This is a genomic window from Bacteroidetes Order II. bacterium, assembly GCA_016788705.1.
In the GTDB taxonomy this organism is placed as follows: domain Bacteria; phylum Bacteroidota; class Rhodothermia; order Rhodothermales; family UBA2364; genus UBA2364.
In genome coordinates, this window is sequence record JAEUSQ010000027.1 from 1 (window position 1) to 57,671 (window position 57,671).

At 44.9% G+C, this 57,671-nt stretch carries 48 protein-coding genes; 20 read left to right on the forward strand and 28 right to left on the reverse strand.

The genetic code is table 11. The features are described from left to right. Positions 1-66 precede the first annotated feature (66 nt). Positions 67-1,608, forward strand: a complete 1,542-nt coding sequence (locus JNN12_06930) for an IS66 family transposase (GenBank protein MBL7978057.1) — start codon at positions 67-69, stop codon at positions 1,606-1,608. On the opposite strand, the gene JNN12_06935 is transcribed toward JNN12_06930, so the two are convergent. From JNN12_06935 to JNN12_06955, 5 genes are all read right to left on the reverse strand, one after another. Then, a complete protein-coding gene (locus JNN12_06935) occupies positions 1,605-2,003 on the reverse strand; it encodes a hypothetical protein (protein ID MBL7978058.1) in 399 nt (132 codons plus the stop codon). The genes JNN12_06930 and JNN12_06935 overlap by 4 nt on opposite strands. A 28-nt stretch (positions 2,004-2,031) precedes the next feature. Beyond that, a complete protein-coding gene (locus tag JNN12_06940) occupies positions 2,032-2,511 on the reverse strand; it encodes a GxxExxY protein (protein ID MBL7978059.1) in 480 nt (159 codons plus the stop codon). A gap of 63 nt (positions 2,512-2,574) precedes the next feature. Beyond that, on the reverse strand, positions 2,575-4,173 hold the full coding sequence (locus tag JNN12_06945) for a type I restriction-modification system subunit M (protein MBL7978060.1): 1,599 nt from the start codon (positions 4,171-4,173) through the stop codon (positions 2,575-2,577). A gap of 486 nt (positions 4,174-4,659) precedes the next feature. Next, positions 4,660-5,394: a hypothetical protein gene (locus JNN12_06950; protein ID MBL7978061.1), complete on the reverse strand. Its 735-nt coding sequence runs from the start codon at positions 5,392-5,394 to the stop codon at positions 4,660-4,662. 657 nt (positions 5,395-6,051) lie between these two features. Further along, positions 6,052-8,793, reverse strand: a complete 2,742-nt coding sequence (locus tag JNN12_06955; GenBank protein ID MBL7978062.1) for a pyruvate, phosphate dikinase — start codon at positions 8,791-8,793, stop codon at positions 6,052-6,054. Positions 8,794-9,065: 272 nt separating this feature from the next. Here JNN12_06955 and JNN12_06960 point away from each other — a divergent pair, with 272 nt between their 5' ends. From JNN12_06960 to JNN12_06970, 3 genes are read left to right on the forward strand one after another with little or no spacing between them, the layout of a single operon-like run. Next, positions 9,066-10,217, forward strand: coding sequence for a histidine kinase (locus JNN12_06960; GenBank protein MBL7978063.1), 1,152 nt, complete (start codon positions 9,066-9,068; stop codon positions 10,215-10,217). Continuing rightward, positions 10,210-12,741 carry a cation-translocating P-type ATPase gene (locus tag JNN12_06965; protein MBL7978064.1) on the forward strand — a complete coding sequence of 844 codons (2,532 nt, stop codon included), beginning with the start codon at positions 10,210-10,212 and terminating at the stop codon, positions 12,739-12,741. Before JNN12_06960 ends, JNN12_06965 begins: the two co-directional genes overlap by 8 nt. Before the next feature lie 15 nt (positions 12,742-12,756). Beyond that, positions 12,757-13,509: a response regulator transcription factor gene (locus tag JNN12_06970; GenBank protein MBL7978065.1), complete on the forward strand. Its 753-nt coding sequence runs from the start codon at positions 12,757-12,759 to the stop codon at positions 13,507-13,509. Between the two features lie 302 nt (positions 13,510-13,811). On the opposite strand, the gene JNN12_06975 is transcribed toward JNN12_06970, so the two are convergent. Then, complete coding sequence (locus JNN12_06975) at positions 13,812-14,234, reverse strand: carboxypeptidase regulatory-like domain-containing protein (protein MBL7978066.1); 423 nt, start codon at positions 14,232-14,234, stop codon at positions 13,812-13,814. Positions 14,235-14,400: 166 nt separating this feature from the next. Here JNN12_06975 and JNN12_06980 point away from each other — a divergent pair, with 166 nt between their 5' ends. From JNN12_06980 to JNN12_07010, 7 genes are read left to right on the forward strand one after another with little or no spacing between them, the layout of a single operon-like run. Next, positions 14,401-15,087, forward strand: a complete 687-nt coding sequence (locus tag JNN12_06980; GenBank protein MBL7978067.1) for a metal-dependent hydrolase — start codon at positions 14,401-14,403, stop codon at positions 15,085-15,087. Positions 15,088-15,093: 6 nt separating this feature from the next. Further along, complete coding sequence (locus JNN12_06985) at positions 15,094-16,011, forward strand: hypothetical protein (GenBank protein ID MBL7978068.1); 918 nt, start codon at positions 15,094-15,096, stop codon at positions 16,009-16,011. After that, positions 16,008-16,496 (forward strand): metallophosphoesterase family protein, encoded by a 489-nt coding sequence (locus JNN12_06990; GenBank protein ID MBL7978069.1) that lies wholly within the window; start codon positions 16,008-16,010, stop codon positions 16,494-16,496. Before JNN12_06985 ends, JNN12_06990 begins: the two co-directional genes overlap by 4 nt. Before the next feature lie 9 nt (positions 16,497-16,505). After that, entirely contained in the window at positions 16,506-18,200 is a 1,695-nt protein-coding gene (locus JNN12_06995) for a PP2C family protein-serine/threonine phosphatase (protein MBL7978070.1), read from the forward strand. Between the two features lie 60 nt (positions 18,201-18,260). Beyond that, positions 18,261-18,554 carry a hypothetical protein gene (locus JNN12_07000; protein ID MBL7978071.1) on the forward strand — a complete coding sequence of 98 codons (294 nt, stop codon included), beginning with the start codon at positions 18,261-18,263 and terminating at the stop codon, positions 18,552-18,554. Next, positions 18,554-19,174, forward strand: coding sequence for a DNA-3-methyladenine glycosylase 2 family protein (locus JNN12_07005; protein ID MBL7978072.1), 621 nt, complete (start codon positions 18,554-18,556; stop codon positions 19,172-19,174). Before JNN12_07000 ends, JNN12_07005 begins: the two co-directional genes overlap by 1 nt. 11 nt (positions 19,175-19,185) lie before the next feature. Then, the gene (locus tag JNN12_07010) at positions 19,186-19,668 is read left to right on the forward strand and encodes a peptide deformylase (GenBank protein ID MBL7978073.1); all 483 of its coding nucleotides are present in this window, start codon (positions 19,186-19,188) and stop codon (positions 19,666-19,668) included. A 13-nt stretch (positions 19,669-19,681) separates the two neighbouring features. On the opposite strand, the gene JNN12_07015 is transcribed toward JNN12_07010, so the two are convergent. The 7 genes from JNN12_07015 to JNN12_07045 form a co-directional block, all read right to left on the reverse strand. Further along, a complete protein-coding gene (locus JNN12_07015; protein ID MBL7978074.1) occupies positions 19,682-21,301 on the reverse strand; it encodes a LysM peptidoglycan-binding domain-containing protein in 1,620 nt (539 codons plus the stop codon). Beyond that, on the reverse strand, positions 21,288-21,617 hold the full coding sequence (locus JNN12_07020; protein MBL7978075.1) for a tetratricopeptide repeat protein: 330 nt from the start codon (positions 21,615-21,617) through the stop codon (positions 21,288-21,290). The genes JNN12_07015 and JNN12_07020 overlap by 14 nt, the downstream gene beginning before the upstream one ends. A gap of 128 nt (positions 21,618-21,745) precedes the next feature. Next, complete coding sequence (locus JNN12_07025; GenBank protein ID MBL7978076.1) at positions 21,746-22,507, reverse strand: TPM domain-containing protein; 762 nt, start codon at positions 22,505-22,507, stop codon at positions 21,746-21,748. A 66-nt stretch (positions 22,508-22,573) separates the two neighbouring features. Continuing rightward, a complete protein-coding gene (locus tag JNN12_07030; protein ID MBL7978077.1) occupies positions 22,574-23,158 on the reverse strand; it encodes a LemA family protein in 585 nt (194 codons plus the stop codon). Positions 23,159-23,373: 215 nt separating this feature from the next. Continuing rightward, the gene (locus JNN12_07035) at positions 23,374-24,930 is read right to left on the reverse strand and encodes a hypothetical protein (protein ID MBL7978078.1); all 1,557 of its coding nucleotides are present in this window, start codon (positions 24,928-24,930) and stop codon (positions 23,374-23,376) included. A gap of 155 nt (positions 24,931-25,085) precedes the next feature. Further along, entirely contained in the window at positions 25,086-26,354 is a 1,269-nt protein-coding gene (locus JNN12_07040) for an insulinase family protein (GenBank protein ID MBL7978079.1), read from the reverse strand. A 32-nt stretch (positions 26,355-26,386) separates the two neighbouring features. Continuing rightward, positions 26,387-27,664 (reverse strand): insulinase family protein, encoded by a 1,278-nt coding sequence (locus JNN12_07045; protein MBL7978080.1) that lies wholly within the window; start codon positions 27,662-27,664, stop codon positions 26,387-26,389. A gap of 125 nt (positions 27,665-27,789) precedes the next feature. On the opposite strand from JNN12_07045, the gene JNN12_07050 reads away from it, so the two are divergent. Then, positions 27,790-28,698, forward strand: coding sequence for a bile acid:sodium symporter family protein (locus tag JNN12_07050; protein ID MBL7978081.1), 909 nt, complete (start codon positions 27,790-27,792; stop codon positions 28,696-28,698). Between the two features lie 295 nt (positions 28,699-28,993). Here the strand turns inward: JNN12_07050 and JNN12_07055 are convergent, their stop codons facing one another. Beyond that, complete coding sequence (locus JNN12_07055) at positions 28,994-31,087, reverse strand: FAD-binding protein (GenBank protein ID MBL7978082.1); 2,094 nt, start codon at positions 31,085-31,087, stop codon at positions 28,994-28,996. Between the two features lie 521 nt (positions 31,088-31,608). Here JNN12_07055 and JNN12_07060 point away from each other — a divergent pair. Then, positions 31,609-31,749 carry a hypothetical protein gene (locus tag JNN12_07060; protein ID MBL7978083.1) on the forward strand — a complete coding sequence of 47 codons (141 nt, stop codon included), beginning with the start codon at positions 31,609-31,611 and terminating at the stop codon, positions 31,747-31,749. Between the two features lie 62 nt (positions 31,750-31,811). Next, the gene (locus tag JNN12_07065; protein ID MBL7978084.1) at positions 31,812-32,084 is read left to right on the forward strand and encodes a transposase; all 273 of its coding nucleotides are present in this window, start codon (positions 31,812-31,814) and stop codon (positions 32,082-32,084) included. Between the two features lie 32 nt (positions 32,085-32,116). Here the strand turns inward: JNN12_07065 and JNN12_07070 are convergent, their stop codons facing one another. The 4 genes from JNN12_07070 to JNN12_07085 form a co-directional block, all read right to left on the reverse strand. Beyond that, positions 32,117-33,229, reverse strand: coding sequence for a UDP- glucuronosyltransferase (locus tag JNN12_07070; protein ID MBL7978085.1), 1,113 nt, complete (start codon positions 33,227-33,229; stop codon positions 32,117-32,119). Between the two features lie 248 nt (positions 33,230-33,477). Next, positions 33,478-34,101, reverse strand: a complete 624-nt coding sequence (udk, locus tag JNN12_07075) for a uridine kinase (protein MBL7978086.1) — start codon at positions 34,099-34,101, stop codon at positions 33,478-33,480. A 22-nt stretch (positions 34,102-34,123) separates the two neighbouring features. Next, positions 34,124-34,915, reverse strand: coding sequence for a YaaA family protein (locus JNN12_07080; protein ID MBL7978087.1), 792 nt, complete (start codon positions 34,913-34,915; stop codon positions 34,124-34,126). A 1-nt stretch (position 34,916) separates the two neighbouring features. Beyond that, the gene (locus JNN12_07085; protein MBL7978088.1) at positions 34,917-35,243 is read right to left on the reverse strand and encodes a YtxH domain-containing protein; all 327 of its coding nucleotides are present in this window, start codon (positions 35,241-35,243) and stop codon (positions 34,917-34,919) included. 455 nt (positions 35,244-35,698) lie between these two features. Here JNN12_07085 and JNN12_07090 point away from each other — a divergent pair, with 455 nt between their 5' ends. Continuing rightward, positions 35,699-37,114, forward strand: coding sequence for an L-serine ammonia-lyase (locus JNN12_07090; GenBank protein MBL7978089.1), 1,416 nt, complete (start codon positions 35,699-35,701; stop codon positions 37,112-37,114). 591 nt (positions 37,115-37,705) lie between these two features. Next, positions 37,706-39,385, forward strand: a complete 1,680-nt coding sequence (locus JNN12_07095; protein MBL7978090.1) for a tetratricopeptide repeat protein — start codon at positions 37,706-37,708, stop codon at positions 39,383-39,385. 150 nt (positions 39,386-39,535) lie between these two features. Here the strand turns inward: JNN12_07095 and JNN12_07100 are convergent, their stop codons facing one another. Continuing rightward, positions 39,536-39,910: a hypothetical protein gene (locus tag JNN12_07100; protein MBL7978091.1), complete on the reverse strand. Its 375-nt coding sequence runs from the start codon at positions 39,908-39,910 to the stop codon at positions 39,536-39,538. A gap of 581 nt (positions 39,911-40,491) precedes the next feature. Further along, the gene (locus JNN12_07105; GenBank protein MBL7978092.1) at positions 40,492-40,812 is read right to left on the reverse strand and encodes a hypothetical protein; all 321 of its coding nucleotides are present in this window, start codon (positions 40,810-40,812) and stop codon (positions 40,492-40,494) included. 184 nt (positions 40,813-40,996) lie between these two features. Here JNN12_07105 and JNN12_07110 point away from each other — a divergent pair, with 184 nt between their 5' ends. From JNN12_07110 to JNN12_07120, 3 genes are all read left to right on the forward strand, one after another. Then, positions 40,997-41,464 carry a polyhydroxyalkanoate synthesis regulator DNA-binding domain-containing protein gene (locus JNN12_07110; protein MBL7978093.1) on the forward strand — a complete coding sequence of 156 codons (468 nt, stop codon included), beginning with the start codon at positions 40,997-40,999 and terminating at the stop codon, positions 41,462-41,464. Between the two features lie 17 nt (positions 41,465-41,481). Next, positions 41,482-42,081, forward strand: coding sequence for a phasin family protein (locus JNN12_07115; protein ID MBL7978094.1), 600 nt, complete (start codon positions 41,482-41,484; stop codon positions 42,079-42,081). Between the two features lie 106 nt (positions 42,082-42,187). After that, on the forward strand, positions 42,188-43,426 hold the full coding sequence (locus tag JNN12_07120; GenBank protein ID MBL7978095.1) for a patatin-like phospholipase family protein: 1,239 nt from the start codon (positions 42,188-42,190) through the stop codon (positions 43,424-43,426). On the opposite strand, the gene JNN12_07125 is transcribed toward JNN12_07120, so the two are convergent. From JNN12_07125 to rpsU, 5 genes are all read right to left on the reverse strand, one after another. Next, complete coding sequence (locus JNN12_07125) at positions 43,382-44,320, reverse strand: aminotransferase class IV family protein (GenBank protein MBL7978096.1); 939 nt, start codon at positions 44,318-44,320, stop codon at positions 43,382-43,384. The genes JNN12_07120 and JNN12_07125 overlap by 45 nt on opposite strands. 21 nt (positions 44,321-44,341) lie before the next feature. Beyond that, positions 44,342-46,030, reverse strand: a complete 1,689-nt coding sequence (locus tag JNN12_07130) for a DEDD exonuclease domain-containing protein (protein ID MBL7978097.1) — start codon at positions 46,028-46,030, stop codon at positions 44,342-44,344. Positions 46,031-46,044: 14 nt separating this feature from the next. Beyond that, positions 46,045-47,967: a hypothetical protein gene (locus JNN12_07135; GenBank protein ID MBL7978098.1), complete on the reverse strand. Its 1,923-nt coding sequence runs from the start codon at positions 47,965-47,967 to the stop codon at positions 46,045-46,047. 11 nt (positions 47,968-47,978) lie between these two features. After that, complete coding sequence (locus JNN12_07140; protein MBL7978099.1) at positions 47,979-50,816, reverse strand: DEAD/DEAH box helicase family protein; 2,838 nt, start codon at positions 50,814-50,816, stop codon at positions 47,979-47,981. Positions 50,817-51,175: 359 nt separating this feature from the next. Next, on the reverse strand, positions 51,176-51,376 hold the full coding sequence (rpsU, locus tag JNN12_07145; protein MBL7978100.1) for a 30S ribosomal protein S21: 201 nt from the start codon (positions 51,374-51,376) through the stop codon (positions 51,176-51,178). Positions 51,377-51,806: 430 nt separating this feature from the next. On the opposite strand from rpsU, the gene JNN12_07150 reads away from it, so the two are divergent. After that, positions 51,807-52,193: a transmembrane 220 family protein gene (locus tag JNN12_07150; protein MBL7978101.1), complete on the forward strand. Its 387-nt coding sequence runs from the start codon at positions 51,807-51,809 to the stop codon at positions 52,191-52,193. A 55-nt stretch (positions 52,194-52,248) separates the two neighbouring features. On the opposite strand, the gene JNN12_07155 is transcribed toward JNN12_07150, so the two are convergent. The 3 genes from JNN12_07155 to JNN12_07165 all read right to left on the reverse strand — a co-directional run bounded on the left by JNN12_07155 (position 52,249) and on the right by JNN12_07165 (position 57,650). Then, positions 52,249-52,857, reverse strand: coding sequence for an outer membrane beta-barrel protein (locus JNN12_07155; GenBank protein MBL7978102.1), 609 nt, complete (start codon positions 52,855-52,857; stop codon positions 52,249-52,251). A 288-nt stretch (positions 52,858-53,145) separates the two neighbouring features. Then, positions 53,146-56,817 carry a multifunctional oxoglutarate decarboxylase/oxoglutarate dehydrogenase thiamine pyrophosphate-binding subunit/dihydrolipoyllysine-residue succinyltransferase subunit gene (locus JNN12_07160; GenBank protein ID MBL7978103.1) on the reverse strand — a complete coding sequence of 1,224 codons (3,672 nt, stop codon included), beginning with the start codon at positions 56,815-56,817 and terminating at the stop codon, positions 53,146-53,148. 254 nt (positions 56,818-57,071) lie between these two features. Beyond that, a complete protein-coding gene (locus JNN12_07165) occupies positions 57,072-57,650 on the reverse strand; it encodes a VWA domain-containing protein (protein MBL7978104.1) in 579 nt (192 codons plus the stop codon). Between the last annotated feature and the right edge of the window lie 21 nt (positions 57,651-57,671).

The window sequence follows — 57,671 nt, forward strand, 5'->3', positions numbered from 1 at the left end:
GTAACTGGTTAGCCTGATTCCAAAATTGTTATCGGGCATTGAAAAATAGTTTATTTTTGTGTTTCAATGGAACTACCCAACGACATAGCAAGCTGCCACCGGATAATCCTGGAATTGGTAGCCGTTATTGAAGGCTTCAAGCCTCAATTGGAGGGGTATGTCCAGCAAATTGAGGCACAACGCAACCATATTGAGGCACAACGCAACCATATTGAGGCACAACGCAACCATATTGAGGCACAACGCAACCATATTGAAGCACAACGGCATCAGATTGATAATTTGGAGTTTCGGGTGAAAGAATTGGAATTACAATTGCATCAGAACAGCCGCAATTCAAATTATCCGTCCTCAATGGACAAATTTAAGCCTAAACCTGCCTTTCCTCGGCTTAAGGGAGGTAAGATTGGCGGCAAACCAGGTCATGATGGGGGCACACTCAAGATGGTGCCTGCACCGGATGTGGTAAAAACGCATACACCTGAAGTCTGTGCCCGGTGCGGTCAAATACACGATTCGGAACCTTTGGTAATCCGTGCCCGTCGTCAGGTTTTCGATATACCCCCGCCACGCATCGAAGTGACAGAGCATCAGGTTTTGGACTGGGTTTGCAGTGGCTGCCAAGCCCTGAACCAAGGCCAATTTCCACAAGATGTCTGCTCTAATACCCAATATGGTCTTCGTTTGGTGACGATGAGTGCGCTTTTCAACAACGGCTACAATATCCCGCGCAAGAAGGTTCAATCAATCTTCAGCGATTTGTATGGGGTGACTCTTAACGAACAGACACTGCAAGCCCAGAACGAATTAGCCTACGGATGTTTAGCCGAAGACGAGGCGCATATCAAGGCGAAGTTACTCCAAAGCGAGGTCGTCCATTATGACGAAACGGGCTTTTATGTGGGCAAAGACCGGTTTTGGGAACATGTGGCGAGCAATGAGTTCTATACCGCCCTGTTTATACACCCGCAACGGGGCGCAGGAGCACACCAAACCGACATTTCCATATTGCCCTCGTTTCAAAACTGGGCAGTCCATGATTGTTGGTCTACCTATTTCAACTTCACAGGATGCCAACATGCCGTTTGCGGCGCGCATTTACTTCGGGAATTCACCGCTCTTATAGAATCGGGAAGCAAATGGGCCCAAAATTTTCACGCCTTTTTACTTGACCTGTACGAACGCTCTGACAAAGGAAAGGCTGCGATTCCGACAAAAGAACGGTCCAGAGTCCTTCGAAAATACCAGGATTTGCTCCAGCAAGCAGATCAAGAAGAGCCGCCGCCAACACAAAAACCGCGCGGCAAACCGAAGAAAACCAAAGGCCGAAACTTGTTTGACCGCCTCGCCAAGCATCAGGATGCGGTGCTGGCTTTCGCTTTCCATGAAGAAGTACCCTTCTCCAATAATCAGGCAGAAAGGGACATCAGGCCCACCAAAACCAAAATGAAGGTTAGTGGATGCTTCCGCACGCAGTACGGAGCGGAAATCTATGCCCGTATTCAATCCTTTATCTCCACTGTCCGAAAACTCCAATTCAATCCTTTCAATGAACTCTATACCGTGCTATCTGGCGGTATCCCAGAGTATCGGGGCCCCGCAGGCTAACCAGTTACAAGTTTATTTAAAAATATTGGATTGTAATCACCTATTTTTCTGCCTCGTATTACAAAACCACCAAAGGTAGCCGTATTGTCAGTATCAAGGTAAACACATGCTGAACCAACATCTTCTCTAGTCTCTGAACTCCTTTGAAATAGTATATCACCATAATTTACAGGATATCTATCTACAATGTCTTTTGAAACGTCAACACTTCCTAAAATTTTATCATGGGTTAAAAATTCATTGTTCAAAATATCTAGGACATTTATAAATTTATACCCACTGCCATATTGTTCTTTGGATGCGTTAATTCCATTTTTAAATTCTAATAAATCCCCCAATTTTTTCTTTTCCCATTCCCCAGAAAATTCAGGGAAGCGCAATTGTGGTATGTTCATTTGCTTGCTCATTTGTCTGAATCAGGATTTAATTGATTTTAGGATTTGCAGGATTATTTTTTCTTTCATTATTTTGTTCATCTTTTAATCTCGTCAACCCTGATTCTGACATTTTAGGATTTGCAGGATTGATTTTGTTGAATTTTGGGTTAAATACTTTTTTGAATTGCAAACTTGTTGCTCCAAAGTTTATCAATAATCCAATGGGAAAATCATAGGCAACTACATAATTTTTTGCTTGTGCTAAATGCACATCTTCCAAATTAATCAATGCTTTTAGTTCCACTATTATTTGGTTTTCTACAACAAAATCAGCTCTTCTTGTTCCTACTTCAATTCCTTCATAAAAGATAGTTTGTTCAACTTCTCTTCCAAAAGATAATCCTGCTCTTTCTAATTCAATAGCCAAGCACCGTTGGTAAATGACCTCTTGAAATCCATTACCTAACGTGTTATGCACTTTCATTGCACAACCATTAACTTTATAAGTAATCTCGTCTAATGTCATATTTCAATATTATGTTTTAAAATCCGGTTCATCTTTTAATCCTGCAAATTCTGATTCAGACAATTAAAAAGGTGTTGAAATGCCCAACTCTTTACAAAAAGTTGCAATGCTTTTATCTGTGGTAGCAATAGTTTCGTCCAATGCTTTTATTTCTTTCGCAATCGCTTCAATATCTATGCTTTCTTCTGCTTCAAACGTATCTACATAGCGTGGTATGTTGAGGTTGTAATCATTTTTGGCAATTTCTTCTAATGTAGCTTTCTTGCTGTATTTTGGGGTTTCGGTTCTGTTGCGGTAGGTTTCAACAATCAAATCAATATCTTCCTTACGCAATACATTTTGTGTTTTAACCTTTTCAAAATTACGACTGGCATCAATAAACAGAATGTCATCAGGATTTTCTCTACACTTTTTGAAAACCAAAATGCAAGTCGGAATACTCGTACCGTAAAATATATTGGCAGGTAAGCCAATGACGGCATCTAAAAAGTTTTTGTTTTCAATCAAATACCTGCGAATGTGTTGTTCAGCACCGCCACGAAACAGCGCCCCGTGCGGCAGGACGATTGCCATAGTGCCATTGTCTGCCAAATGGTAAATCATGTGTTGCACAAAAGCAAAGTCGGCTTTGCTACTGGGTGCAAGCCTTCCGTATTGACTAAAGCGGTCGTCACTTGTAAACAAAGGGTTGGCGCTCCATTGCGCCGAGAAGGGCGGATTAGCAACGATTGCCTCAAATTGTAGGTCAATGTGTTGTGGATGTTCGAGCGTGTCGTCTTGTTTAATATCAAATTTACGGTAATGAACACCGTGCAGAATCATATTCATTCGAGCGAGGTTGTAAGTAGTACGGTTCATTTCTTGTCCGTAAAAATTGCTTACATTTTTCACTTCTCTGGCTACCCGAAGCAACAAAGAACCCGAACCACAAGTGGGGTCGTAAACGGATTTTAGTTTTTGTTTTCCTGTTGTCACGAGTTTTGCAAGTATTGAAGAAACTTGTTGCGGTGTATAAAATTCACCTGCTTTTTTACCTGCGCCACTGGCAAATTGTCCAATCAAGTATTCGTAAGCATCGCCCAAAACATCAACTTGATTAGTGTCAGATAATTTAAAATCAATTTTATCCAAGTGCGTCAGTACCTTTGCAATGATGGCATTTCTTGCTTCGGGTGTTTTACCTAATTTAGAACTGTTCAAATCCATGTCCTCAAAGAGATTATCAAAATCTTCTTCGCTTTCTGTACCCATTGTGCTTAACTGGATATTGATAAGGATTTTTTGTAGGTCTTCTAAAATGAAATTGGTTTTACTTTCGTCAAATTTATCCACGTCATCTTCATTATTACCTTTGCCACGTTTAGCAACTTCTGTAAAAAGCTCTTCTGGTCTTAAAAAGTAGCCTAATTTTTCGAGGGCTTCCTCTTTAATAGCTTCAATAAACGCTGTCCCGTTTTCGGTCTTTGGTGTTATGTCTTTAAACTTAATACCGTCTTGTTTCAAAATTTCGTCAGCGAAAATGTTCATTTTCTCGCTCAGGTATTTATAGAAAATGAAACCCAAAATGTAGTCACGAAACTCGTCTGCATTCATTTTGCCACGTAGCGTATTGGCAATGTTCCAAAGTTGGGCTTCTAGTATTCTTTTATATTCTTCACTCATTGAGATTGTCTTTATTTTTTAGGTTGTAAAGTTAGTTTTTAAAATTCCGTTACTGTCAAAAGTTGCCTTCAAATTGTCCTTTGTCCGCTGAAAGGGTGGTGGGTGGGCTTGGGTGCGGTTGGGCAAAATTAAATGTGCTGCAAAAGCGTTGGCTCGTGTGTCGGCTTGCAGCTCTTTTAATTTGGCGAAGGGTTGGCATTTTGTTTGTCATTTTTCTGCTCGTTTGTTGTCGGTCGTGTCGTCTTTTAGGGTGAGTGCTAACGCTTGTGTTGCTTGCATACTTGCACCTGTCGAGCGTTGTGCGTTGGGTTTAGGTGCAAGTTGGCAGCAACACGTTCTGTGAAGGTTCTTTTTTTCTCTAGCACATAATTGTACATTTTTTCTATCAAAGTATGGTTTTATTTTTTTGTCAAAATCTTATTCGGTTTACCCCCTCAGTATTTTTTGTCATGTTATTCCAAGCTCTGCACTTCTCATTTGCTTGATTTACTTATATTCTGATAAAATATTCAATATTTCACTTTCTATATTTTCAGGGTTAATATAAACGAAATTTGTACAATGGTTCAATCCCAGTGATAAACATTCTTTCACTAAAGGTTTATCTGAAGTTAAAAATATTTTGCAATAAAAAGACAAAGCTGTATAAACAATTTCTAAATCTTTTGGATTGATGAAACAAGTATCAAGTATCTCTCTGAAGTTTAATATTTCATAAGAATTGCCAAAAACTTGGTCAAAGAGTATAACATTAATCTTATTCGAGGATATATCTGATTCAATATCATAAGAATAATTTCTTAAATATAGTTTTACTTGTTTAAAAAAATTTTTCATTAATCCAATATCACTATCTCTTTCAATTTCAACATATTCATATTCTTCTGCGATTCCAAACTCATAGTATAAGTTATAGCGTTTTATTGCATTTCTAAGATTTATTAATTCATTTTCATTATACTGTAAAGTTTGTAAAACATTCTGCATTATGTATTTCGCAATCCGATTTGTTGCATCATTCTTATCGAGAATGTTTTTTTGAGATTTATGAGCTTTTAAATTATCGAGGATGAAATCTGGACTAACAAATTTTCTTTTTATCCCACTTTTAAATTCGTATATGCATTTTTCAAATGTATAGTATTCGTGTTCAATCGGTAAGTTTATATTAGTTTTTTCTATTAAAGCAATAAGTAAGTTAGTATCAAGAAAGATTTTCATTCTGAATTGTAGTTTTTAGTTGTTATAATTATCAAATCTTGTGTTTAATCGAATTACACAGAACTTTGAATATCCAAAAAGGTAACATTAATATTATGTTTTTTAAATATTATATTTTTACTCGCTTCATTTTGTTAAATTGAAGAACGGATGCCATTTTTTTTGTTTACCACGAACAGCTCATAAGTTGTTGAAAATCAATGCCTTTAAAAACTTCTCTTTCATTGATTTTAGATGACTTCTGTTCGTCAAGTTTTTGTACGTAGATTTTATGTCCTCTGATTTCACAGAACTTAGTTATATCCGCTCTTTTCGTGTTTTTTGTCGTACTTTCCCGTAAAAAGGGCATCTAAGGGGCTACGGATTGCTTTATGGTTTGCTGGTTTGTGTGGGTGTAACGCAACGTTGTTTTGGTTCTGATCGTTCTTGGATCAGCAGCATCTCTCCTTTATGCACGATCAACTTAGTTTGTACTGTTAGTACCGTGATGAACAGTTAGGAGGTATAAAATAGGCTGGTGGTTGCAATTTAAGATTTTTTAGAATAGGTGTGCAATTTTTATAGCATTATTCAGAAATACAAAGTTATGTAAGGACAAAACCCTGACCTCGGCAGAAGTCAGGGTTTTGAGTATGATCGTTCTAAGTGCAATATACGTTAGGCGTTGGCTTGTTTTTGGCGAATGGTGGCCTGAGCCGCAGCAATTCGGGCGATGGGTACCCGGAAGGGGGAACAGCTCACATAATCCAAACCAGTTTTACAAGCAAAAGCCACCGATGTTGGATCGCCGCCATGTTCACCACACACCCCCAGATGCAGGTTCGCATTTACCGAACGCCCTTTTTTAACCGCCATATCAATCAGTTGGCCCACCCCCTTTTCATCAATAGATTTAAACGGATCTTGGTCCACAAGCCCTTTTTTCAGGTAGATCGGTAAGAATTTATTGGCATCGTCGCGGGAAAATCCGAACGTCATTTGCGTGAGGTCGTTCGTTCCAAAAGAGAAGAACTCAGCTTTTTGGGCAATGCTATCTGCCATCAGTGCTGCACGCGGCGTTTCGATCATTGTCCCCACTTTATAGGGGATTTCTACGCCTTGTTCTGCAAAAACCTTGGCAGCGACCCGACGGATGACCTTTTCTTGCTCTGCAAATTCGCGGACGGTCACCACTAACGGAACCATGATTTCGGGCAAGACTTTGATCCCTTTTGCATGTACGTTAAGAGCCGCCTCTATGATGGCACGGGTTTGCATTTCGGTAATTTCGGGATACGTGATGCCGAGTCGGCAACCACGATGACCCAGCATGGGGTTTTGTTCTTTCAGTTCTTCAATCCGATCCCGGATTTTATTCACCGAGACATGCATTTGTTTGGCCATCACCTGTTGACTGGCATCGTCATGTGGGAGGAATTCATGGAGTGGCGGATCTAAGAGACGGATGGTCACGGGTAGATCGTGCATAACCTCGAATAAGCCCTCGAAATCGCCCCGTTGAATGGGCAGTAGTTTGTCTAAAGCCTTCCGGCGCCCGGCCTCGTCATCGGCCAAAATCATTTCCCTTACCGAAATAATACGATCCCCTTCAAAGAACATGTGCTCGGTGCGGCAAAGGCCAATTCCTGTTGCTCCAAAATTTACGGCTTGCTTAGCTTCTTCGGGCGTATCCGCGTTGGTACGTACACCGAGTCTGGCATATTTTTCGGAGAGCGTCATCAATTCGCCAAAGTCGCCGCTAAGTTCGGCTTCGCGGGTTTCGACCCGCCCCTCATAGACCTCTCCGGTGGTGCCATTAAGCGAAATCCACGTTCCTTCGCGATAGGTTTTGCCTTCTACGGTCATCTCGCGCGATTTATAATCTACATGGATAGCACCTGCACCCGAAACACAGCATTTGCCCATTCCCCGTGCAACCACTGCCGCATGAGATGTCATACCGCCGCGTGCCGTCAGAATCCCTTTGGCGGCGTGCATCCCGCGCAAGTCTTCGGGACTGGTTTCTACCCGCACCAGAATAACATCTTTACCACGTTTGGCCCATTCTTCCGCTTCATCTGCAAAGAACACGATTTGCCCGGTGGAGGCCCCTGGAGAAGCCGGTAACCCGCGTGCAATTACCTCGGCATTCTTAATCGCCTTTCCATCAAAAACGGGATGTAGCAATTCATCCAAGCGATTCGGATCCACCCGTTGGATAGCCGTTTTTTCATCTATCATTCCTTGGCGAAGCATATCCATAGCAATTTTCACCATTGCTGCGCCCGTCCGTTTGCCATTTCGGGTTTGCAACATCCAAAGTTTACCGTCCTCGATGGTAAACTCTACGTCTTGCATATCGCTAAAATGGTTTTCCAGTGTCGTTTCTGCATGAATCAGCTGTGCAAACACCTCGGGCATAGCTTCTTCTAATGACGGATAATTGGTCTTCCGGTCTTCTTCGCTGATGCAGGCCAACTCGGCCCACCGCTGTGAGCCTATACGCGTCACTTGTTGGGGTGTGCGAATCCCCGCAACCACATCTTCACCTTGTGCATTAAATAAAAATTCGCCATTAAAAATGTCTTCACCTGTGGCCGCATCGCGGGTGAAAGCCACACCAGTTGCACTATTGCTGGAATGGTTACCATAGACCATTGCCTGCACATTGACCGCTGTTCCCCAACTTTCAGGAATGTCGTTCAAGGCACGATAAACTTGTGCCCGCTCGTTGTTCCAACTTTGGAATACTGCCATGATGGCCCCCCACAACTGCTCCCATGGATCGGTCGGGAAGTCTTTACCTAACCGGGCCAAGATCAGGGCTTTAAACCGACGGACCAATTCTTTTAAATCATCTGCCGAAAGGTCGGTATCTAATTTTACCCCTCGTTCATGTTTAACAAATTCAATGATCAACTCGAAAGGGTCTTCATCTTCTTTGCGTTCAGGCTTCAGACCCATCACCACATCGCCATACATTTGCACAAATCGGCGGTACGAGTCCCATGCAAACCGTGCATCGCCCGATTTCTCGATCAACCCTTGAACGGCGTCATCATTCAGTCCCAAATTCAGGATCGTATCCATCATACCGGGCATCGAAGCACGTGCTCCCGAACGCACAGAGAGCAATAACGGGTCCGAAGCGTCTCCAAATTTTTTGCCCATGATTTTTTCGACATATGCCACGCCTTTTTTTACTTCATCGGCAATGAGGTTGGTCACCGTTTCCCGACCATGCAAGGTATATTGGGTACAAGCCTCGGTGGTTACCGTGAAACCAGCCGGAACGGGGATATTGAGCAAGCACATTTCGGCCATATTGGCCCCTTTTCCTCCCAAAAGGTTCTTCATGTCAGCACGGCCTTCAGTGCCTTCCGGCCCAAAGAGATACACATATTTAGCAGAGACGTCCATTTGAATGCGTTATTTTAATGGAAAAGAAAAGCCGCTCTAAACGGCCTACATAATTTGCAACAAGGATAACCCAGACCAGAAAAAACCTTTTGATGGTTTCGTTGTTTAGATGTGTAGGGAAAAAAAGCCGATCCATGTAGGAAAAAGACGTAGGGAGAATGTCGGCGCTGTACCTTGATCTTTTGTTCACCAGTACGTAACTTGATTGTCTAAAGCGATTTACGCTAACAGATAAAGGCCATCGCCGACCAATTCGGCACTGTAGTTTTTTTATGCCGTTTTCCGAACCCCTCCGTACCCGCCATTGGACCATTAGGGCTGCTGTTCATTTTCTTGCTTGGTCTTTGGTTTTGCTCATGCCCTTGCTATTTGGTCTTCCGATCCGCCTTCGAGACCCAGTCCTTTTCTGGAGTATTCAGTTTGCCCAAGTGGCCTTAATGATGTCTCTGTACTATGGCAATCTGGGGATTTTTCTGCCGAGGCTATTGGTGCATCGTAAAACCCTTTGGTACATTGTGGTAGTGATTCTGGTCATTTTGTCCATTAGTGAAGCCTATATGATGTTTAGGGACTGGGTCACAAGTACATTTGGTTCGCCATTTGAGCAACCAGCCCCCCCTCCGGGGTCTAAACACAACCACCGCCCCAATAACTATTCTTCATCGTACCGCTATTTTTCCATTATCACCCAACTCGTTTTGGTGGTTTTTGTAGGACTGACCCAACACTTTATCCATGAGTGGCAACGCTCTAAACAAGAGACCGAAGCGAGGGAAAAGGAGCGTCTTGCGGCCGAACTCGCGTTTTTGCGTTCGCAAGTAAGCCCCCATTTTTTGTTTAATGTATTAAATGGTATGGTTTCGCTGGCCCGGAAAAAATCTGACAAATTAGAACCGGCCCTCATGACCCTGTCTAGTCTGATACGTTATACACTCTACGAAGCACCCGAATCTCGTGTCCCCCTTGACCGTGAGATCACCTATCTCAATAGTTATTTAGACCTACAGCGCCTACGTTTTGGCGATACCTTGCACTTACAAGTTGAAATTTCCGGAGACACCACACAAGCCACCATAGAACCCCTCCTATTAATCCCGTTTGTTGAGAATGCTTTTAAGCACGGCACCAATGTGGCACATCCAGAGATTGACCTTAAGATTCAGGTAAGGGAAGAGGTCTTGCACTTTGAAGTCAGCAATACAATGCCAGAATCAGATGTCGGCCCCAAAGACCCCGCATCCGGCATAGGATTGACCAACATTCGCCGGAGATTGGACCTCTTATATCCACAAGCACATTCATTAGGCATTGTACCGGGTCTTAACCGATTTCAGGTAGTACTGACCGTAAACCTGCACCACCCTGAAAGAGACCTAGAATCACCCAAAAGCTTGCCCCATGACCAGCTAAGACATTATGCCTGAACACCTTCCCCCATTCCCCCCCAAATGGACCGGGCTTACGTCCGCGCAAGTTGAGCATTCACGGCGGCAACATGGCCCAAATGTACTGCGCCTACGGGAAAAACATCCCCTTTTTTCCATCTTAAAAGAAGTTATCTCCGATCCCTTGTTTTTAATACTGGTAGGATCTGCTGCCATATATTTTATCTTAAACGAGGTTCAAGAAGGCATGATTATGCTGATGGCCTTGGGCTTTGTGTCGAGTATATCCATTTTTCAGGAAAACCGTAGTCGGAATGCCGTTCTAACCCTCCGAAAATTAGCAAATCCGCCGACTAAAGTGATACGAGACGGTCAGCAATATTCGGTCCCCGCAGAAGACGTGGTTATTGGCGATCTTATCATGCTCGAAGACGGAGATCTTATTCCAGCAGATGCCCAAATACTGGAAGCACATGATTTTTCGGTAAATGAAAGTATCTTGACGGGCGAATCGTTATCCGTTACCAAAGGCACTTCCTCCCTTCCTTCCGTTGTTTTTGGCGGCACATTGGTAGAAAGCGGCTCTTGTGTGGCCGAAGTAACAGTTGTTGGAAACAACACCGAATTGGGTAAAATTGGCCATTCCCTCACCGAAATCCAAACAACGACCTCGCCGCTCCAACACCAAATCAGGGGATTTGTGCATAGAATGGTAGCTTTCGGCGCCGTAGCCTTTTTCATGGTGTGGGGCCTCAATTTTGCACAATCGGGCGAAGTATTACATGCCTTGTTACATGGGCTTACTCTGGCAATGTCGGTTTTGCCCGAAGAAATTCCAGTGGCATTCAGCACGTTTATGGCACTTGGCGCCTACCGCCTCTATAAAAACAACATCATTGCCAAGTCTCCCATGACGGTTGAAACTCTCGGCGCCGCTACGGTCATTTGTACCGACAAGACGGGCACCCTTACAGAAAATGTCATGAAATTAGTAGCCTTGTATGATGCAAAAAAGGACGATTTATATGACTTTACTAACACTCCCATCACCATTTCACATCCGGTATTGGTAAGTGCCATGTGGGCGTCCGAGCCATCTCCTTTCGATCCGATGGAAAAAGCCCTCCATGCCGCCTATGCAGCTACCACCCCACAAGACCTCCGTCCATACTACACCCTTACTTCCGAATACCCCCTGAGCGGAATTCCTCCTTTTATGACCCATGTCTATACGGCTGAAAACTTGCCCCCTATCATTGCTTGCAAAGGGGCTGTAGAAGGCGTACTTGCGGTTTCGGATGCCTCTCAGGAGAAACAGAACCGTATTCTGGCGGTATCGCGTCAGTTGGCTTCAAAAGGCTATCGAGTTTTAGCCGTTGGTGTTTCCAACCACGACCCTTTGCAACTTCCTGCATTACAAACAGCCCTGCGGTTTTCTTTTCAAGGATTGGTGGCGTTTTATGATCCACCCAAGGCCAATATCAGACAAACAGTCGAAGCCTTTTATCAGGCAGGAATACAAGTAAAAATGATCACCGGAGATTATGCTGAGACCGCCAAGGCCATCGGACAACAAGTACATTTTCGAGACCTTGAGCAATGCCTAACGGGCGAGGAAGTGATGCGAATGCCCCCAGAATCACTAAAAACCGCCGTTTCCTCTGTCAATTTGTATGCCCGCATGTTCCCCGAAGCCAAACTCCGTGTGATCGAAGCCCTAAAAGCAAACAATGAAATCGTGGCGATGACGGGCGATGGGGTAAATGACGGCCCCGCCTTAAAAGCTGCTCATATTGGCATCGCAATGGGCAAACGCGGCTCCGAAACCGCAAAGGCCGCCGCATCGCTTGTTTTGACGGATGACGATCTGGGACACATGCCGCAAGCCATCGCGCTCGGACGACGTATTTATGAGAACCTTAAAAAAGCCATTCGGTACATTATTTCTATTCATATTCCGATTTTAATGATCGTAACCCTTCCATTGATGCTTTTTTGGCGCTTTACCGACTTGTTCTCGCCCATTCATGTCATCTTTTTGGAACTAATCATGGGCCCCACCTGCTCTATCATCTTTGAGAATGAGCCTATTGAGGCCAATTCGATGCACAAGCCACCTCGGAAAATGACGTCTTCCTTTTTTTCGTTGAACGAACTGGCAATCAGTATTTTGCAAGGTTTAATGATCTCGGTGGCTTGCCTTTCCGTCGGCTTTTGGGAAATGACCCAAAACGAACCAGAAGCAGTAGTCCGCACCACGGTTTTTTCGACGCTCATTTTTAGCAACCTTTTTCTCACCTTGGTAAATCGGTCTTTTTACTTCGGCTTGCTTACAACCCTTAGATACCCGAATTATCTAATCCCCCTGATCCTGATACTCTCCTTGCTCGTTTTGATTATGGCATTGTTGATTCCAAATATCCGCGATATTTTTGACTTTGCAGCGATATCGGGAATGCAGCTTTTCAGGTCCCTCTTTGCTGCCGCCTGCGGAGTCTTATGGATTGAAATTTGGAAGGCGTACCAACGAAAAGAACTACCAAAACCCATTAACTTTCCTTAAACCAATAACGCCCCTATGCCCACCCTCCGTTGCCTTGCTGTGGACGATGAACCCTTAGCCCTTGACTTGTTGGAGGACAACATCCGGCAGGTCCCATTTCTAGAGTTGGTAGCGTGCTGTCGCACCATTCCTGACGCCCTTCAATGGCTAAATGATTCCTCTATTGATTTGATTTTCTTAGACATACAACTGCCAGGCATCACTGGTGTACAATTTCTTCGTAGCTTACGGCCACAACAAAAGGTCATTTTTGTCACCGCATATAGCCATTACGCCCTTGAGGGGTATGAACTCAATGTAGTGGATTATCTCTTGAAACCAGTGCCTTTTCAACGTTTTTTACAGGCCGCCCAGAAAGCCTTAGACACCATGACGCCGTCGGAGGTAGTCATTTCCACAACACCCCCCCCTTTACCGAAAGCCCTCCACCCGCCCATACATCAAGACACGATTTGGGTAAATGCCGATTATGCCCTCATCCCCATTCGTTTGGCGGACGTACTGTACGTAGAAAGTGAAAAGGACTACCTACGCTTTCACTTAGCCTCTCAACAGCGTCCTTTAATTACCCGTATGACCCTAAAATCATTAGAAGAAAAACTTCCTTCTCCTCCGTTTTGTAGGGTTCACAAATCGTTTATCGTCGCGACCCGTCATATTACAGCCATTCGTAACCAACGGTTGATGATTGGCGAGACTTGGATTCCTATTAGCGAGATGTATCAGCCGGATTTGCTTGCAGCCATTGGACAAAAACCAATTAATTAAGCTACTTTTATTTAATTGTTTTATCTCTTTCTATATGCTGGCCATTTTTTAGGATAAAGTCCAAAATTTATTTTTCGTCCTCAAATATGTTGTAAAAACGGGCATTTACTTCGTGTGTCGCTTCGCTCGACTCTACTCCACGCAATGCCCGGGAAGTTGACTATTTTGAGTTCCCCTTAAGTTTTCGCCAACCTATAACCTTTTGAATTTGTTCTTATTTAAAATATTGCTTTTTTATGTACAAAATTCAATCATCCATCCTTAATTATTTCCCTCATTGACAGGCACAAGGTACACTTGGTTCACCTAAAATTTTTCACGATACGCCTTTTCTTCAACCAATCATGAACGCGCTTAAAAAACGTACCCGGATTTGGTTTTTCCTTTTCCAAAATGCCCGGTTCTAAGCGAATATCATATCGAATATCGGCTCCAGCTACGGATATACTCCGCTCGAACCGACGATACCCCACCGTGCCAACCCGAATCCGATATTCACCCGGCAACACATCTGCCAACAGATAGCCCCCATCTAGATCGCTTCTACCAAAAAACTGTACCTCGCCCGTTATTGGTTTAATGAGTGCCACTACAACACCCGAAACAGGAGCATTGCCACTTGTTTCACGGACCACTCCCCAAACACGCACCTGGGCAAGAACATCCGTCCAAACGAAATAGCCACATATAACATATAGTAGAAACTTAGGTAGGCGGATTTTCATGTAGGGCTGTTGGTAAAACAAATAGAGGAATCTAATTATAGGTCGGAAGTGCCCTGTTTGATGGCTCTCTCCCGCTCTTGTGTTTTCTTGTAAAATAGGCTTCCTATTTCATCCTTTTTCGATTAAATTAAGCCTACCTATCGCAACATCCAAAATATTGCACACCATGAAAATAACCTATTTTGGCCACTCGGCCCTTTTGGCAACAACCGAAACCCACACATTTTTATTCGACCCTTTCCTGAGCGAAAATCCACTTGCAGAAGGTCATGTTCGGGCCTCGGACCTCAAGCCGGACGTGGTCTTCGTCACGCACGCGCATGGCGACCACTGGGGCGACTCCGAGGAAATCCTCCAGAGATCGGGTGCGCTTCTTATTGCTAATTACGAAATCTGTACCTATTTAGAGAACAAAACGGGCTATGGGCATTTTCATCCAATGAATACGGGTGGGATGGCCCACTTTGAATGGGGAAAGGTCAAACAAACGTATGCAAGACATTCCTCGTCCTTTCCCGACGGAACATATGGTGGCAACCCGAATGGGTTTGTCCTGCAATCGGCTGGAAAAACATTATACCATGCCGGAGACACCGATTTGTTCAACGAAATGGCCTATATTGGCGAAGACTTCGAGATAGATCTGGCTTTTTTACCCGTTGGCGATAATTTTACGATGGGAATACCGGATGCGGTCCGCGCAGCCAAAATGATTCGGGCCAAAAATGTAGTACCCGTACATCATAATACCTTTCCCTACATCGTTACCGATCTGGCCATCTGGCAAAATGCCATGGCAGCGGCTGGTATGAACGGCATGATTATGAAGCCGGGAGAATCCCTTATTATTTAACCAACCATGCACCACATCATGCACTTCTTCAAACGGTCGGCCTTCTTAATCACCTTAATGGGATTCTGGACGCCACTTTGGGACATTCCCACCGTGGCGCAGCCGTGGATTGGTTTTTCGGATCCGTTACGACAACCGGAAAGTGCAGATCGTGATTTTAACAGCCGCTTTTCTGGAAGAACGTTATTGGTGTACCAACCCGGTTACGTTCTTCCCATTTCCAGCATCCCTACCCAGCCCACCTCATCCCGTACGCCTGTTCTCAAGGCATACCAGTTCGCACTTCGCGCAGATGCACGCCTTTCTTCACATATAGACCTGCAAGGTATTTGGGGCCAAACCGCCATGGGAAACGGACGTATTGGCCTTGCATGGTTGGCAACCAAATATTACTTGCAAAGCGATAATAAGCATTTTGCCTTCCGCCTTGCCATCCAACCGCCCTTTTCGGAACCCAGTATCTCTGGTGTGGATATCAGTGGCTATACCGAAACCAAATACCGCAATATGTTTTCTACAGAGTTTGCCATAGGTTTCCGTTATCAACGTATGGGGCTTTCCGACCAGCCATTGGTTAATCCAGAGACAGGTCGTCGGATGCCACAATCCTTATTACGAAAATCCGGCAAGAGCATTCACGCCAGTCGGACATACCGTTTTGCTTTTGATCCGGCAGCAAGCAACCTCTTTGTCTCTCTCAAGGCATCAGCAGGAAACATGGACATTTTGCCAATCGAGGGCCGGAATTACGAAGGTTCACCCCAAAAGCCAATCAAGGAGCAAGGGGGCCTTATGTCCTTAGAAGTCGGCCTAAACCTATTGCGCCCAACCTGGCAGTTTTCCCCTTATTTCCGTATTCCTCTCCGCCAAACGGGTGCGGCACACGATGCTATCCGATTGGGCGCAAATCTACAATTGCGATGACGATTGGTATCTTATCCGACACGCACCATTTTTTTCATCCGGACCTGGCTGGATTTCTGGCCGAAACCGACTTGATTTTACACGCGGGCGATATTGGAAATACAAACGTATTAGACCAGTTGGCATCCATTGGCCCGGAGGTTCGTGCTGTCTGGGGCAATATAGATGGACAGGAACTTAGGAAGCGTCTTCCGCAACATCAACGGTTTAGCATAGAGGGCTGCACCTTTTGGATGACCCACATTGGCGGACATCCAGGACGCTGGGATTCATCCGTTCGGGCTACCTTATTGGAGGCGCCTCCACACGTTTTCATCTGCGGTCACAGTCATATCCTTCGGATTGAGCGGGTCGCCCGATTACAGAACATGCTCTACATCAATCCCGGAGCGGCCGGAATGCAGGGCTGGCACAAGGAAAAAACCCTTGTACGGCTTCAGGTTTGGGGAGGGAAACCCACTTCCGCCGAAGTAATTCATCTCTAAGGAGTTTCTATGCGTGAAAAGTTTGACCTCCTTGCCCTCTACGAAACCAGTACATTACTGAACGACTCGCTCGAAATTGGGTTTATTCTCGATAATCTACTCCGAACCGCCATGAGCAAATTACTCGTCACCCGGAGTATTGCCCTTTTATCGCATCCAGTTCATCAGGTATATACCATTGCTTCGGCACAAGGAATCCATCACATAGACAAAACAGAGGCTTTTGGTTTCGACCTTTTCCCCGTTCCTGCCCCCGGCCTTTCAGAAGCGCCCGTCCCCCTCAAAAAGTGGGGCATCCATTATCTCCTTCCCCTTACTGCAAGAAAACAACATCTTGGATTTGTTGGATTTGGCCAGAAAGTAACCAAGCAACCATTTTTGCCAGAAGAAGCTTCTTTTGTACAATCCTTGGTTCATATATCTTCGGTAGCCGTGCACAATGCTGCCATGGTTGCCGAACTACAAACGGCCAACCAAGACCTCGCCCTTAAAATCCAGCAACTAAATACGTTATTTGATTTAGCAGCCGGATTTGGCGCCACCCAAGGCAAAGAAAAAGTTCTGAAACAATTGGGATTTTCATTGATGGGCCACCTAATGATCCGCCAATTCGCTTTTCTTCTTAAAGAACATACAACAGATACCCCATTTCAGTTTTCGCCTGTCATTGCCAAAGGGTTGAACATAACGCTCCAAGCCTCCGAAATACAAGCCTTATCCGAATTAAAAGAATTGGTGCTGTTGCCTAATCCCCAACTGCAATGGGAGTCTTTTTCCAAAAGGGGGCTTCGGCTGATCCTCCCACTTCGCATCCAGAACGAGACGCGCGGTGTCTTGTGCCTCGGAGACAAAACCTCTCAGTTGCCTTATACCCAGACCGATATAGAATTCATGACCGCTTTGGGTCAACTTACCTTAACCTCTCTCGAAAATGTTTCCTTGCTTGCCACGCGCCTTGAAAACGAGCGATTAGAAGAGGAAATGCGTTTGGCCAGTAATATCCAACGCAGGCTTCTTCCTCAAAGATTGCCATCCATTCCCGATTGGAGCGTAGATGTGTGGAGCCAACCTGCACGGCATGTGGGTGGTGATTTTTTTGACGTAAGACCTTTAGACGAACATCGTTTTTTAATTGCCATTGCCGATGTTACCGGAAAAGGGATGCCCGCTGCCCTGTTGATGTCCCATTTACAAGCAGGCATTCAGTTCCAATTGGCCACCCGTGCCCTTTCCGACCTGGCCCAAGCAACAGCAATGCTCAATGCCGTGATTACCGACAATACCGATTCGGATAAGTTTATCACGTTTTTTTGGGGGATTTTAGACTTACGTGATCAAACTTTTGTTTTCGTTAACGCCGGACATGATGCCCCCATTTGGTTCCGTTCTGGACGCGAGGTCTTACGACTTGAAACGGGCGGGCCTCTCTTGGGTGTTTTAAAACATGTACCATACGAACAAGGCCGTATTCGTCTCCAACCCGGTGACCGCATTTTCTTCTATACAGATGGCCTTTCCGAAGCCCTGAATCCTAATCATGAAGAGATGGGAGTGCAACGCCTCCTTCAGACACTGGTAGCGGCAAACACTCCTCATGCGACCCAAGCCCTTTCCATGATCAAGGATGCGGTTCTTCAATGGGCTGATACGGCCCCTCAAAGCGACGACCGCACAGCAATTGTATTACAAGCAGAAACCTTTTAAATGGTTATGTGGTTTCTTACCCCACTGCTGGTAATGACGTCCACCTAAACGCTCCTGTCTATGCACTACATGGTAGAATTTGATTTGCCCCAACCCTTCACCGAAACGTTTATTTCGCTGATTCCAGAACAACGGCTGAAAATACATCAGTTTATGGTAATGGGTCACATCATTACCTATACCCTCTCGATGGAACATGCCAAACTTTGGGCGCTTATCAATGCAAATGATGAAGCGGCTGTTGCTCAATTATTAGAGAAATTGCCCCTCACCAATTTCATGGAATATCAAATTCACCCCCTTACCTTTCTCTTAACCACGCAAGCGAATCTACCCAAGATACACTTAAACTGATGCTACCTTTCGATGCCATACGTGCAGTCAACTATTTATCCGCACAAGATGCTATTTTGGCTACCCTCATGCACCAAGTTGGGCCATATTTGGTATTGCCAAAACCACTGCCATCCGTATTTGAGGCGCTGACCGAATCCATAATCTATCAACAACTTTCCGGGAAAGCAGCAGAAACCATTTATCGGCGGTTTCGGTCACTTTTTTCAGCACACGCCCATCCTACACCCGAAGAAATCCTCAAGACGCCGCACGACGCCCTTCGTGGTGTTGGTATTTCCCATGCCAAAGTCCGGGCCATTCACGATTTGGCTTTAAAGACCATTAATCACGAAATTCCAACTTTGGCACAAATCCGCAACATGTCCGACGAGGTGGTTATCGAAGCCCTGACAAAAGTTCGTGGCATTGGTCCTTGGACGGTTGAGATGATGTTGCTCTTTGATCTGGGAAGACCGGATGTATTACCTGCTACCGACTTGGGTGTACAAAAAGGGTTCCAGAAAACATATGGCCACGCGGATTTACCCAAGCCTGCCGAAATACGCATTTTTGCTGAACGTTGGCGGCCATACCGAAGTGTCGCTTCTTGGTATATGTACCGCGCCTTAGAACGTTAACCACCGATAAAATGTCAACTCTTCAGGTATTATTACTTGGCGACCCAAGGCTTTATGAAAAATGTACGCCGATTATTGGAAGCGACTGGCTGGACGTACCCAATATGGTTGCACAATTAGATGCAGTTTTGAAAGCTTTCAAAGCCCAATATGGCGTTTTTCGTGGAATTGCAGCACCTCAATTGGGCATCATGAAACGAATAATTTATGTAAACATTGACCATCCAATAGTTATCATTAATCCGGAACTATCCGAACTTAGCGAGGAAATGTTTGAATTGTGGGATGACTGTATGTGCTTTCCAAATTTATTGGTGCGTGTAAAACGGCATAACCGTTGTACCCTTCACTTCCAAAATGAACATCAGGAGGCACAAATGTGGCAAATAGAAGGAGCGTTGTCTGAATTAATCCAGCATGAATATGACCACTTGGAAGGTATTTTGGCCATTCAAAGGGCCATTGAGCCAACAGCTTATAGGTGGCGTCCCTGAATCCGGTTATTGGTTATTTCCCATTTTTCACCAGACGAAGTTCTATTTCTCCACTTCCCGATATCCCTATTTCCTGCGCCACCTTAGGAGAAACCAATGCCAGATTCGCACCGCTGGTAGTGCGATCTATCACTCGCGCAAAAGTATGCATATTCTTGGATTTGTTCGAAATTAAAACCACCGAGTTCATAGGCAAGTTTTTATGGGAAATAGTAAGTTCATCCTGATCTAATTTTTCGCCCGAATTGGTGGCTGTCCCATTGGCACGGGTATCTATAACTGCTTTTCCTTTTTGGATGGTTCCTTTCAGTGCCGAAGCAAACGAAATACCTTGTTCTTTATTTGGGATGCGTAATACTTGTCCTTTTTTCAAAATATTTCCAGTACTATTGACAACTCGGATAGAATTAGCGGACACATTGTATTTGTTGGCAATCTCTGTAATACCCTCACCTGCCTGAACCACATGCTTTCGCTCATATTTGCCCGACGTTGCGGGTAATTGGATGACCTCGCCGGGCTTGAGGTTTTTACCTGCCCACGTCCCCGGATTCGCCGCCAATATATCTGCTACGGCTATGTTGTAACTGGTGGCAATGCTATAAAAGGTATCACCACGGTTTATGCTATGTGTTTTGCCTGCTTTTGTTTGTCCCGGCAAGCTCGTTGAACGCGCCACCGTAGCCGACCGCGCAGGGGCTGTCGGCTTTGGTGTTGCCTCGGAGGAGGTACTCGGAGAAGCAGAAGCCGCAGGGGTCACTACTTTTAACACCTGCCCAACCGTAATTCTATCATTCCGGAGACCATTTAAACGCCGTAGCGCTGCCGGGGTCAGTTTATGCCGTTGTGCAATGGAAAAAACCGTGTCTCCCGCTTTTACAATATAGGATCCAGGTGGCGCCACTTGTTGATCATCCACACCCACAACGCCACCGGTACGGCGGGGATTGGTCGCCGCTGGATCAGATTGGTCATCAACGCCCACAATGCCACCGGTGCGGCGGGGATTGGTCGCCGCTGGATCAGATTGGTCATCAACGCCCACAATGCCACCAGTCCGACGCGAATTGATTGTGGAGGCTGCCACCGATCGTTGTTGCACGCTTTTCCGGGCAACTGTTTCTAAATTCACTCCTTCAATGGTCAGTACTTGCCCCAACTTCACCGTGTTATCGGGTAGATTGTTCATCGTTTTCAACTTATCAACACTCAAGCCGTACCGACGCGAAATGGAATAAAGTGTTTCACCTGGTTTCACAGTATGCATCACCTTATCCGCACCCGTAGTGGTTGGAACAGCAGGGGCAGTGGCTGTACTGCTTGTAGAAGGCGAAGCCGATGGAATAGGCTCTGCCGTTGAGACGGGAACGCTTCCTGTGGTCGAGGTACTTTTTTTAATATTTAGCACCCCGCCTGCATCCAAGCGAAAATTTTTAAGGCCATTCAGTTGACGCAAATCGCTTAAGGACAGACCATATTTTTTGGCAATCGAATACAAGGTTTCACCCTTTTGGATAATATGTTTTGTTCCATCAACCGAGATCTGGGCGTATGCCATCCCAAAAGACAAACAAAACATTATGGCCCCCAAAACGGTGTGCCGAGCGAATAACTGTTGTTTAATCATCATCATGAAAGTTAAGCTGTAGAGAAACTAGCGCGTTTTGCAATTCTGCACGTTCATGCATCGCAGATTGACTATCAGCAACTTGCGTGCCTAATTTATAGGTCGCCTCCGCTTTTTCGCGATCACCAAACTTCTCATACAGTTTACCCAGATGGTAGTATGTCCCGACGTATCCCGGATGCCCTTCGACGAGGGCTTCAAATTGCGTCCGCGCAGCCATTAGATCACCCATTTTCAGGTATTCCTGTGCGATTGCAAATTGTGTAAAAGCATCGGTTGGGTCCTCTGCCAAATACATTTTGAGTCTTTCTAATCTAGAAATTGCCATTGTTAAATTTTGAATAACATCGTTAGTTTACGAATTAAGTTACAACAAAACCCCTACTTCGTCAAAAAAAATGCGGCACCTCATTTCTGAAATACCGCCGTTTCTTGTATCGAGTCTAAGATTTACCAACTATCCCCAGCGCCACCTCCGCCAAAGTCTCCCCCACCGAAGCCAAAGTCGGAGCTGCCGCCGCTACTCCACCCAGATGACGACGAGGAGGAAGAATCCCAGCCACTTCCGAAGATAATAGGCCCACCACCATATCCACCACCAAAACCATCTCCACCCCTATTTCGGCGCGAAGCCTTGCTCACCACTACAAAAAAGAGAATGATAAGGATCAAAATAAACAGGAAGAAAATCAACCCAGCGAAATCGTCGTCATCAGAGGATGTGCCATCAGATTGATAGGCGCCACTGGCTGCCGATATTAAGGCATCCACCGCAGTATTCGTTCCTTGGAAATACTGTTCCTGCCGAAAAGCAGGCACCATGTATTCCCGAACAATTTGTTTGGCGGTAAAGTCGGTGATATTGGCCTCCAAGCCACGTCCTACAGCAATATAAGCCTTCCGATCTCCTTTAGAAATCAGCACAATCACGCCGTTGTCCTTGTTTTTTGTTCCAACGCCCCACTCATGACCCAATTCGGTGGCATATTGGTTCGCATCCATGCCTTCTAAAGAAGGTATGGTCACTACGACAAACTGATTCGAGGTTGAGTCTTCGTAGGCATTTAGTTTTTGTCGCAAGATTTCGCGCTCGTTACCCGAAAACAAGTTGGCCGCGTCGGTGACGGGACCAGTGGACTTAAGGTTGATTTTTTGACCGTAAACCGGAATGCCCAACAACAGCAGGCACAACAAACGCAAAGCGTAACGCATGGTCGAAAGAGGCTAAATGGAAAGGGAGGGGCACAAAAACAGGCCCCACCCTTGGAACAAAAGAAGTTAGAACTGGACTTTAGGTGCATTTTGGGCACTGGCATCTGCCTGGAAGGGCTGCTTGGCCGAGAAACCCATCATACCTGCAAACATGACCAACGGAAAACTCCGAACCTTTACGTTGTAGTTTTGAACCACTTCGTTGTAACGATTCCGCTCCGTATTAATCCGGTTTTCTGTTCCTTCTAATTGACTTTGAAGCCCTACAAAAGCCTCTGTCGCCCGTAGTTGCGGATAGTTTTCTGCAACCATCATCAAGCGCCCTAAGCCTTGGCTCAGCGAAGCCTGCGCTTGTTGGAATTGCTGCATTTTCTGCGGATCATTCAAGTCTTCTGCTTTTAACTGGATAGAAGTGGCTTTCGCCCGTGCTTCCACCACTTGCGTCAGGGTTTGTTGTTCAAAATTGGCTGCACCTTTCACAGTGCTGACCAAGTTCGGGACAAGATCTGCACGACGTTGATATGCCGATTGTACGTTGGCCCAAGCGGTTTGGACTTCGGAATCGGTTGTTACTAGGCCGTTATACTGAGAGCAGCCCCACATACCAAAGAGCGCCACCACAACAATTGCAAGAATAGCACCACCTTTCATAGTTTTATTAAATTTTAAATAGGTGAAGGGATTGCATTACCGGATTGATAGAGCCGGTTGCTTTATGTGCCTTAATATACGCTTTAGGCTTGTGAGGTTGCGAATTTTTCGTCTTCAGGATTAAAGAAAAGGTGAATCCGGTTGAATGGCTGATATTACAGACCCTTTTTGATAGAGACATTATTCAATCTATTAGATTTTTGCTTCGTGGGTTTTTATTGCCATCGTTCCGAAACCGTATCTAATACCGACTTGGTTTTCTCAAAAAAATGCACGGCCCGTTCGGGTGTACGACCAATAGAGACCACACCCAATTTTCCAAACTCGGAAAGCGCTCCTATCAAATGAAAGACCACCCCTTCTTGGTCGGTACTTTCATAATGCAGGTTCTCACACATCGCCAGATCAATCAGATCGGGAGGAGTGATGCCTTTATAATGCGGGGACTTCAGGTTATCGGTGGCAAAATAAAAACGATTTTGTCCATTGAGGGTCTCATACAATCCGGAGTGTGGATTATACCGCCCATCAGTCAAAAACTGGAGCATCAGATAAGGATGGGTTGTCCCCCCTTTTCGGAGATTAATTTCGATAGCGAGATGTTTCCAGCAATTGCCCTGTTTTACCGAAATAAAGTCCACCGCAAAGCGCCCCATCACGTTTTTGGACTGTAGTACTTTTCCTATGGCCAAGCCATTTCGGGCAATTTCGCGGCTATATTCGGGATCGGCAGGAAATTTTGCACCCAGAAAAATTTGTCCGGTTGCCGCATCCAAGACCTGATCGTGTGTAGAAACCACCTCCACCTCACCAAGCGGATTAATTCGACATTGTACAGAAGGAGAAACCTTCACCTCTCCTTCAACAAAGACTTCTACAATCCCGCCCAGTTCAATAATTTTCGCCATATAAGCCGCATAATCTAAATGTGGGGCCACTATTTTTAGGTGTTTGGGCAGGTAATGCTTCAGCCATTGTTTTAATGAAGCATCGGAAGGTGCTTGTTCTAAATGGACAATGGCATTGCCTTCTCCCGAGAAGCCTTCGTTCATTTTAACCACCATTTTGCGGGTTTCGGGCAATTGGCGTTTAATTTCAACAATGGCCTCTACCACATCCAGTTCGCTTCTTAGGTTTTCAAAACCCGGCGGCATGTCCACACCTGCTTCACGAAAAGCCATACGACTCCCACTTTTCGATCCCCAAAACATAAGTTCCGGATCGCAGCCATACAGTGGAACCCCCAAACGTACTGACAAGGTTCGTTCAAGAGGTGTTACATTAAAAGCAGCAATGTGTGCGGCGTGACCATGTGGGATGCATTGTCGGATGCGCTCCATCAAAAGGGGCCGTTCCAAAATTTTCTGGGTCAAAGACTTGGCAGAGGCGTCGTAACAACTTAATAAGGTCAAACGTTGGCGGGCATGCCATCCGGTAATTCCGGGTAATAAATGCAGGTAATAATCCACAATGACCGGATCAAGCGGGGTACTGGTTAGATAGATGATATGCGTTCGAGGCATACGCAACAGCATGAGCAGAGAAAGCATCCGTTCTTCGTAATGGATTTCTCCAGGTATGGTTCCGAGCATATCTTGGTCTAATGTGGTACTGGGCAGGACAATAATGGTTTTAGGCGCCAATGGATCAGGAAATGCATCTCGGTATTGTGTGACAAACGTATTTTGTAGCCGTAAGAATGCGGCTACTTCTTCGGTTGAAGCAGGGATAGGAAATTGAGGCGGCTCAATATGGGGAGAGAGTGCGTACATATCTGGCCAAGCATGAAAGGTGTAAAAAAATTAGGACTACGAATAAAAATAACACCTCGCAACTTCCTGTTTATTAAGCCGTTGGTGTGTCTTTTTGTAAGGCTTTTCCCCACAAAAAAAGGCCCTCGGAAGTCGCGAAAGCCTCTAATGCTATTTTACCGATTCAACGATTCCGGCAAAGTCCCCGCTATAGATAAGTGTATGTCTTCGGGATTGATGTATTGACGAATCACCCGATTTACCTCCTCCGCAGTGAGGGCCTCAATTTTGGGTACATACTCATCCAGCATATCAAGCGGATACCCTTCTTCGGCATTTTGCTGCATGGCCCTGGCCAATCCGTGCGTCGTCGCCATTTCCACTTGGTATTTTCCGGCAATCGTGGTTTTCTTTTCGGCCAACTCACTTTCGGTAATACCTTCTTGTACCCATTTACGAAGTTGCTCCTTGGTAGCAGAAATGCCTCTTTCGAGGTTTTCTTGGCTCAACGTAACGTAAATTTGAAAATAACCTGCGTATTCTTGTGTAACGCCAGAAAGGCTTGCACCGATGCCATAAGTCAACCCTTGTTCATCCCGAACCGTATTCATGAGGCGTGCCGAGAAATTCCCCCCCAGAATGTATGTCCCCAAGTACAAGGCCAAATAGTCGGGATGTTGTGTGGTGACGGGCGTCGGAACGCCCATCATGACATCTAAATTTTGGCGGTCTTTGAGTGCCGTTACTGTTTTTCCTGGATTGATATTGCCCAAGGTCGCAAAAGTCGAAGTCCGGTTTTCCACCTGCCAATCCCCAAAAACCTGATCAACCAAGCTTGCAAAACCATCAGGATCCACATCTCCAGCGGTGCTGATAATCAATTGATTGGCCGAGATATGCTTCTGATGATATGCTTGCACTTGTTCCAGTTCCATCTGCTCCAGAAGGGCAATTTCCTGTTCGGCAGGTGTGTTATAATTGGGATGATTTTCTGGATACAGGGCATGGTTTAACCCCAATTCTGCCCTATATCGGGTGTTTGACAAACTGCGTTGCCGAGCAGAGATGGTTTGTAGCCGTAATTTGTCAAATTCTTCAGGGCCGAACTGTGGGGTATTCAGTTGCTCACCAAGTACACCCAGCACGGCAGGCAAGTCGGCTTTAAGTGACCTCCCAAAGAAACCAATGCGCAAACCGTCGGAGAACAGTTGAAGTTGTGCACCCCGTTTTTCTAATTCATCCGAGATCACAAACTTATCGCGGTATAAGGTTCCTTTATCCAACATAGCCACCATCAGTTCTTGTAAAAGCATTGGATCGGGGTGGTCGCCTTCTGGGAAGGAATAGAAAGAGCCGTACCACGAAACCACCTCCCGGACAGATGTTGGGAGGGCAAAAATGGTGGCATTTTCAGTTTTAAGGGTTTTAATTCTATGAACAAACATATTTTTCTGATTCAAAATATTTGGGATACAGCTTATTTTGGCAAGTGCCAACCAATGGTACGCTTGTCTTCGATGAGGTATGTTTGGGCAACGCGCTGTATATCTGCCACCGTTACAGCCCCAATTCGGGTAACATACTCAGTGTAGAACTTCCAGTCTCCAATAGCAATGGCTTCGTTCAATTCGGAAGCGATATTGTACGAGCCGTCCCTATCGAATGCCATCGAGGTCTTGATTTTTTGGCGGGCGCGGTCCAGTTCTTCTTGCGTAATGCCATTTTTCTGCACTTCTTTAAGGACTTTCAGTATGGCTTTTTCAATTTTGGCATGACGAACCCCCATTGCCTGATACCCAAATAGGTAAAACAATCCAGGATCGCGATGGCGCGAATTGGCCGCATATGCAGCGACGGTCAGCCCCTGATCCGTAAGCGCACGGTAAAGGCGGCTGTTTTTGCCCGAACCAAGCGCCATAGCCAACATGTCTAATGCATCATTATCGGTATGTAGCCCTTCCGGGTTTTTAAAGGCAATCATCACAGACCCCAACTCGGCTTCTTTGCGAACGGTTATCCGGCGTTCACCCCGTTGTTGTGGCTCCCTGATGGTTACTTCGGGGCGCGGAACAGTGGATTTTGGGAGGCCGCCAAAATACTGATGTACCCAAGCCAACGCCTGTTCGCGGTCTATGTCTCCGATAATAGAAAGCGTGGCATTATCAGGCCAATAGAACGTATCATAAAATGCCCGCAGTTTTTCCGGCGTGGTTTGCTCGATGTCGCTCCGCCAACCAATGGTGCTATGGTGGTATGGATGCGCCAAGTAGGCCGTACTCCACACTGTTTGATACAGATTTTGTGTCGGTTCATTGTCACCTCGGTCAAACTCATTTAAGATTACGGTTTTCTCGGAAGCCACATCTTCTGGACTCAAGCGGGCAAATCGCATCCGGTCGGCTTCAATTTCCATCGCTAAGGGCAAATGGGCTTTGGGCAGCAGTTCAAAATAATTGGTTCGGTCCATCCAAGTGGTGGCATTCACCATGGCCCCCACCCGTTGTAATACATTAAATACCGATGTCCCGGCTTGTTTATTAAAGCGTTCCGTTCCTTTGAACATCATGTGTTCTAAAAAGTGGGTAGCACCCGTATTCCCCGGTATTTCGTTGCGGCTTCCCACACGATACGTCACCATAAAGGTCACCACAGGCGCGGTGGCATCCGGGTACAACAATACCTGTAAATCGTTGGATTGGTGTACCCACTGTTCAATGCCACCAGAGGTTTCGATAAAAGAAAAGGCTTCTAGCATATTTTAGTTGGTTCATTTGCGGCCAGTCTGTACCTGATACAGACCACGACCATTTGTCTAAGCCATCAACATACCGTAGATTCCGATGAATGATTCCACTTGTACCCATAAACTTTAGGTGAACCATGCCGCCAGATATTGATCAGGTTGTTCTGAACTTTTCGCCCGCTTCCCTTACCTTGTTAAATGCGATTTTGGTTTTCCTTATGTTTGGTGTTGCTTTAGAAATCCGCTTGTCTGATTTTCAGAATATCCTTGCATTTCCGCGTGCTGTTTTTATAGGTTTATTAAATCAATACCTTATTTTTCCTGCATTTACTTTTGTGCTGGTCTGGTTCTGGCAACCACCACCGAGTATGGCACTCGGGTTGTTTTTGGTTGCAGCCTGTCCGGGTGGAAGTTTATCCAATTATCTGACCAATTTCAGCGGAGGAAATACGGCGCTTTCGGTTAGCATGACAACTGTTTCGACGGTGGCTTCTATCATTGCCACCCCCGCTTTGTTTGCATTTTGGAGCAGCTTATACCCACCCGCTCGCCATTTATTGCGTGAGATCGCACTAGATCCCATAGGAATGATTGGTTCAATTGTGCTGATTCTCGGTGCACCACTGGCTCTTGGAATGTGGATAGGCACCCGTTTTCCGACATTTACAGCCAAAATCGTAAAGCCTATCCGAAAAGCTTCTTTATTGATTTTTGTCTTTTTTTTGATGGGCGCTTTGGCAGCCAATGCCGTTCATTTCGTCAATATTATCGGCTCCATTTTCCTTTTGATTGCTCTCCACAATGGTGCAGCACTTGCGTTCGGATACTACTTTTCAAAATTGGCTCGCCTTCCCGAGGCTGACCGACGCGCCATGTCTATCGAAATTGCCATTCACAATACAGGCTTGGGGCTAGCCCTCGTTTTCTCCTTCTTTAGCGGGCTTGGCGGGATGGCTGTGGTTGCCGGTTGGTGGGGAATTTGGGACTTAATCACTGGCTTGGGGCTTGGGGCTTGGTGGCGAACTAAAAAAACACACGTTTTATGAGCCATGATAGAACCTAAAATTTTCTAATTACACCAATGTAAATAATGAAATAAATAGGAATTTAGGTATAGGAAAGCCTATAAGACTTTAAAAATACCGTCAGCAATTCCACCTTTTTCAATTATCCTGACTTAGGGTGATTTTTTCCAACCTCTCCACCGAATATAAGTAATGAATTTAGCACGGTAGTGAAATAAAGTTTAGCTATTTATTTTCTCATTTTCTTTGGAAAGATACACATTAAAAGCCCCTTAAAATACTTAAAGGGCTTTATAAATTTTGAACGTATCTGACTCTATACAGGCCTACTATGCCACTCAAAAAACACCCCGTGCGGGTCACGCCTTGCCCTTATTTCCTGCACCCGTTTCAGGTTTTCGGGCGTCATAAAATGGTCGGTGCGCTTGTGCAGGCCCTCGTCGGCGAGTTGTATGCCCGATGACAGGTGCTGCATTTCCCGCACCATGTTGGCGGCCCAGAAATTGTATTTTTCCGTGTCCTTGACGCTTTTCCAGCAACTGTACAGGGCGAGGTAAATATTGTCCTCCTTGCTGTACGCCATGTCCACGGTCAGCGGGTCGGGGTACCAGTTGAGCCAAAGGAAATGCGAGGGCGACGGGGGCAGTGTCTCGGCGATTTTTTTGATATGCGGCAGCAGTTCGTCAATGGAGGCATGTGTCCACATATTGTCCACGCCGTAGTGGTAGTTGGCGGGATAGTGGGTCATCGTTGCCCGATAAAAAACCTCAATCCCGGGATTGAAAGCGGGCGTGGCGATGATGGCTTTTTTCTTGATGGGGCTGTTGTGCATAAATGCCTTGGCCGCCTCAAACTCGTCCTCGTTATCGGCGAAAATGGGCGCAAACGCCTCGATGCCCGGCCCCATGATGTTCATCATGTTTTTGTTCATCATCATCTGGAACTCCACGGCCTTGGGGATTTCCGGCCCCACTTCATAGGCCCAGCGATAGACATCTTCCAAGTGCTTGATGGCAAAATCATGCGCAATAAGGGCCCTGTATGGTGGCAATGGGTATAGTTTCAGGTAAAACTTGACCACCACGCCAAAAAAGCCCGGCCCCGAACCCCTTGCCGCCCAGAACAGGTCGGCGTTTTCCGTTTCGCTGGCGTGGACGAGTTCGCCGTCGGCGGTCACGATGTCCATACCGAGGATGCTCTGGCAGGCGATGCCCGTTTTCCGACCGTTCCAGCCGTAGCCGCCTTGCAACAAAAAGCCGCCAATGCACACCCCTGTGCAATGCCCCGCCGGGAAAAACAGGCCCATCTTGAACAGCGCTTTCAGCAGCACTGAGCCGCCAATGCCGGGGCCTGCCTCGGCAGTCATGGCTTCCTTGTTGACCTTGTATTGGTCAAAATATTTCATGGAAATCACGATGCAATCGGGGCGGATGGAATTGGCGCTGAAGCTGCGCCCGCCGGAAAGCACCGTCACCCGCTTGCCCACCCTTTTTGCGTAGCGAACAATGCGGAGGATGTCCTCCACCGTGCGTGGCTCGGTGAGCATGTCGGGGGTGCGGCCCGTGTCCACCTTATTGTACTGGTTGCTGAGGATGATTTTTTTGAAATCAGCCTGCGAACGGTGAAAGATGTCGCCGTTGATAACCAATTGATTGTCAGTGTGGTATTGCTGGTAGAGTTGGGGCAAAAACGCTGCGAGGTGGTTCATCTCCTCGGCACAGTGGCGCAGCAGGTCGGCCCCGAAATTGTCGGGCAGGCTTTTGAATTTCCGAATGATGTCCGTGACCATTTCCGCCAGTTTACCCTTTTTGCGAACGCTGGCATATTTGCCCCCGATGAAAAAACGGGAGCGCATCTCCGCACCATTTTCCGTGGCCCGCACTTGGTGGACGAGGTAGCCATAGTCCACGGGCAGGTCGGGGTGGCCGAGCTTGGCGCAGATATAAACGGCCCTGTCGGGGCGGTTAACGGACTCCTTGGAGAAGCCAAACTCCAGCGGCGACTTGAACTGAATGACCGCATCCAACGGGTCTTTGCCGATGTATTCCTTGATAATGGAATTGCGCCCGATGTAGCAGGCATCGTCCCGGCCATCTTCCCATCGGGCGCTGAGGTGTGCGGCAGGGTGCCAAAGCTTGTAGCGGAGGTCCTGCGAGCCGTGCCAGCCGAACCACCAGTCCCACATGGCGGGCGCGACGCCGGGCATATCGGTCTTCACCGCCACGGCGATGCTGCCGTCTTGGTCAATGGAGTAGCCGTACTCGACTGCAGTGTAACCCGGTTTTTCCAATAACGACAAATCGCCGACATCGGGCAAGATGCCCCAGGGCAAAGCGCCAGCATTCAATGCGGCTGCCACTTTTGCGGGCAAGGGAGCCATTTCTTGATTAAAAAATGGGGTGTAGTCCATGTTCTGATATTGTTGCTTTACCGAAAAAAGATTCGTCTAAATTCCTTAAGTTTGTAAATAATCCCAAGTTATCATTTTACAAGTACATAGACAAAATTAATTTCTGTTACAACATAAGGTTGCGGGTATTACCAAAAAGAGAAAGGTCTTATGTTGTGAAGAAATCGCAATTGACATAATCATAAAACCTTCTCCCCAATATACTTACAAGATAAAGAAAGTTTTGTGGTAAATCTATATGTTGAAGTAGATGATTTATTACAAATTTACCAAACATAATTACAACAACATTGTTTGCCTATTATGTTAAATCCGGCTTCTAACAAATCAAGCAAAACCTTAAAGGGATCTGAAATGGCAACCATTTTGGTCTTCGACCACTATTCAGGATATAAGAATTTCACGTATTATTACGACGATTTTATTCGGGCAGAAGGTAAACAATACTTTCCTAAAGCACCACAATACCATATTTTTTTACTTTACATTTTTGGGTATCTCCGCTTTTACTCTTGTGGCTGATGTGGACTTGTAGCAAAAGTATCCGCACAGGAAATTATTTCATTGATTCAAAAAAACTACCTTTATGCCGCCTAAAACGCAAAGATCAGCATCAAGTATTTAAAAATTTAGCTCAAAAAGGCAAATCGTCTATGGGGTAGTTCTTTGGCTTCAAACTTCATGATATCAGACCATATTATTTTCTACGTTTTACGATCCAGGGTTGCATCTACTGGTAAAACCTCGTAAAAACATGAAGAAGTCAAAAGTGCTTGTGGCACTCAATAACGTTACCTTAATGAAAAAGCGCGGGGTAATCGAGTCGGTGAATGACATTTTAACTTCGGTATTTGATTTAGAGCATACTCGTCATCGTAAAGTAGAGAATAGTTTTGCTCATATGGTGTGCACCTTAATTGCATACCAAAGCGGATTTAGAGCATCAAATTTGCCTTGTCACTTTTTATTCATTCATGTAATCCTGTTCGCACTTTGACATTCATCAAAGCAAGGTAGAATAAACCCCGTTTATTTATTCGCCACCTGAGCCAACCGCTCTACAAATCGGCTTCGGTTCACAAGCCATGCAGCATCTACATGCGGACGCAAACCAGCGTCTTTGTTTTCAGCAAACCAATCTAATGACAACCTGGGTGCATGAATACCCTGGCCAATTTGTTCGATAAAATAGGCATTCATCGCCTGCTCATATTGGCCCGCAACCGCCGTTGCAATAAAAGGTTTTTTCAAAAACATCGCTTCGCAAGTGGTCTGAAAACCCGCCGTCCCTGCAAGCCCTCTACAACGGTTTAAGTAGTCTAAAAATAACTGAGCATCCACCTGATGAAAGGTAAAGTTCGGATGGGGTTGGTACACGGGCGGTACTTTGGGGTTGTCCCAAAAACAATGTACCTTAATATCTGGATGCTGCCGATGCCACTCTAACAAGTCTTGTGCGTATCCATTATTAATTACATATGACAGCACAAAGTCTTCTGTGGCCGTTTTTGTCAGAGTTTGTACATCTTCTCGCAATAACGGAGGCATAACCACAAGGCGCTTTCGGCGAATGTCCGCCAGTGGGACCGGAGAAAGACACCATTTCTCTTGATTCCACCAACTGGAGGCCCAAACCAATAAACGCATCCCCAACCAATCTTTTAGCATTCCCTTGGGCTTCGGATAATCGGGATGATGCAAAAGGAACTGATTGGCAATACCGATAATGGGAAATTTTGGCCGAAACCGGACGGCATAGAAGCTGGTCATCAGGTCAAAAAAATTGAATACCAGATCTGGCTTTAGGTCTTCCAATGTGTCATGAATCTGTCGGAGACTTTTTAAATATGTTCGGGCATTCCAAACCCCATCGAAAATGGTAGCCATCACCCGAATCGCTTTATCCGCCTCATCGGTGATAAAATTGGGACTCTCGAAATGATGTAAACGACCCTCAAAAGCAGTTTCAAAAAAAACTGGCAACTTTCGTCGGTGAGAGCGGCCAATCAATACGCCCACAACTTGATGTCCGGCAGTTTTGAATATGTTCTGAAGTGCAATTGCCTGAACCATGTGGCCACGGCCTTCACCTTGGACGATAAAGGCAATCCGAAGAGGTGGTGTAGCGGGGTATGTCGTCAAGGATGCGGGGATTTAGCATCTAAAAGGGGTGCTGAAAATATACCAAACAATTTTAAGAGAAACTGCACGTCCTTGTTTCGGCCAGATGAAGGAAAGATCACGAAATTGTAACGTATGCTTTTTCTGGACTTCTTTGCAGTGCCGGGGCTACTTTTCGGCCAAATCTTTCCCTATTTATTTTAGACCACCGAGGCGTTTGCAAGCACCAGAAACCGTAGGACTTGGCAGGATAAACCATGACCTGATGTTTAGACATTGGTGGCCACAAGTTGCTCTACGTGTGCAAGCAGCATGGAAATTCCTGCTTCGTTGTGACCGCCACGGGTAATAATGATGTCTGCAAAGCGTTTGGAAGGTTCTACAAATTCCATATACATAGGCTGCACGCTCTTTTCGTACTGTGTTAAAATAGATTCGATAGAACGCCCACGCTCATGTATGTCCCGGCGAATCCGACGAATAAGGCGAATATCAGGGTCAGCATCTACAAACACCCGCAAATCCATGCGTTTACGTAATGCTGGCTCTGCAAAAATTAGGATCCCTTCCACAATAATAACAGGCTTGGGCGTAATTCTCTCTACTTTGTCGGCACGGCTATGATTGCTGAAGTCATAGGTTGGCTTTTCGACGGCAAACCCCTTCAGAAGCGAATCCACATGTCGGACCATTAACTCGGTTTCTAATGAGTCTGGGTGATCGAAGTTTACTTTTGTGCGTTCTTCATGAGGTAGATGGCTCAGGTCCCGATAGTAGGAATCGTGGTCTAAAACAGCAATATCTGGCGAGAACTTCTCCATAACGCGGCGTTGTACGGTTGTTTTACCAGAACCACTACCACCTGCGATGCCAATAATAACGGGCTTCTTCATCTCGAATCGCGTTTACACGGGGTTATTTTACAAAAACGAGGGTTATTCTTTTTCCATCGGAACTGGTTTGTGTGGCATCGGCATCCATCTGAAAACCAGCTTCAGGTATCCAATATCGGAGGTCGGTCGGTACTGTGAGCCGATGTATGGCAAGGTAACGGATTAATTCTCCGCGCAACGGCTTTACTCCATGCGAAACGGTTTTTCGACGGCCATTTTTTTCTTCCAAAAAAGCAACCTGTACCCGGTAGCGATACCCCCCACTGTCTGTCCAAGCCGCCGCATGGGCCGTAGGAAGCAAATCCCAAACCGTCTTATCTGCCATTTCGGCCTGTAGGACGGGTTGTAAAAACGGCTTCCAAAAATCAGAGACCCGCCCATACGTACCCAAAATTGCGTCCATCTTGAGTTTGTACATGGGGATCAAATCATCTATTCGTAAAAGACCAAATAATCCCGAAAATACAAGGGTGTGTTCTAATAACTGCGTTTGTACCTCTGGTGGAAGCGTGGCAAAATCTAACGACCGATACATAATGCCAGGAGCATACCGATCTAATGCTGGAAGGACTCGGCCATGTGCAAGTTGTTCATTGGCCACGATGGCGTCTATGAGGTTTTTACCTCGAACGCCAAAAAGTTTATCCAGTGCAACACCACTTTTTTGAACGGTTAACAGCCGATCATACAACGCTTCACGTGCCGGGCGCAAACAGGAAAACCCACCCTCAAAGGGATGTGGATGCCCATTTGGCTCCAAACCACCGGATGCTTTCCCCTCTGCTGGAGGAATCAATACACAAAAACCAGGCATTTTAGTTCAAGGTCGCGTCCTTCACCGCATTCTTGGCCATGCGTGCGGAGTTCATCACCTCGTCCATCTCGGCCAATAGCTGTTGGGCCTCGGTGGTTGTCACCTCCACTACTTCTTGTGCATCGCGGCGGGCGACACTCTCCATGTCCTCTTCTTCTTTGACTGCTTCCAGCAAGGCACTAATTTGTTGGGCGCCTTGCTTTACGCGATACGCCACTTTGCGGCGCAATTTCTCACCTTGTTCTGGCGCAATCAGCAGCCCAACGGCCAATCCTAATGCGCCTCCGACAAGAAAGCCCAAAAGCCCATTGCTTCGCTCTTTCGACATAGCTTTATAGATTAAAAGGTGTTTGGTACAAAAGTCACTATTTTGAGTCAAAACGCTTTGAAAAACGGATTGATCCACTCCTCTGCCCAATATAAAAAGAAAAAACTGCGAGGCGCCTCACAGTTTTTTGGATCTTATTGCGAACACGGAGAACCGTTACTTCTTCTTATGACGGTTCTTGCGAAGACGCTTTTTCCGTTTGTGCGTCGCAATTTTATGGCGCTTCCGTTTCTTACCGCATGGCATGAGTCGGTCTCCTATGTTTAACGTGGAATAATCAGTTGCTGTTTTGAACTTTTTAAAATAATACATTTTCTCCATTCAAACAAACACAAACATACGGTTCATAAAAGTCTAACGGAACGCTTGACCGGTTCTACAATTGGTGTAGTTGTACCCTACAGAAAATCACCTTAGTTTAGAGCATCAGGAACCCCTATCCTTCGGAGTGGCAAATGGAATCTATCAGCGTTTTCGATATCTTTAAGATTGGCGTCGGGCCTTCCAGCTCCCATACCATGGGTCCTTGGCGGGCGGCACAGCAATTCACCCAAGCATGTAAGAAAAGAGGTTTTTTTTACCATACCAAACGGTTACAATGCCTGCTCTATGGCTCATTGGCCAAAACGGGTATCGGACACGGAACGGATTTAGCGGTTGTCTTAGGGTTGTGTGGCGAGGATCCAGAAACCTGCAATACGTCCGACATATTGGCCCGTTTTAGGAACCTTAAAAACGGCGCTTCCTTGGTCTGGGATGGCGAGTACACGTTACCGTTTGCGTATAACGACGATGTGGTTTTTCGGAAATCAGAGACGCTGCCGTTTCATCCGAATGGCCTCTCGTTCATTGCTTGGTTGGAAAACGGAGAGACTTTCGAGGAAACCTACTATTCCGTAGGAGGTGGTTTTGTGGTTCAGGAAGGCCAAGCAGATGCCGCACATTTTGTGGCACTGCCCCATCCCATCGAACGTGCAGACGAATTACGGGCCTATTGCCAAAATATGAGACGAACTATCCCAGAGGTGGTTTGGGAAAACGAAAAAACGTGGCGCACCACCTCCGAAATCCAAGCAGGTTTGGATAGAATTTGGGAAACCATGAAAGCCTGTATTTTTAAAGGTTGTTATGCGGATGGCATTTTGCCGGGCGGGCTTTCGGTGAGCCGGAGAGCGGCAAAACTTAACCAAAAACTTCTCGGAGACCGTTCTTTTGAATCGCCAGAACGATGGATGGATGCCATTTGCCGACAGGTAAAGTCCTTTCAAAGTACCCTAAAATGGGTTTCTTGTTTTGCTTTGGCCGTGAATGAGGAAAATGCCTCCTTCGGACGCGTGGTAACGGCACCTACCAACGGAGCAGCAGGAGTGATTCCGGCGGTTTTAATGTATTATACTTGCTTCTGTGATGCCACCGATGGAGGCCGAACCCGTTTTCTCTTAACAGCGGGTGAGATTGGCAGTTTGTTCAAAAAAGGTGCTACGATCTCGGCAGCAATGGGAGGCTGTCAGGCAGAAATCGGGGTTTCCTCGGCAATGGCGGCGGCTGGCTTGACGGAAGCACTGGGTGGCTCCCCAGAGCAGGTGCTGATGGCTGCCGAAATTGCCATGGAACATCATCTGGGGCTGACATGCGACCCCATTGGAGGTTTGGTGCAAATTCCATGTATCGAACGGAACACAATGGGGGCAATCAAAGCCATTACAGCAGCCAATATCGCCTTAGAGAGCGATCCAGCACAAGCCAAAGTAAGTTTGGATGATGTGATCCACTCTATGTGGGAAACGGCCTTGGACATGAACACCAAGTACAAAGAAACCTCGGAAGGCGGCTTGGCCATCCGAATTCCCGTGAGCGTGATTGAGTGCTGATCCATACAAGGATTTTAAATATAAAAACACTTGTTTAATTATAAGAAATTATTTTTTAAAACCTTTAGCAATCGCTCCTGACGGTCCCAGAATGCTGTTATTTCGCCATGAGCGGTTTTGACTTTAGAACAGACAAGCAAGGAAGCGCAACAAGCTGAAGCGCAGATAATAAAACAGACACTTTAGACTTTACACCATGCTCCCCCTCCGAAGACATACAAATCTGCACCCCATCTACACCTTCCACAAATTATTTCCCATAGAACCACATAACATATTTCATTTTCCTTCTATGGGTTTATCCCCTGTTTCACATTTTTGAACACTTTCCCAAAATATTTACCTCCTGAAAAAGTTGCACCCTTACTTTAGAAAGTTTTATATTGTAATGGCTAAATATGGTTAAACTTCCACTCGCTGATAAGGAAAGGTGTGTATTGTAAAATGATGTTGCGTTACACCTACATAATCAGGGAAACAGAATATCGAGAAACCCTTCCAAGTTTTTTTCACTAAAAAATACAGCGAAAAGGATAAGACAACTAAGTTAATTGTTATGTTTGAAAACAAACCATTTAAACAGCAAAACAGATGAAAAAATCTATTATAGTTCTATTTTTAAATTCAATATTCGGACAAATTTTTGCCCAACCTACCAATCAAGATTATTTAATACAGGGTGATATGTATTACAATGATGGCAACTATGATATGGCAATTAATTCTTATGTAGTACATAAACTATCAAATTCAGAGGACAAAATTGTAAACATTAATATTGGACTATGTTACTTAAGAAAGATTCAAAAAGAAACACCTTTAACTTCTATTATTGGCATTCCTGCATTGACAACCAATGCCGAAAAAGCAATATCTTATTTCAAATATTACCTTGAGTCGCAGCCACCAATTTCTATAAGTTCAGATAAAAATGTATATACTACTTACAAACTAATAGCAGAAACTTACGCAACAATGCTCAACTGGGAAAAAACATTAGAATATGCAAGTATTATGTACAATATCAATCCGAATTATAAATTCACCAATGACTATGGCGTTAAGGAATTTTACAACGATGCAAATAATGCACTAGCAAATTGGTACTGCGACCAAGCCTATTTATACTCTGAAAAAGAAAATGAAATAGAAGTAAAAAAACATTACGACAAAGCATTACAGTACTTTAAAGAACCGCTAAGTGAACATTCCCTTTTTTATAGAGGCTTTGCTAACTCAAAGTTAGGTAATTCAGATAAAGCTAAAATTGATTTGGGAAATGTTATCAAATTATATCCCAATAGTTCTTATGCTTTACTTGCTAAACAGGAATTAGAAACAATAAATATCAATGCTGCATTACAATCTGATCCTTTAAATAATAATTTATTAACCTTTGAAAGGCCATCTTACAAAGGTGAAATTCTTTACTATAGCGGCGAGATAAAAAATGGAAAAGCAAATGGTAAAGGTGAGGCGACAACAAGTTTTAACCATTTCTACAAAGGTGACTTTAAAGACAATGAATATCACGGAAAAGGCTTGCATAAATGGACTAATGGAGATACTTATGAAGGATATTGGCTAAATGGACAAAGGACTGGAAAAGGTGTTTACAAATGGGCAAATAATACGGCCTTAATCTATGAAGGGGATTTTGTAAATGGACAAAGGACTGGAAAAGGAAAAATGAAGTGGACAACTGGTGAAATGTATGACGGAGAGTGGTTAAATGACAAGCAAACAAAAGGGTTCGGGGTTTATAAATATGGCAATGACACTTATACTGGCGACTTATTAAATAATAACCGACACGGAAAAGGGACTTATAAATGGGCCAATGGTGATATTTATATTGGTGATTGGCAAAATGGCTATAGAACAGGTTATGGGAAATACACTTACATGAATGGAAAAATTGAGGAAGGATATTTTGAAAATAATATACTTAAAACAGTAACAAATACAACACAAAACACTACTTCTGCGTTTTCATTTAATGAAGACACAGAAGTAGAAAAAGCTAAACTAGCAACGAAAGAAAAAAGGTATAATAATGCTATTGAAACGTACACTTTTTTAATTCAAAAAACGGGTCAAGCATATTTGTATTTTGAAAGGGGGAAAATATATTCGACCACAAAAGAGTATCAAAAAGCAAAAAATGATTTTCATTCTGCAATCAATATCTGGAGTACAATACAAACAGAAAAATACAGCTGGCTTAAAGAAGATGCCCAACAAGAATTAAGAAAAATTGAAAACAAATAAAAACAGCAAGTAATATCAGTTTACTTAGCTAATTACTTCGGTCGTGTGGCAAAATGGCGGGTTCAGTGCTAAACAGTGTTTTTTTAATTGAACTTAAATTCGTCTTTATAAACAATAAGACCTCATCAATAGACATTATGTCAGTTTATTTTAGGGTATTGAAGTGGTGTAATTGAGGTTATGAGATTGTGTAAATGCTGCCCCAGTAGCGAAAGCGTTTTTTACAAAATTGTTCTTTCTTAATCGGCATCCATCTTTGAGAATACGCAAACGTTTTATGCTTCCAATGGCGTGTTCGACATGCGCTCGTGTACGAAATATTTCTCGATTGAGCGCTTTTTGTTCGCTGTTCAATCCTTGACGACAAGGTTTTTTGATTGATTGATGAATCCTGCCTTCATCGGGCACCAAACCTTGATAAGCCGTATCTTGGCATACCATAAATCCTGATGGAATCGTGTAATAGGTATCTGCTACCTTTTTATCATGTATTTTATTCGGAACCGAAGGAAAAAAACAATACATAACAGAGTACAGTGGGTAATGACTGCGTTTTTCAATGTCTGTTTTTTTTACCACTACACATAACTTCTTGTTTTTCTCGACCTTGTGGACGTAGTATTTTGCGCGTCGTACAGTTATTAAGCAAGGTTTTATCTTCTACTGTGGTTAAGACTTATTGTAAGGCTTCATCCGTTCTAAAAGGCATTGTTTGTGCAAGAACCAACACCTTTTTCAGAGCTATATGTAGGCCATGAGTAAGTTGTGAGCATTGTTTTTGGGTAAGACGAAACAAATCGAATCGGTATGTGCTCCTTGTAGAGGATTGAGTTTGAGGTAAAACAAGATAAAGACAGGTCGCTCTTGAATCGTTGGCGAAGGACTGTTGGAGTAACGGACAAATTTTCGATAACTATTTTGTCCTTTTCCATTCAGATCAAACGTTTTGAAGTGGGCTTGATGTGCTTGTTCAAAAAAAGGAAACAACGCATTAACTTGTTAGAGCGTGTGCCCTGTCATGGCTAAGAAGCGACCGGGCATTGTTGACCAGTGATCGTATTTCATAGCTTCGCGCATATACTTATAAAGTTAGCGTAACATAATGTCTAATAATTTTGCAAATCCCATTCAGGGGGTTGATACGAGGTATTGGGAGGATGGTAACCCATTCTTTGGCCATACAGATGCACCAGCGCATAGGCCAGAATTCCTAAACCAAGTCCCAGGGCACTGAAGTAAAGGATGATAAGTTGTGCCGTTTTGACTTGCAGATGTGGATCAGAGCCTGCCCAAAAGGTAGCGAAGAACACTCCTATAATACCACCATTGAGCAAGCCCACCAGACCATATCCCAGCATCAGCCAAATGGAAAACGGGCGTTTTTCCGGAAACCGAAAATTGGAACGTTCAGAATAAATAAAAAGCATTGCACTACATTTTCGACAATGCTGATACGATTCATCAAAGACTCCGTTCCATGTCATAATAAAGATCACCTCTCAATACCTAACGCACCGCATCAAAGAATCATCAATTCTTAACGCAACGCGTCTAATTTTATATTGCGCAACGCGTCATGGTAAGCGTATCTTGTAATAAAAAGATTCGGCCATGACACCCCATATCATCAAACGTTACGAAAACAGGAAACTTTACGACACCGAAGCACGCAAATATGTTTCACTACCTGAATTGGCCGAATTGGTTCGAAAAGGTGAAACCATTCAGGTTTTAGACAATGTTTCTGGGGATGACTTGACAAATGCTACCCTTACCCAGATCATCTTGGATGAAGGAAAAAAGGGGAACAGCCTCATACCCACGGACTTGCTTCATGACTTGGTGCGTCGTGGCGCCTCGGTTTTGGAAGAAAGCGTTAGTCACATCCGTACCAATGTGGATACCTTGCTAAACACCTCGTTGCATCAGCTAAACGCATGGCTTCCAACGCCAAAAGAAAAAACGGAACTGGAAGAGTTGCGCACCCATCTAAAACAATTAGAAGAAACCGTAGCGAAATTGGTCTCACAAACCGATTTGCCAGCCGCAGAAGTTCAAAAAAAACCATCAAATTCATAATAAACTGGAGTCTAACCATGAAACCGACCCCGAATACCCTCGACATCAACAAATTGGCCACCGAGTTGGCGGACAAAAGCCGTGATTTTTATTTTGCTGGCCTCGGTGCCTTTGCCGTTGCGCAGGAAGAAGGCAATAAAATGTTTGACATGTTTGCAGAAAAAGGCAAAGAAGTAGCCGATTACATGCAAGCCCTTCAACGCCGCACAATGAATTTGGACGAAGAAGCCCAAGACCTGATGAAGGAAGGCGAAGCCTATGCCGATAAACTGATTGACAAGGGGGAGTCACTTCAGCAAGAAGCCCTTGCGGAAATCAAAAAATGGATAGAAGATATGCAAGTGCAGGCCACCAAATGGCAAAAAGAAGCCACCAAGTTCATCTTGGATCCGGTTGAGAAAATGATTTCTCCGGTACAAGATGTGGTGACAGATGCCCTTACCCGTTTTGGCGTACCCACCTCAGGCGAAGTGAGAACCCTCAATGTACAAGTTACCGAACTGACCCACAAGGTGGACCAACTGACCGCATTATTAGCGACCAAAGAAGTGCCTGCACCCAAAAAAGCGACGAAAGCAATGAAAGTTGAAGAAGTAAAAGTTGAGGTTGTTGTATAGTGCCCCTAAGCAACCGTTTCAACTAAATTGAAGTGAAAGGCGGGCGGAATAGGTCCGCCTTTTTTATCTTCCTCTGGAAAAACGTTTCCACAAACCCAATTTTCCCATGAACGTTCCGAATTCTGCCGCCAACGGAGCGGATACCATTGACTATAGTGGACTTGGCTTGGCTTGCGCAGGAGGTGTGGTAGAAGGTGCTATCTATGAAATTGGCGCCCTTAACGCCTTACAAGATGCCATTGTCGGATTAGACCTGAATCAGATGAGCACATATGTAGGCATCAGTTCCGGTGCACTCCTGACGTCCTGTTTGGCAAATGGGGTAACCGTGCGTGCGCTTAGCAAAGCAGTGGTAGGCCATGCAGAAGAAGCCGAATTAAACTTTGAGCCCAATACACTTTTTGGGTTTGCCATAGACGAATATATCCAGCGGCTTTCCAATATTCCAAAAGCAGTCTGGAAGTCGGTAGAATACCTTTTCCAGCACCCTACCCAATGGTCTCTTTGGGGATCCTTGGGGGGATTCGGCAGGGTTATCCCAGCAGGTATTTTTGACAATAAAAACTTAGAAAAGTACCTACGGTTTGTATTTTCTAAAGTGGGGAGGAGCAATGATTTCCGAAAGCTCAAAGCAAAATTGCGCATTGTTGCCACCGACTTAGACACAGCGGAATTGGTGAGTTTTGGGGAAACGGGCTTTGATGAGGTACCCATTTCCGTAGCTGTTCAGGCGAGTACGGCCTTACCCGGTTTGTACACTCCTATAAAAATCGGAAAAAAATATTACATAGATGGCGTTGCTCGCCGCACGGTCCATGCATCTGCGGCATTGAAAGAAGGCGTTAAATTATTGTTTTGTATCAATCCAATCGTGCCGATCAACACCCGTTCCGGTGAAGTACAAGGAGAAGGCAAACACTTAAACGATTACGGACTTCCCGCAGTAATGTCGCAGACATTCCGTGTCTTGGTATTTTCCAGGATGCAGACGGGGTTTGAACGGTACAAAATGTTTTATCCCGATGCCGACACCATCCTGATTGAACCCCGAATGGACGATGACGAAGTTTTCTTCTCGAACATATTCAGTTTCTCGAACCGTCACAAGGTGGCTGAACATGCCTATCAGAAAACCCGCACCCATTTGCTCGAACAAGCAGAGATCATCCAGCCCAAATTGGCCAAACACGGACTGCGTTTAGACATCGAGGGCCTCAAAAAACCACGATCGCTGTATAATGAGCACGATTTAAATCAAGGAAGCTCCTTTTTTGAAGAAGCTCAGAACACTTTTGAAAAATTAGACATGGTGCTTCAAAGCCTCCGAAAAACCGTAGGTGTATGATTCCCGCAAACTTAAAAGGTTCCCTTTGGTTCTCTGTTGTGTTAGGTATGCTTCACCATAAGCCAAAAAAGCTTGATGAAGCGCCTTGGTAACCGACCCCACTTGCCCATTACCTATTTTCAGGGCATCCAACTGCACCACCCCCACAGCACCGTTGGTTGTCGAAGTTACAAATGCCTCTTGGGCCGTTTGTAATTCATCTATGTGTACGGGCCGCATTTCTACGGGGTACCGATCTTGCGCCAATTCCAAAATCACGCCACGGGTTATTCCCCGCAATATGCGGTCATGGGGTGTTACAACCACCCCCGTTTTCGTTACCAAAAAGAAATTTGACCGCGAAGACTCTGTAATCCATCCTTCCGGGTCAATGTACAACATATCAAAGGCTCCCGCTTTACGAATCTGTGGCAAAGCCCTAATCGGAACAATATAATTGAGCGTTTTAGCCTCTGCTATTTCCCGGACGTAAGGATGGGCAATTAGGAGAACGCCCTCGGTATAGTATTCCGGCTTAGGAGCTGGATAGGGGGCATCAAGCACAATCAGATTAGGAGTCGTAGGATGGTAACTATCCGACGAGAAGCCACCCGTCAAAACCAACCTCAAACCAGCGCTCGGATGACCATTGGCCGCAATCAATGAATAAATATGTGCCTTCAGTGCTGTTATAGAAAGCGGTATTTCAAGCCCCAAGAGCGCGGCAGAATGCTGGAAACGTGCCAGATACCTATCCTCAAAAAGGGGTATCCCATTGACCACCCGCATAAAATCAAAAACACCATAACCGCGCAACAAGGCCAAGTCGGTTACATGCAGTTTGGCATCGGCTGTTGAAACCACATCGCCATTAAGACCAATAAAAGGCGAGGAGAAAACAGGAACAGTAAACATGAATTCGAGGTCGTCAAAGGTTTATGAAAGGGCGGTTTGTTGAATAACAGTATGGAGCATAGTCAAAAAATCGCTCAAGGCCAATTCATTGGTAAAAGGGATTTGATGAAATCTACCACGATTACAATACATCCAGTGTGCCAGAATCCGGATTTCATCTACCTCTTTCTGGCCGTACCGTTCAGGAGGTTTACGGTGGGGCGAAAACTGGTCTTCCACAACGGCTTGAAGCAGATGTAAGACCTGTTCTGTTTGCCAGCCATGCGGACTAAACCGAAGTGTCTCCACTTTTTTTCCAAAACGGATAAGGTGTACCAACAGCGCGCCTTCTTCCATAAGCACAAACGCTCCATTATGATCCCGGACAGGCGCGGCAATGTGCTTCCGTCCTTGCAATATCCGATCAAACATCTGTAATTGATCTCTAAACCATCGTGCTTCCTCGAAGGCTAAAGCCGTTGCTGCTTTTTTCATCTTATGCTGCAAGGCCGTTCGAACACTTTCATTTTCGCCCATTAGAAAATTCCGCACCATTTGTACGTGATCGGCATACGCTACCCTCGCTTCAGGTTTTGCACACGGGGCTTCGCAGCGACCCATTTCGTGATAAATGCAGACCGCTTTCCGGTTAAACGTACTTTCGTCACACTCCCTTAGGCGAAAAAGCTGGTTAATCCATTCCAAAGTCTGCTCGGCTTGTTCACGATTTGCCAAAGGCCCAAAATACTCGGCTCCATCATTTAGTACCACATATTTCCATCCAACCGTTGGGAATGCAAGATGGCTATTGAGACAGATAAACGGTGCATTTTTATACCGAACCAATGCACGGTTAAATTTAGGCAGGTGTTGCTTGATGAGCTTAGATTCATACAGCAAGGCATCCAGCTCTGACGGCAAGGCATCCCACTTAATGTCCCGCACTTCCCGCACCAGATTTTGGGTTTTCTTGGGGTGATTTTCAATGGCCCGAAAGTATGAAGTTACCCGATCCTTTAAACGCCTTGCCTTCCCTACATAAATCAACCGCTTTGACCGATCATACATTCGATAAACACCGGGGAGATCTGGAATTTGGGGCAAGATTTTTTCTCGGATAATGGGAATGTGTTTGGGCTCCCCCTTCGTTTGCGCATAAGACTTGTATTGGAAACGAATTGCCTCTTCAATGGTGCTGATATTGAATTCAGTATCGAGGATACGTGCCAATTGTACAAAGATTTTGGCGGTAGCTTCGGCATCTGCAGTGGCCCGGTGGTGGTTGACAATGCGGATACCAAAATGGTTGGCCAAGTTTTTTAGACCGCGAGAAGGAAGACGTGGCAATAACCGACGCGCCAGCCGCAACGTACACAATTTTTTTTGCTCTAAGGCTGGCAACTCGGCCCGCTCCAATTCTGCCGACACAAATCCATCGTCGAAAGAAAGGTTGTGCGCGACCAAAACCCCATCTCCCACAAAGGCCAGAAAATCCATAAATGCTTCTTCCGGTGGGGGCATATTGACCAACATCGCCGTATGAATGCCTGTGATTTCGGTAATAAAACGGGGCACAAATTTGCCCGGATTGACTAATTGGGAAAAACGAGCCACCTCCACCCCATTCACCAATTTAATAGCCCCTATTTCAATCACACGGTCTTCGTCCGGCTTCATGCCAGTCGTTTCTGTGTCAAATACCACAAAGGTGTGATTGGTTAAAAGCGTCACAGATAATAGCGTGGTTATGGCATTAAATAGCCCAATACTCCAAGACGGCCTTTCAACTCGGAAACATGCGCATGCTCAACCATTATATGACGGTTTTCTGCGCGTAAAATAAGCTTAGACAATACCGGATCCGTCAGGAACAACTGCAACAAATCCGGGTCATCATCCAATTTAAAAACCTGATAAGTCGCAACAGCCCGTATGGGACGGATTCTTGTTCTTATTTTCACAATAAATTCCAACCAATTTATTGGCCATTCGGTGATCGGCACCTCCACTACCCGCTGAAAGTCTTTTATCCGCTCATTTGCCTCCTCGACCGTCGTACAGTTCTTCAGAAAGCTCCGAAAATCTGCCCGAAACCGACACGTAGCCACTTGTTCGGCAAATCTACTTAAGTTCGCCTCTTTAATGCTGTCGGGTTTGGAAATCGTGATCATCAAAAAATCCGGATCTAGTTCTATATTGGTTTTTCCTGATTCAACAATTTCCTTTTTATACACATATGTGGGTGCTTGACCAAAGAAATAAGCGCCTAAATCAGTTAATCGTACATATTGAATACCATCAAAAAGAGTAAGATACTCCTCATCTGGAACACGAATTTCATCATTAATGGGGTCCGTATAGGCAATTTCAACCAAACCCAAGGAAGCCATAATAGAAAAGAATGATCTCACAAATGGTAGTGCCAAAACCTCAATTATTTGTGAAAAAGATATTTCTTTTTTTATGAAATTAATCTTATCATTCTCTCTAATGGCTGAATCCAGATAAAGATCTTTAACTGAAAAAGATTGAATATAACTAAAAAAAACATCGTTCATGTGATACATCCATTGGGCAATATGTAGCGGAGAATACCATACTTTTTTTTCAAGTTTACGCATTAACTCCTGCAACTCCTGCAAGACGGGTTGTAAGTTTTCATCAAAAGAAAAATTGGTATTAGGTTTATAAATATACGAAAAAAATATCTTCTTTGTTATATGGTTTGGCATCATAAACAAAGCATCTAAAATATGTTTCAATATCACTAAAGGTTGATCATAATGAATTTTTATACCTAAATTAATAAATAAATTCGCCAATAAATTCGTCATAACGAATGCACGAGGTCCTTTATTTTCTTTATATAGTTCTTGAATTTTTGCTACTTTTTTCAACTCTTTAAGCGTAGATATCGAAATTTTATTGGTTGCAGTTTTCTGGATAGTTACTTCCCTAAAATAAGTCACCAAAGTATTCACATGTAAAGGTGCATGACCGTCAGATTCTATATCATAGCGTTGCCAATCTGCTAATATTTCTGACTGTTCAGCATATAGCAACTTAGAGGGTAAAATACTTTTGAACCACTCCCTTAATATCTTTTTTATTTCTTTACTAAGATCCACATCATAAGCATTGGTATATGAAGAATAACCATATCTACTACTATTACGGAATATTTCATATGCTCTTTCTACATCTCGATAATAATTTTCTTGGTTGGTTTGATAAAAAATGATGCCAAAATTTTCTTTTAAAGAACGTGCCGATAACGAACCAAAGCATGCAACCTGAAAGAAGATTGTTTTCACTTCTTCGGGAAGTGTATTATAAAAACGTAAAAAAGATGTCCGGTTTCCCCAAATAGTAGCTATAGCAGTGGCCAATGCTTTTTTAGAAGGTTGCTTAATAGGTTTTAACCAAACATTTGGAATTTTTATATCCACTTTTCCGGCATCAGAAACAAGATAAGGCAGGATATAGTCATCGTAGAAAATTTTTAATGACTCTATACCTTTATCCCTTAGCAATGCAGATTGAATAATAGCTTCTGGAGATTTACCCATAACTTCTTCTTCGGATTGAATAATACCTTGTGAAGATCTACCCAGGACTTTTTCTTCGATAACGCGCCTTGGGCGTCCACGTCTTAGCTGGTGTGCCATCTTTTATTCTGTTAAGTCCCAAAAATATACAAAATATCATCCTCCGAGAGTGACTTAAGCATCCCTTCGTCTGAACTAATAATGGCTTCTACTAAGGCTTGTTTCTGTAGTTGAAGTTGAACAATTTTTTCCTCAATGCTTCCTTTGGTAACAAGTTTATGGCTAAATACGGTTTTATCCTGGCCAATTCGGTGTGTCCGGTCTATTGCCTGTTGCTCGGCAGCGGTATTCCACCACGGATCAAAAATGAACACATGGTCGGCGGCAGTTAGGTTAAGACCCGTCCCCCCTGTTTTTAGGGTCATAACAAAAACCTTGGTTTCGGGATCTTCCTGAAACCGTTGCACCAGTTCTTGTCGGTTGGAAGTTGCTCCCGTCATGCTCACATAGGGAATCCCCGCTTGTTCCAAATCGTTCCCAATGGCTTCCACACCCGCCAAATAATGGGTAAATATCAGCGACTTGTGCCCATTCAATGCCGCATCTGTCAATTGCTCCATCAAAACACTGCGCTTGGGCGACCGGATCCGGCCATCGCTTTTCGCTTCGGGAATACTTGCAATCTGACGAAGTTCATTCAATGCCTGAAAAATAAAGAACTGTGTTTTGGCGATGCCGTCTTTGGCTACCTGATTTTGGATGGTATCCACATAGTACCGACGTCGGCGCTCATAGAAAGCCCGTTGGACGTCGTTCATTTCCACCCAAAGTGTCTGATCTACACGGTCTGGTAGTTCCTTGGCCACTTCGCGTTTTAATCGTCGGAGGATGAAGGGATATATTTTTCTCTTTAGTTCGTGTGCAGCCTCTTCGTCCTGATTTTTTTGGATGGGAGTGGCGTAACGCTCAGAAAAATCTTGCTCACTTCGTAGCATAGCAGGGTTTAAAAAACGAAACAAAGCGTACAGTTCGCTCAAATTATTTTCGATGGGTGTACCAGAAAGGGCGAGACGCACGTCGGCCTTGATCATCAAGGCAGCTTTAGTCGCCTGTGTCTGTAAGTTTTTAATGTTCTGAGACTCGTCAAGCACCACATAATGAAACTTTCGGTCCTTAAACGCCTCAATATCACTCCGTAACATGCCATAGGTTGTCAGGATTAACTGATGCTTGAAGGCTTCATCTAAATCTCGATTTTGGCGGTAATAGGTATAAAATCGTAGGCTGGGGTTAAACTTTGTTAGTTCAGCCTCCCAGTTGAACAACAAGCTAGTGGGCATTACTACCAGCGAAGGCTTTTGTTCTGCCGGATAAACCGTACTCAACAGGGCAATGGCCTGAGCCGTTTTTCCAAGCCCCATATCATCTGCCAGACACCCTCCTAAGCCATGCTCCCGGAGGTAATCCATCCACCGTACCCCATATTCTTGATACGGACGTAAATGCCCCTGAAACTGATTGAGGGACATATCCCGATCTTGGACATGGTTAAATCCTTTATATACCGACCATACCTCTGGTAATGATGTCGCTCCTTCTAATTGCTGCTCGATCATCGAAGCCGCAATGGGTAAATCGAAAAACGAAATCCGAGCACCTTCTTGGTTTACATCCGAAAAAATCCGCTCTAATTTGCGAATATAAGCCTCATTAATCAGCGCTTGTGAACCATCGCCCAACTGTACGTATCCTGCTTGGCGCACCTCCGTCAAAACATCAAACAACGAGAATCGTTCCCCTTCCAACGTAAGAGAAACATCTCCAGCGAGGTAGTCAATCCCACTATCTAATCGCATATCTAAATTGGGCGTGACAAAACGGATTCGATAAGACCTTAGCTTTTCTGCACCAAATACCGGATATTTTTGTACCAAGCTGTAAAGATGTTTATAAACAAATTCATGGGCCAACCCTCTTTCAATCAGCAACGTATCCCCTTCTCGAATAAACCCGTAATCTTGTTTCCCTGCTTTGCTTAACGTCCGTTGGAGTTTTCCAAGCAACCCTTCCAAGACCTGAAATACCTCCCCAAGCGGCTCCGTCTGAATTGGGCGCACCACAATCCGGCTTTCAAGGTCATCAATTTTGACGGAAACACTCACCAAAGAGGCTACAGCAGATGGTAGTAGTTCCCCTGGAATAGCTGAAGACACACGCAGATAGAGGGCATCAAGCGCATCTACTTTATCAAAAAAAAGGCCTACCCGAACTTTTAGCAATTTATCCCAAACCGTTTCATATTGCTGCCAAACCAATGAAATGTGTTGCGACAAAGAGAACAGAATACATAAGAACGGATGAATGTCTTTGGTCTCTAACGTGGCCTCCAGATGTTGAAGCTCATTCCACGTCGGCCCGAGCGGTGGTATTTCGTAAAGGCTATTCCTTACCATAACCCAGCCATCCGCCACCATCAAAGGTGAAGAGAGTACTTTTTCTCCTTCCCGAAGTTGGAGTTTCGCCTTCCAAACACCCATTTCATCAGATTCTAACAGGTGCATTTCTAATTTTGCCTTTTCCGAAGCATATTTGACCGCTGCCCCAGTTGCGGTTATAAAAAACGCAGAATGTCGCAAGTATTCCAGAACGAGGGGTACTTCATCTATCACATAAGAAGTCTCCACTTCTGTTCCTTTAGCAGTACTCCAAATTTCACCCCAATCATTTCCGGACGGCTTCTTGCCGAACGCATAGGACAATGTTTTGAGCACTTGTCGTGTCTCCCCTTCATATCCCAGATAATCTGGTAAGAAAGAAACAGGCTTTTTATCCGGCCCCAGGATGATTAGCCGTCCCCCATGCTCCGGAGAGACATCCAGACGAAACCACAAAGGCGAAAGTAATAACTTACCCGAATGTAGGGTGCGGTTGGAAACTTTTAGCCTTTGAAATAAATCTTCAATACCCATTTAGACAAAGATTAATACAATTAAGCACTTATTTATACAGCATTTACACCAATTAAAATATTTTTTAAACTTATAAAATGTTTTTTCTATTTAAGCAGGCTGTGTTAACATAGTTTATGTTAAGCATTTTACAAAATGGATTCCCGTTTTCGCGAGCATGACGTACTCGGCACTTAAAAGCCCGTCATGCCCAACTTGATTCGACATCCATAACATAAACTATTCAAAAAAACCTACTTATTGGCAAATCAATCCTCTGTTAGGCAGGATAGCGCTATAAAAAAAGGCAATCAAATAGATTGCCTTAGGTAAAATAACAAAATTCTTTTGACCAAATCAGTACATGCAAAACCGTGATACTAAAATTCGAATTCTTCGCGACTGTTTTTTCGGGCTACTCGGTCAGACTTTTGACGGGCTAAACGATTGGTTTCCGAAGGCTTTGTATAGGCAAGTGTTTCACGATAGATTCGAAGCACTTTGCTACGGTTGATGGTGCGTTTAAAGCGGCGAAGGGCACGGTCTATAGACTCGTTTTCCCGAATTTTGATCCCTACCAAGGTTTTTTAGGTTTTTAATTTTTACAATTGTTTATTCAAGCCCTGCAATAAACAAAAAAAATCAACTAATTTCAATACCGCAAAGAAGATTCACATTCTTAGGAGGCTATTTCCCCACCGATGTCGTTGTTTGAACAGCTCTATGGAAGTTTTTGCAGGAAATTAGACACCCAAACACAGATCAATCACCTCAGCTAATTAGGGAAATGGGTTGGGTTCTCGATTCGTGCTTTTTCACCTCTAAGCAGATATTACGTTAAACGCTATATACCCGTAGAAGCATCAAAGCGAGGTCACATCATAGTGTGTCTGATTCGACGAAGGCGGTGGTGTCGAACAGACCTTGAATGACGCGGGCCTCTGTTGCAGACCAGAGGCCCTTTTCTTATTTTAACCACTCGTCCTCATGAACCATTTATAACTTTTCGCGATGTTCAGTACCATTTTTCCTAAAAACCTGCATATTGCGAATATGGTTTTTGCTCTCTTATTTTTTTCATCCGCCATTTTGCAATATAATGACCCCGATCCCATCGGTTGGACGGTCATTTATCTAATGGCAACGGCGGTTTGTATCCAAAGTGGACGTGGTGCTTTGGCATGGTGGGTGCCGCTGATTTTGGTTGGGATTGCGGCTTTATGGGTTGCAGACATTGCGCCGATTTTTTTGGGAAAGACAGATTGGGGTCGCATGTTTGAGTCTTGGAAGATGACCGATCCTGTGATCGAAGTAGAACGAGAAGTTGGGGGCTTGATCATTATTTCTTTGTGGATGATGGTATTATCCTGGGCCACCTTTAAATTCAAATCCCACTAAAAAAGCCCCCGACACCGTGTCAAGGGCTTTAAAACACTTTATTTGGCAGGCCAACTTAGTGAAAACCAATGCCCAATTTAATGACGAACTGATTGAGTTGGCTGTCGTCCGCTGCGTTTATCGAGATACCACCGACGGTTGCACCCGTTTTCAAGAACGAAGACACTCCAACGGTGTAGTTAATTTCGGGATAGAGACTAAGGCCTCCCAGCCGCAATTCTACGCCTCCCCCAATACTGGCTGCAACATTAAGAGACTTGATGGCATCCTTAAATTCGTCATTATCGGAACCAGCCGCTACACGGAGCAAAGGACCTGCCACCAAATAGGGCTTGAGTAGCGGCGTATTTACCCGCAGCCGAAGATCAACAGGCATTTCTACAAAACTTGCTTTGAATCCTTCCGTATTTCCGGAAGAAAGCCCCTTGTACAAACCTTCTGCATCTGAGTAGCGAAGACCAAGGCGCAGGCCTACATTACGGCCCATTCCATAAAAAATACCCAGATGCTTGCCTTGTGCACTTTCAAAAGATTCGGTCACATTGTTGACTTTTGCATCCGAGAGTTGGTTGAAAGTAAGCCCGCCTTCAATGCCAAATTGGGCATTCGCAGCAGGTGTCAGGAGGAAAATGAGGGCTACAAAGCCCCAATAAAGTTTTTTCATGGTAGCAATCATTTGTGTGGATCAAAGGTTTTGGTATTACTAATAAGAATAGGCGTAATACAATTAAAGCATATACCAACAGAAACAAAAAGGGTTTCTGGTCTTGCTTCGTTTATATATACGTTTGGCGTCGATTCCAAAAAATTACACATTAATACCCGAAACTTTATAGATCTGACCCATCCCAATATCCACCAAGTATCACCGGAACTTCATGAAGCTATTCCCCAAAAAACATAAACCGCCAGAGGCACTCCCCGGCGGCTTATATCCGTTTCGAAAGGTTGCTTAGAAGGCCAAGGCCCCTGTTAAAATTTCATTTTGCTCGCGGGTATGGACCTGTGCCAAACCTGCTGCAGTACTTGCCGAGGCATTCCGGCCCACATACCGAACAGCTTTCGCCCTTTTGTTCCCCTTGGCAATCTGCGCATTCAGGTAGGGCTGAACAAACCGCCATGCACCCATATTTTCCGGCTCTTCTTGTACCCAAAGTACATCTTTTGCCCGACTATAGCGTTTGATTTCGGCGAGCACCTCCTCTTCGGGGAATGGATAAAATTGCTCCAGGCGAGCAAGCGCAACATTCGCTCCTTGAAGCGTCCCCCCTTCCGACTCGATGCGCTCCAGGAGATCAAAATAGACCTTTCCGCTACAGAATACGAGTCGCTCGGTCTGGGCAGGATCAGAAACCGCAGGAATAAGCGGCTGGAACCCACCTTTTGTGAAGTCTTCGGGCTTTGACACCACGTATTTGTGGCGCAGCAAACTTTTAGGAGACATCACGATCAGGGGTTTCTTCACCTCCATTTTGGCCTGACGCCGGAGGGCATGGAAATAATTTGCTGGCGTACTAAAATTGCACACTTGAATATTTTCTTCAGCGCAGGCTTGTAGAAAACGCTCCAAGCGGGCAGAGGAATGTTCGGGGCCTTGGCCTTCATAGCCATGTGGCAGGAGGCAAACGAGGCCGGAGTGCTGATTCCATTTTGCCTCGGCAGCAGCAATAAACTGATCAAAAATTATTTGCGCACCGTTAAAGAAATCGCCAAATTGCGCCTCCCAAATAGTCAGTGCCGAAGGATCAGCTACCGAGAAGCCATAGTCAAAGCCCAGAACCGCATATTCGGAAAGGAAAGAATCGAAAGCTGCATAAGGAGCTTGTTCTTCTGACAGATGGTTAAGCGGCACATACACGCCTTTGCTTTCCATATCGTGCAAGACCGAATGCCGATGGCTAAATGTGCCACGTTGCGAGTCTTCCCCACTAATCCGAACCTTGTGGCCTTCGAGTAAAAGGCTTCCAAAAGCAATGGCTTCACCCAACGCCCAGTCTATCGAACCATTTTCGCGGTACGTCTTTTCCCGTTTTAAGAATTGGTTTTTTAATTTGGGATGCACATTAAAATCAGAAGGCCATTCTGATAGCGCTTTAACAATCAAGTCCACTTTATCAAGGCCAATTGCCGTTGGATAACGGAACTGATATTTGGGTTTCGCCTTTGGTTTTTCGTCGGATGCCACCAGCTCTTTGGTACGATCGAACGCCGAATGAAGGGTTGCCTGAAACGCATTCATCGCTGCTTCGGCTTGCTCAATGGTCAAGTCTCCACGACGCACCAACAATTCGAGGTATAGGTTTCTAACGGAGCGTTTACGTTTGATTTGTTCATACATGAGCGGCTGCGTGTAACTCGGATCATCTCCTTCGTTATGGCCGTATTTGCGATAACAAACCATATCTATCACGATGTCTTTGTTGAACACCTGCCGATAGTCCATAGCAAGCCGGGCTGCCCGTACACATGCTTCCGGATCGTCCCCATTTACCCGTAGCACGGGAGCTTGGATCATGAGGGCCATATCCGAAGCATATTGGCTGGAACGCGCGTCTTCGGGGTTCGTCGTAAATCCAATTTGGTTATTTACGATGATATGAATGGTCCCTCCTGTGCGGTACCCTGTCAATTGGCTCATCTGTAACGTTTCGGCAACCACGCCTTGTCCAGCAAAAGCGGCATCTCCATGTATGATAATGGGCAACACTCGGTCAAAATTCACATTACTGTTATGTTCTTCGACCCAGTACATCTCTTGGATGGCCCGCGACATGCCTTCCACAACCGGGCCAACCGCTTCAAGGTGGCTTGGATTGGCACACAAGCGGACGTTTACTTCCGAACCAGTTGGTGCCACAAATGTCCCCGAAGTACCTAAGTGGTACTTCACGTCACCGGAACCATGCATGGTATTCGGATCTATCATGCCAGAAAACTCGCGGAAGAGACGCTCATAAGGCTTATTGAGGATATTGGTCAGTACATTCAACCGTCCACGGTGAGGCATACCAATCACCACCTCTTTCACCTCTTGGTCGGCGGCATCACACAAAATGCGGTCCAAAATCGGAATCATGGTCTCCCCGCCTTCTAACGAAAAGCGTTTATGACCAATATATTTGGTATGGATAAAGTTTTCGAGGGCTTCGGCAGCATTGAGCCTATCCAAAATTCGTACTTTTTGTGCATTGCTAAGGGGGTCTTGCATCCGATGCGATTCAATGCGGTCTTGCAACCACTTTTTCTCTACCGGATCCGCAATGTGCATAAATTCCGCACCAACCTTACGGGTGTACGTTTCCCAGAGCGTATCGAGAATATCACGCAGCAACATTTCATCTTTACCACCCAAGCCATCGGAGAAAAAGGCACGGTCTAAATCCCAGATAGACAAGCCATATTCTGCCTGATCCAAGTCTGGAATGTGCGGTGGATCGTAACCCAGCGGATTAATGTCCGCCAAGCGGTGCCCACGCCAACGGTAAGCGCGGATCAACTGAATCACCCGGCCTTGTTTACGAATAAGTTCTTGCTCAGAATTATAGGTTCCACGGCCAATCCCAGGCGTGGAATCCATGGCAATGGAAAAGGGCGGTTGGGCAAGACCCAGATCTCGGAAAATCTGGTGATAAAATTTTTCGCCACCCAACAAAAGTTTACCGATATATGCCAAGAATGCACCACTTTCTGCACCCTGAATAATACGGTGGTCATAAGTGGATGTTAGGCCCATCACCTGAGAAATGCCCATTCGGCTTAGTTCATCTGGCGGCAAAGCAAGATATTCGGGTGGGTAGGTAATCGCTCCCGTAGCCACAATCAGCCCTTGACCAACCATCAGACGTGGGACCGATGCAAACGTGCCAATCATGCCCGGATTGGTGAGCGAAGCCGTTGTACCCGCAAAGTCTTCGGGCGTTAATTTACCAAGACGCGCCCGTTTGGTCAGATCATCAAACGAACCTACGAATGCGGCAAAGTTTTTCTCGTTGGCATTTTTAATATTTGGAACCACCAGTGCAGAACTGCCATCTTTATTGGTGGTGCTTACGGCAATACCTAAATTAATCCCACCTGGCTTGACATGCCAAGGCTTTTCCCCTTCGAAGCGATAAGCCGTATATAGGTTCGGATATTTTTTTAGCGCCTGTACCATTGCAAAAGCAATGATGTGTGTAAACGAAATCTTTGCTCCGCCTCTGGTTCGTTGAAACTCATTAACCAGCCGTCGGTTTTCTGCCATCAACTTTACTGGAACCGTAAAAAACGAGGTTGCTGTTGGGACAGACAAACTGTCTTCCATATTCGTAGCAAGCCGAGCTGGTGCTCCTTTTAACCAAACCGTCTCGCTTTGCGGTGGTATGGGCGGGTAGTTAATGCTTCGCCCCGTCTGTTTTGGTACCACCGATGGCGGTAGAATCTGCGGCGTTTGCTCCTTTTTTTGTTCCTGCGTGGCCACTGCGGTCTCGTATGCAGCTCGAGACTGTGCACTGGCTTGTGTGGCAGCTTCTGGACGGTAGTCTTTGAAAAACTCCTGCCAAACGCCACTAACGGATTGCGGGTTCTGGAGGTATTGGCTGTAAAGTTCCTCGATATACCCGGTATTATAGCCTAAATTATCCACGGTGTTAAAAGGGTTTTGTCGAATGTTTAGGGTACGAACCCATTAGATAAAAAACGTTTTGCAGGGATAGATGGTTGGGTATAATCAATCAGAATCGGCCATCTTCCAAAGAAAAACCTTTGAATTATCAACAGATTTTCGGGGAACATCCAAAGAACAATAATTAACACAGAAAAAATAATTAAATTACAAAATAAATAAGGCAAATCAATTGAAATGCCTTATTTAATAAATTAATTTATTTTAACAAATCTCTATTTCCGGAAGTACTGACCATTATTAGCAGCGGCAAGTTGGCGAAGGAATGGCTCATCCTGATCCTCACCGATTCCAATGCAATTAATCACGATTTTTTTTGAGCGGTTCTTAGAGGCAACTAAGTTCAGGATTTCTTGTGCACTGGCATCCGTTGGCTGTCCATCCGTTACAAAGAAAATGGCATCTATCCCTGAAACCCGGAAAGCCTGTTCTAAAGCGGCTTTTGCTGAAGTGCCTCCTCCAGATTGCACAGCGTCTATATATACAGCCGCCAAGTTTTTGTTGGTTGCTGAAGCCATAACTGGTGCGGAACGCCATGATTTTACTTTGTCTTCAAAAATCAACACAGAAAACTGCGTGCTTTCAGCCAGACCTTTAATTGTTGGAATCAACTCGCGTTTAGCGGACCCCAATTTGGTTGTCTGCTTTCTGATTTGGCTCCCAGCAATGTTCCCTAGGCGCCCCCCCACAGTTCGTTCTACAACATTCGCACCAGCATTGGCTGCCGCTGCGGTTGCCCGACCCGAAAGCCCCCCTTCATTTTTACCCTCCATACTTCCCGATATATCCATCACGAAGACAATGTTTTTGGCATC

Bases quoted from the DNA above. Each gene is read 5' to 3' on its own strand.
- JNN12_07005 (MBL7978072.1), top strand. From the start codon at position 18,554: ATGCTACCTTTCGATGCCATACGTGCAGTCAACTATTTATCCGCACAA.
- JNN12_07115 (MBL7978094.1), top strand. From the start codon at position 41,482: ATGAAACCGACCCCGAATACCCTCGACATCAACAAATTGGCCACCGAG.
- JNN12_07095 (MBL7978090.1), top strand. From the start codon at position 37,706: ATGAAAAAATCTATTATAGTTCTATTTTTAAATTCAATATTCGGACAA.
- JNN12_07055 (MBL7978082.1), bottom strand. From the start codon at position 31,087: ATGGACTACACCCCATTTTTTAATCAAGAAATGGCTCCCTTGCCCGCA.
- udk (MBL7978086.1), bottom strand. From the start codon at position 34,101: ATGAAGAAGCCCGTTATTATTGGCATCGCAGGTGGTAGTGGTTCTGGT.
- JNN12_06945 (MBL7978060.1), bottom strand. From the start codon at position 4,173: ATGAGTGAAGAATATAAAAGAATACTAGAAGCCCAACTTTGGAACATT.
- JNN12_07090 (MBL7978089.1), top strand. From the start codon at position 35,699: ATGGAATCTATCAGCGTTTTCGATATCTTTAAGATTGGCGTCGGGCCT.
- JNN12_07040 (MBL7978079.1), bottom strand. From the start codon at position 26,354: ATGTTTGTTCATAGAATTAAAACCCTTAAAACTGAAAATGCCACCATT.
- JNN12_06995 (MBL7978070.1), top strand. From the start codon at position 16,506: ATGCGTGAAAAGTTTGACCTCCTTGCCCTCTACGAAACCAGTACATTA.
- JNN12_06930 (MBL7978057.1), top strand. From the start codon at position 67: ATGGAACTACCCAACGACATAGCAAGCTGCCACCGGATAATCCTGGAA.
- JNN12_07105 (MBL7978092.1), bottom strand. From the start codon at position 40,812: ATGCTTTTTATTTATTCTGAACGTTCCAATTTTCGGTTTCCGGAAAAA.
- JNN12_07150 (MBL7978101.1), top strand. From the start codon at position 51,807: ATGTTCAGTACCATTTTTCCTAAAAACCTGCATATTGCGAATATGGTT.
- JNN12_07010 (MBL7978073.1), top strand. From the start codon at position 19,186: ATGTCAACTCTTCAGGTATTATTACTTGGCGACCCAAGGCTTTATGAA.
- JNN12_07120 (MBL7978095.1), top strand. From the start codon at position 42,188: ATGAACGTTCCGAATTCTGCCGCCAACGGAGCGGATACCATTGACTAT.
- JNN12_06990 (MBL7978069.1), top strand. From the start codon at position 16,008: ATGACGATTGGTATCTTATCCGACACGCACCATTTTTTTCATCCGGAC.
- JNN12_06980 (MBL7978067.1), top strand. From the start codon at position 14,401: ATGAAAATAACCTATTTTGGCCACTCGGCCCTTTTGGCAACAACCGAA.
- JNN12_06970 (MBL7978065.1), top strand. From the start codon at position 12,757: ATGCCCACCCTCCGTTGCCTTGCTGTGGACGATGAACCCTTAGCCCTT.
- JNN12_07045 (MBL7978080.1), bottom strand. From the start codon at position 27,664: ATGCTAGAAGCCTTTTCTTTTATCGAAACCTCTGGTGGCATTGAACAG.
- JNN12_07000 (MBL7978071.1), top strand. From the start codon at position 18,261: ATGCACTACATGGTAGAATTTGATTTGCCCCAACCCTTCACCGAAACG.
- JNN12_07080 (MBL7978087.1), bottom strand. From the start codon at position 34,915: ATGCCTGGTTTTTGTGTATTGATTCCTCCAGCAGAGGGGAAAGCATCC.
- JNN12_07140 (MBL7978099.1), bottom strand. From the start codon at position 50,816: ATGGGTATTGAAGATTTATTTCAAAGGCTAAAAGTTTCCAACCGCACC.
- JNN12_06955 (MBL7978062.1), bottom strand. From the start codon at position 8,793: ATGGACGTCTCTGCTAAATATGTGTATCTCTTTGGGCCGGAAGGCACT.
- JNN12_07100 (MBL7978091.1), bottom strand. From the start codon at position 39,910: ATGTATTGTTTTTTTCCTTCGGTTCCGAATAAAATACATGATAAAAAG.
- JNN12_06935 (MBL7978058.1), bottom strand. From the start codon at position 2,003: ATGAACATACCACAATTGCGCTTCCCTGAATTTTCTGGGGAATGGGAA.
- JNN12_07110 (MBL7978093.1), top strand. From the start codon at position 40,997: ATGACACCCCATATCATCAAACGTTACGAAAACAGGAAACTTTACGAC.
- JNN12_06960 (MBL7978063.1), top strand. From the start codon at position 9,066: ATGCCGTTTTCCGAACCCCTCCGTACCCGCCATTGGACCATTAGGGCT.
- JNN12_07035 (MBL7978078.1), bottom strand. From the start codon at position 24,930: ATGTACGCACTCTCTCCCCATATTGAGCCGCCTCAATTTCCTATCCCT.
- JNN12_06965 (MBL7978064.1), top strand. From the start codon at position 10,210: ATGCCTGAACACCTTCCCCCATTCCCCCCCAAATGGACCGGGCTTACG.
- JNN12_07060 (MBL7978083.1), top strand. From the start codon at position 31,609: ATGTGGACTTGTAGCAAAAGTATCCGCACAGGAAATTATTTCATTGAT.
- JNN12_07125 (MBL7978096.1), bottom strand. From the start codon at position 44,320: ATGTTTACTGTTCCTGTTTTCTCCTCGCCTTTTATTGGTCTTAATGGC.
- JNN12_07030 (MBL7978077.1), bottom strand. From the start codon at position 23,158: ATGAAAGGTGGTGCTATTCTTGCAATTGTTGTGGTGGCGCTCTTTGGT.
- JNN12_07050 (MBL7978081.1), top strand. From the start codon at position 27,790: ATGCCGCCAGATATTGATCAGGTTGTTCTGAACTTTTCGCCCGCTTCC.
- JNN12_07155 (MBL7978102.1), bottom strand. From the start codon at position 52,857: ATGAAAAAACTTTATTGGGGCTTTGTAGCCCTCATTTTCCTCCTGACA.
- JNN12_07025 (MBL7978076.1), bottom strand. From the start codon at position 22,507: ATGCGTTACGCTTTGCGTTTGTTGTGCCTGCTGTTGTTGGGCATTCCG.
- JNN12_06985 (MBL7978068.1), top strand. From the start codon at position 15,094: ATGCACCACATCATGCACTTCTTCAAACGGTCGGCCTTCTTAATCACC.
- JNN12_06950 (MBL7978061.1), bottom strand. From the start codon at position 5,394: ATGAAAATCTTTCTTGATACTAACTTACTTATTGCTTTAATAGAAAAA.
- JNN12_06975 (MBL7978066.1), bottom strand. From the start codon at position 14,234: ATGAAAATCCGCCTACCTAAGTTTCTACTATATGTTATATGTGGCTAT.
- JNN12_07085 (MBL7978088.1), bottom strand. From the start codon at position 35,243: ATGTCGAAAGAGCGAAGCAATGGGCTTTTGGGCTTTCTTGTCGGAGGC.
- JNN12_06940 (MBL7978059.1), bottom strand. From the start codon at position 2,511: ATGACATTAGACGAGATTACTTATAAAGTTAATGGTTGTGCAATGAAA.
- JNN12_07135 (MBL7978098.1), bottom strand. From the start codon at position 47,967: ATGGCACACCAGCTAAGACGTGGACGCCCAAGGCGCGTTATCGAAGAA.
- JNN12_07015 (MBL7978074.1), bottom strand. From the start codon at position 21,301: ATGATGATGATTAAACAACAGTTATTCGCTCGGCACACCGTTTTGGGG.